The following is a 41,572-nucleotide window of genomic DNA, read 5'->3' as shown; positions in this document are numbered from 1 at the left end:
CACCGGCGCGCGGGACGGGATGCCTGTGGGAGCCGACCCTGTCGGCTATAGGTGCTTGCCAAACCTGGCCCGCTGCCGCGGTATCGCCGACAAGGTCGGCTCCCACACGGGGTTTCCGTGTGAAACACCCTTACCCGGGAAGGGCCAAAAAAACGCCGCCGGTGGACTCCTGTCCACCGACGGCTTGATCCGGCGTCTTCAAGGTTCGTGGATCGCGAGTTGCTCGCTGGATCCCGATCTCCATGTCGCACCGGCGAGGCCGACATCCTGTCGCCTCATCAGGTCGATCGTCCCCACGACCGACCTGGGCTCACCGTCTCTCGACGGCGGCTCCCCCACATCGATAATGGGATCGTAACGAAGCGTTCATCCACCCGGTATCGGAAAATTTCCTATGTTGCTTCCGATACTTGTGCTGCGAAGCAGCACGCGAAGGTGAAGTCCTACCGGCTCCGGACGGATGCGGAAGAGGCCGCCGAGGGCCGTGATCCGGTCGCTCATTCCCTGCAATCCACGGCCGCCGCCATCGGTGCGGACGGGGCGCGGCGTGGAGGGCAGGCCGGCCCCGTCGTCGCGGATGTCGAGGATCGCCACCGGCCCACTGTCGCGCAGGCCGATACGCAGGCGCAGCTTCATCTGACGGGCGCCGGAGTGCCGCACCACGTTGGTCGCGCTCTCCTGGACGACACGGTAGATGGCCGTCAGGGTGTCGTCGTCGAGCAGGCGGGGATCGCCCCTCAGGTCGGTCACGTAGTGGATGCCCGCGGCGGTGAGCATGTCGCGCACCGGGCCTTCGTCGAGGGCGCGCAACAGGCCGAATTCGTCCAGGACCGAGGGGCGCAGGCTATCGAGCATCTTGTGCAGGGCACGGCGCATATGGCCGAGGATGCCGTTGATCGAGGTGCCGATGTCTTCCAGGCCGGCGCTGCCGAGCCTGGCCTGGGCCAGTTTCAGGTGGGTCTGGATCGCGGTGAGGTTCTGGCCGAGTTCGTCGTGCAGTTCCGCGGCCATGTGACGGCGCAGGTTTTCCTCCGCCTGAAGGTTGCCGCGCGCGGCGTCGCGCAGTTGCCGCGCGAGCTGGTCCAGTCGCTGGTTGGCGGCGGCCAGGTGGGTGTTCTGCTGGGCCACGCGCTCGCTGCTGCGGCGCAGCGCATCGGTCGCCGCACCGAGCATCAACGTGCCCGTGCCCGCCACGGCCAGGAACAGGTGGGCGGCCGCCGTGGGCGCCCCGCGGCCGATCATGTCCTCGGTGACGTTCAGTCCCACGCTGGTGATCAGCATGGCCAGGCCGGCGCCGCGCCAGCCGTGGCGGAACGCGAAGAACAACACCGGCGCCAGGGAGAGGACCCGGGCGAACTGCGGTTGCGGCGAGTATTCGGCGAGCGTGATCAGGATGGCGAGCGAGGGCAGCATCACCAGCAGGCCGTCGAGCAACAGCTCGCCCATCGCCGCTTGGGTGGGCCGCTCGCGAAACGCCAGGATCATGACCGGCACCACCAGCAGCACGCCCAGGTAGTTGCCGAGCAGGTCGCTGCCGAAGGTGGTACCCAGCATCTCCACCGGGGCGGCGGGATGCATGGAGGCCATCATCGCGGCGTTGCCGGCGGTGGCCACCGTGGCCGTGACCATGGCCGAGAGCAGCAGGCGGGCGACGTCCTCGGGCGTATTGAGGCTGGCGTGCAGGTGCGCGCGACGCAGCAGCCACAGGCAGGCGGCCACCATCAGCGGCTCGGGAGCGTCGCCCAGGACGAAGCCCGCGCCCCCGATCGGCAGGCCGCTGCGCCATTCGCAAAAGGCGCTGGCGGCGATCTCGGCGCCGAGGATCCAGAACCAGTGGCGCGTGCGCATCAACAGCAGCGCGCCGAAGCGCAGGCCGAAGGGCAGCACCCAATAGGGCTGCTCGGTCGGCCACAGCATCACCCACGCCGCGGCGTACGCGAGCGCGAACAAGGGGCCGGCGAAGCGTGAAAGACCGTGTAGTCGCATTGGCGGCAATGTTACACGGCGGATGCGCGGAGCCGACGGCGGCGATCGGGCCGTACGCACGCGTCGGGAGAGCCTGCTACATTCTGCCCATGCCAAGAATCGTCCTTGTAGATGACCATGCCATCGTCCGTGAGGGTTTCAAGCGCCTCATCGAGCTGGAACCCGACCTCGACGTCGTCGCCGAAGCCCGCAACGCCGACGAGGCGGTGGACGCTGTCACCCAGCATCGGCCGGACCTGGTGGCCGTGGACCTGTCCCTGCCGGATGGCAGCGGGCTGCCGCTGATCGAGCACCTGGGCAGCATCGCCCCGGGCATGAAGATCGTGGTGCTGAGCATGCACGACGGCGAGCCCTACGTATCCGAGGCGCTGCGCCGTGGTGCCCGCGGCTACGTGACCAAGGGCGTGGCGCCCGAGGAACTGGTGGCGGCGGTGCGTTCGGTGCTCGGCGGCGACCAGTACCTGAGTTCCGACCTGCGCGAGCGTCGCTCGGGCCGGCCCACGACCGACCTGGACCCGTTCAATCGCCTGACGGCCCGTGAACGGGAGGTCTTCCTGCTGCTGGCCGCCGGACGCGCACCGAAGCAGGTGGCCGCGGAACTCGGGATCGGGCAGAAGACGATCTACATCCACCGCGCGGCGGTGATGAACAAGCTCAACGCCGGCTCGGAACTGGACCTCTACCGCATGGCGCAAGAGCGCGGCCTGATCCGCACCTGATCACCCCTGGGCGCGATCCAGCATCTTCTTCGCATGCGCCCGGGTCTCCTTGGTGATCTCCACCCCCCCGAGCATGCGGCTGAGCTCGTCACGCCGTCCGGCGGCATCGAGCGAGTGGATGCGCGTGCGCGTGGCCTCGCCATCGCTCTCCTTCGCCACCTGCAAATGCGAGTGGCCCTGGGCGGCCACCTGCGGCAGGTGCGTCACGCAGAGCACCTGCACGCGCTCGCCGAGGGCGCGCAGCTTCTGGCCGACCACTTCGGCGACCGCGCCGCCGATGCCGGTGTCCACTTCGTCGAAGATCATGCAGCCGATGTTGTCGTTGCCCAGCGTGGCGACCTCGATGGCGAGGCTGATGCGGGCGAGTTCGCCACCGGAGGCGACCTTGCGCAGCGGACGCGGCGGCTGCCCCGGATTGGCACTGACCAGCAGTTCGCAGCGCTCCCGTCCCTGCGGATCGGGCTCGTCGCCCTCGGCGCGTTCCAGCGAGACTTCCAGCCGTCCACCGGCCATGCCCAGTTCGCCCATCAAGCCGGCGACCGTGGCGCCAAGGCGTGCCGCGGCCTCGGCGCGTGCCGTCGACAGGGCGGCGGCGGCGGTGTCGTAGGCCTGGCGCAGGCGGTCGCGTTCGCGACCGAGGCGGTCGAGCGCGTCGCCGGCGCCTTCGAGTTCGGCCAGGCGCTCGCGGACCTCGTCGGCCTTGGCCGTGAGTTCGGCGATGGGCAGGCGGTAGCGGCGTGAGAGATCGTGCAGATGGGTGAGGTGGGTATCCACCTCGGCCAGCCGCTCGGGATCGAGTTCGACATCCTGTGCGTAGCGGCTGAGGCCGTCCACGGCTTCGCCCACCTGAATCTGCGCGCTGTCCAGGAGTTCCAGCGTCGGCGCGAGCGTGGCGTCGAGTTCGGCCAGTCGCGACAGTTCCGCGTGCGCGCGGAGCAGGGCGCGGCCGATCGCGAACTCGCTTTCACCATCCAGCATCTCGACGACGCCGTTGGCGCCCTCGGCGAGGCGGCCGGCGTTGGCGAGACGGCGGTGCTGTGCTTCGAGGTCTTCCAGCGCGGCCGGGGCCAGCGCCCAGCGGTCGAGTTCCTCCAGTTCGTGGCTCAGCAGCTCGATCTGGTGTTCGCGGTCGTCGCCACCGGAGAGCGTGCGGATACGCGCCACGGCGTCGCGCCACGCCTTGGCCGTTTCGCGTACCTGGGCCAGCAGCGCTTCGTTGCCGGCATACGCGTCGAGCAGGGCCATCTGGTGCTGGCGCGAGAGCAGGGCCTGGTGCTCGTGCTGGCCATGGATCTCGACGATCAGCGCGGCCAGCGCCGACATCTGGGCGAGGCTGGCCGGACGGCCGTTGATCCAGCCACGCGAGCTGCCTTCGGTGCGGATCACACGGCGGAGCTGGCAGGTCTGCCCGTCGTCCAGTTCTTCCTGGCGCAACCAGTCCAGGGCCTCGGGCAGGCCGGTCAGATCGAATTCCGCGGCCAGTTCGGCGCGGTCGCTGCCGGCACGGACCATGCCGCTGTCCGCGCGGGCGCCCGCCAGGAGCATCAGCGCATCCACCAGCAGGGACTTGCCGGCACCGGTCTCGCCGCTGACCACGGTGAGGCCCGGCCCGAAGGCGACCTCGGCTTCTTCGACGACGGCGAACTGGCGGACGTAGAGCGAGGTGAGCATGGGCACGGGAGTGGCGAATGGAATCGCGCCGATTGTAGCGGCAGCGGCGTCGCAGAAGCCGAGACTTGCAAGCGGAGCGGCTAGACCTTATTGATAGCCCGAGGATCCGACCCCCTTCCCATCCAGTCAGGCGCATGAATCCGTTTTCCGGTCACGACATCGATGCTCGCGCGCGCCGGCTGCTGCGGACCCTGATTTCCCAATACCTGTCCGATGGCGAGCCGGTCGGCTCACGCACGCTGGCGCGGTCCTCCGGCCTGGAAGTCAGCCCGGCGACGATCCGCAACATCATGGCCGACCTCGAGGATGCCGGCCTGGTGGCCTCGCCGCACACCTCGGCCGGGCGTATTCCCACACCGCGCGGGCTGCGCCTGTTCGTCGACAGCCTGCTCGAACTCAAGCCGCTGCCGCGCGACGAGATGGCCCGCTTGCAAGGCGGCCTGCCGCCACACCAGACGACCACCCGCGACCTGCTCGGCAATGTCTCGAACCTGCTCTCGGCGATGACCCATTTCGCCGGGGTGGTCACCGTGCCCCGCCAGGGCGATTTCCCCCTGCGCCACATCGACTTCGTCAACCTGCCGGACGCCCGCGTGCTAGTGATCCTGGTGTTCTCGGACAACCAGGTGCAGAACCGTGTCGTCCAGCTGGCCCGTCCGCTGGAAGGCTCCGACCTGGAGCAGGCGGCGAACTACCTGAACGCCCAGTTCGCCGGGTTCCGCCTGGCCGATATCCGTGCGCACCTGGCCGCGGAACTGCGCGAGGAGGGCGGCGAGATCAACCGCCTGCTGTCCAGCGTGGTGGAACTGGCCACCGCCTCGTTCTCCGCCGACGAGGACGCGGACGATGTTCTCGTCAGCGGCCAGACCAACCTGATGGGTTATTCGGAACTGGCCGACATCGACCGGCTCCGCGATCTCTTCGACGCCTTCCAGCAGAAGCGCGACCTGCTCCAGCTCATGGAAATGTGCGTCAAGGCCCCTGGCGTGCGGCTGTTCATCGGCGAGGAGTCCGGATTCTCGGCCCTCGACGGCTGCAGCATCGTCACCGCCACCTATGGCACGAGTGGCCGCATGCTCGGCGCGATCGGAGTTATTGGACCGACGCGTATGGCATATGAGCGGGTGATCCCGGTGGTCCAGGCCACCGCTGGACTGCTCAGCGACGCCTTGAATCGCGCCGCGGCGACCTCATAAACCGCCACGGGAGGCGGGTTTACTATTTCCCGCGAATGTTCGGCCCCTCCATGGAGCGGGTCGGTAAGCTGACATTTGGAGTACGCATGCATAACAACGATCCCCACGTGCCGGATCCGGTACAGGACGGCGGCACGGCCGGCAACGAGAGTGTCAATGCCGACTTCGACGCGCTGACCGCGAAGCTGGCCTCGCTCGAAGCCGAGCTGGGCCAGGCGCGCGAGACGGTCCTGCGCGAGCGGGCGGAGATCGAGAACCAGCGCCGCCGTCTCCAGCGCGACCTGGACAACGCCCGCCGCTTCGCCAACGAAAAACTGCTGGGCGAGTTGCTCCCGGTGTACGACGGCATCGTGCTTGGCCTGGCCAACGAGTCGGCCGATGCGAAGGCCCTTCGCGAAGGCCTCGACCTGACGCTGAAGCAGTTGGAAAAGGTGATCCAGAGCAACGGGCTGAGCGTGATCGATCCGCTGCACAAGCCGTTCAATCCGGAACACCACCAGGCGATCAGTTCGGTCACCTCGAACGAACACGCACCGGGCACGGTGGTCGCGGTCGTGCAGAAGGGCTTCGTGCTCAACGATCGCCTGCTGCGCCCGGCGCTCGTCGCCGTCGTCGGCGATCACTGAATGAAAACCCCGTGTGGCGCGGTTTTCGCGCAGGCGGGGAGTCTCACCAGGCATTGAATCGATGGGGCCGGGCCCCATTTTCAAACACAGTCGCGGCCGCGGGGGCCGCTTAGCAATTCGGAGCAACTTCAATGGCCAAGATCATCGGCATCGACCTCGGTACGACCAACTCCTGCGTCGCAGTGATGGAGGGTTCGACCGCGCGTGTCATCGAGAACGCGGAGGGCGATCGCACCACGCCGTCCATCGTCGCTTTCACCAAGGACAGCGAGGTCCTGGTCGGTGCGCCGGCCAAGCGCCAGAGCGTCACCAATCCCAAGAACACCTTCTACGCGGTGAAGCGCCTCATCGGCCGCAAGTTCACCGACGCCGAGGTGCAGAAGGACATCAAGATCGTGCCGTACAGTATCGTCGCGCACGATAACGGCGATGCCTGGGTGCAGACCGCCGACGGCAAGAAGATGGCGCCGCAGGAGATCTCCTCGAAGGTGCTGATGAAGATGAAGAAGACCGCCGAGGACTTCCTGGGCGAGTCGGTCACCGAAGCGGTCATCACCGTGCCGGCATACTTCAACGACAGCCAGCGCCAGGCCACGAAGGATGCCGGCAAGATCGCCGGCCTCGACGTCAAGCGCATCATCAACGAGCCGACCGCGGCCGCCCTGGCCTATGGCCTCGACAAGACCGACGCGCGTGACCGCAAGATCGCCGTATACGACCTCGGCGGCGGCACGTTCGACGTGTCGATCATCGAGATCGCCAACGTCGACGGCGAGAAGCAGTTCGAAGTGCTCGCGACCAACGGCAACACCTTCCTGGGTGGCGAGGACTTCGACAACCGCGTCATCGATTACCTCGTCGAAGAGTTCAAGAAGGAGCAGGGCATCGACCTGCGCCAGGACCAGCTCGCGCTGCAACGCCTGAAGGACGCCGCCGAGCGCGCGAAGATCGAGCTTTCCTCGGCCCACCAGACCGACGTCAACCTGCCGTATGTCACCGCCGACGCCTCGGGCCCGAAGCACCTCAACATCAAGCTGACCCGCGCCAAGCTGGAGTCGCTGGTGGAAGACCTGGTCAAGGGCACGATCGATCCCTGCCGCACCGCGCTCAATGACGCCGGCCTGCGCGTGTCCGACATCCACGAGGTGATCCTCGTCGGTGGCCAGACCCGCATGCCGAAGGTGCAGGAAGCGGTGAAGGACTTCTTCGGCAAGGAGCCGCGCAAGGACGTCAACCCGGATGAAGCCGTGGCCGTGGGTGCCGCGATCCAGGGTGGCGTGCTGGGTGGTTCGGTGAAGGACGTGCTCCTGCTCGACGTCACCCCGCTGTCGCTCGGCATCGAGACGATGGGTGGCGTGATGACCAAGCTCATCGAGAAGAACACCACGGTGCCGACCAAGGCCTCGCAGGTCTTCTCCACCGCCGACGACAACCAGACGGCCGTCACCGTGCATGTCCTCCAGGGCGAGCGCGAGCGCGCCAACGCGAACAAGTCGCTGGGCAAGTTCGACCTGCAGGGCATCCGCCCGGCGCCGCGCGGCACGCCGCAGATCGAGGTCACCTTCGACATCGACGCCAACGGCATCCTTCACGTGTCGGCGAAGGACAAGGACACCGGCAAGGAACAGAAGATCGAGATCAAGGCCGGTTCGGGCCTCTCGGAGGAAGAGATCCAGCGCATGGTCGCCGACGCGGAAGCCAACCGCGAGGAAGACAAGAAGTTCCACGAACTGGTGCAGGTGCGCAACAAGGCCGACCAGCTCGTGCACGCCACGCGCAGCCAGCTGAAGGAACACGGCGGCAAGATTCCGGCCGAGCAGCTCGCCGGTATCGACAACGCGGTGTCCGAGCTGGAGAAGCTCAAGGACAGCGACGACAAGACCGCGATCGAGGCGAAGATCGCCAACCTCGAACAGGTGGCGCAGGCGCTCGCGGCGGCGGCCCAGTCGGGCGGCGCGCAGGACACCGCGCAGCAGTCCGCGCCGGGCGGCGGTTCGGCCCAGCCTGACGACGTGGTCGACGCCGAGTTCACCGAGGTCAAGGACGACAAGAAGTAAGTCGTCCTGCTAAAGCGATGCCATGCCGCGGCCAGAGCGTCCGCGGCATGGCAAGGGTCAACCGGATCGATCGCGCCGAAGGGTTTCCCGCCGGCGCGTTCGTTCGTCCAGGGAAAGCAAGCGTGCAATGAGCAGCAAGCGCGACTACTACGAAATCCTCGGTGTGGAACGCACCGTGAGCGAGGGCGACCTCAAGAAGACCTTTCGTCGCGTCGCGATGAAGTATCACCCCGACCGCAATCCGGAACCGGAAGCGCTCGAGAAATTCAAGGAAGCCAAGGAAGCCTACGACGTACTCTCCGACGCGCAGAAGCGCGCGGCGTACGACCAGTACGGCCATGCCGCCTTCGAGGGCGGTGGCTTCGGTCGTGGCAACGGTGCCGGCTTCGGCGACGTGGGCGACATCTTCGGCGATATTTTCGGTGACATCTTCGGCGGTGGCGGCGGACGCCAGCGTACGCGCCGCGGTGCCGACCTGCGCTACATGATGGATCTCGATCTCGAGGAAGCCGTGTTCGGCGTCGAGAAGAAGATCGAGGTGCCCACCCAGGTCAATTGCCATCACTGCAACGGCACGGGCTCGGAGGACGGCAAGGTCTCCACCTGTTCCACCTGCGCCGGCCATGGCCGCGTGCGCATGCAGAACGGCATCTTCTCCATCCAGCAAGCCTGCCCGACCTGTCATGGCTCCGGCCAGAAGATCGACAAGCCCTGCAAGAAGTGCCACGGCGAGGGTCGTCTCGAGGAAGAGCGCACGTTGTCGGTGCGCATTCCGGCGGGCGTGGACAACGGCGATCGCATCCGCCTGACCGGGCAAGGTGAAGCCGGTCCCGCGGGTTCGCCGGCCGGCGACCTCTACGTGGAAGTGCGCGTGCGCGAGCACAAGATCTTCCACCGCGACGGTTCCGATCTCTACTGCGAAGTACCCATCCGCTTCGCGCAGGCCGCGCTCGGTACCGAGCTGGCCGTGCCGACGCTCGAGGGCGAGGTCCCGGTGAACGTGCCGCCCGAAACACAGACGGGCCAGCAATTCCGCCTGCGCGGACGCGGCGTCAAGTCGGTTCGCGGTGGCCGTACCGGCGATCTCATCTGCACCGTGGTGGTGGAGACACCGGTCCGCCTCACGAAGGAGCAGCGCGACCTGCTTACCCAGCTGGAAGCCACGTTCGTGGGCGAGGAAGCGGCGAAGCACACGCCGCGTTCGAACACCTTCATCGACGGCGTCAAGGACTTCTGGTCACGCGTCACGTCGTAACCGACGATGGCGGCAGGAGCGCAATGGCGTGCTCCTGCCGCTCGTGACCCGCCGGCTTACTCGGCCCGCACCCACTCCTGGCTGCGCCCGATCAGCGAGAAACCCACGTATCCGTGGACGTCGAGGGTTTTTCCGCCGTTCTCCAGCTTGAGCGTGACCTTGTAGATCTTGCCCTTGGCCGGGTCGAGGATCTGGCCGCCGGACCACTCGTCGCCATCCTTCTTCAGGCCCCACATGATGGTCATGCCTTCGATGGGCTTGTTCTTGCGCTCGCCATCGCACTCGGTGCAGAGCGGATGCGGGCCGTGGTCGGACTTGAGCACCTGGATCACCTTGCCCTCTAGCAAGCCGCCGTTCTCGGTGATCTCGACGATGGATTTCACTTCCTTGGTCTTGTCGTCGATCGTCTTCCACTTGCCCACGGGCGAGTCGTTGGCGGCCAGGGCGGGGAGGGCGCTCGCGGCAAAGGCGAGGGCGACGGCGGTGCGGATCAGAGGCTTCATAGGCTCGGGGACTCCCCATACGGTCAGGTACGGCCGGAGCCTGACGACCGCCGCGACGCCCGTCAAGCTGCATCGCGCCAGACCGTGCCGGGGCCCACGCTGGCATAATGGCTGATCTTCGATTTTCCTCACGTGTCCCCATGACCCAGCCCAGCGAAACCCTCGTCCGCGGCATCCTCGACCGCGTTATCGATCCCCATTCCGGGCAGCCCCTGGGCGCGTCCCTGCGCGCCGTCGGCGTGGACGGAGACCGCGTATCTGTGGATATCCAACTGGGTTATCCGGCCACCGGGTACCTGGAGCAGGCGGCGCACGACGCCAGGGACGCCCTGCAGGTGGACCCGGCCATCGCCTCGGCAGCCGTGTCGGTCAGTTGGCGCGTGCACCCGCACAAGGTGCAGGGCCAGCTGGCACCGTTGCCGGGCGTGAAGAACATCATCGCCGTCGCCTCCGGCAAGGGCGGCGTGGGCAAGTCCACGGTGTCGGTGAACCTGGCCCTGGCCCTCGCGGCCGAAGGCGCCACGGTCGGCATCCTCGACGCTGATATCTACGGGCCGAGCCAGCCGCGCATGCTCGGCCTCAGTGGCAAGCCGTCGTCGCCCGATGGCAAGAGCATCGTGCCGATGCGCGCCCATGGCCTCCAGGCGATGTCGATCGGCGTGCTGATCGAAGAGGACACGCCGATGATCTGGCGTGGCCCGATGGTCACCCAGGCGCTCATGCAGCTCCTGACGGACACCCTCTGGGAAGAGCTCGACTACCTCATCATCGACCTGCCGCCGGGTACCGGCGACATCCAGCTCACGCTTTCGCAGAAAGTGCCGGTGTCCGGCGCGGTGATCGTCACCACGCCGCAGGACATCGCCCTGCTCGATGCACGCAAGGCGCTCGGCATGTTCCGTAAGGTGGAGGTGCCCGTCCTCGGCGTGGTGGAAAACATGGCCACCCATATCTGCTCGAACTGCGGGCACGAGGAACATATCTTCGGCCACGGCGGCGGCGCCCGCATGGCGCAGGAAGCCGGCATCGCCTACCTCGGCGACCTGCCGCTGGACATCCGTATCCGCCAGCAGGCGGACGACGGCAAGCCCACCGTGGTCGCCATTCCCGACTCCGACCTTGCCGCGCGCTATCGCGCCATCGCCCGCACCACCGCCGCGAGGCTGTCGCTGCAGGCGCGTAACAAGGCCATTTCGTTCCCGAAGATCGTCATCCAGAACACCTGACCGCCGACGCCCAAGTGGCGTGCACGGCAACGTTCCTATACCTTTCCGGCTCCAGCGAGGGAGACAGTAAGTGAGCATCAAGTCCGACAAGTGGATCCGCCGCATGGCCGAGCAGCACGGCATGATCGAGCCGTTCGCCCCTGGCCAGGTCAAGGAGCGCGACGGCCACCGGCTGGTGTCCTACGGCACGTCCAGCTACGGCTACGACGTGCGTTGCGCCGACGAGTTCAAGGTGTTCACCAACATCAACTCCACGATCGTCGATCCGAAGGCCTTCGACGAGCGCAGCTTTGTCGACGTCAAGTCCGACGTCTGCATCATTCCGCCCAATTCCTTCGCGCTGGCGCGCACGGTTGAGTATTTCCGCATCCCACGCCAGGTGCTCACGATCTGCCTCGGCAAGAGCACTTACGCGCGCTGCGGCATCATCGTGAACGTGACCCCGCTCGAACCCGAGTGGGAAGGCCACGTGACCCTGGAGTTCTCCAACACCACGCCGTTGCCCGCAAAAATCTACGCCAACGAGGGCGTGGCGCAGATGCTCTTCCTCGAGTCCGACGAGGAGTGCGAAGTGTCCTATGCCGACCGCGGCGGCAAGTACCAGGGCCAGCGCGGCGTCACCCTGCCGAGCACCTGAACGCGGCCTTCACGTCGCATCCGCGCGCGACATCGGCGCGCGGTAGACTCGCCCATTCCACGCCATACCGATCCACGGAGACACCGCATGATCCGAGTTCCCACCCTGATGGCCCGCGCCGCCGCGGCGCTCCTCCTCGCCAGCATGCTGGTGCTGGCCGGCTGCCATCGTGGCGCCTCGAAGTCCGACCACGTCGCGACCGAGCAGGGCCAGTTCGACTACACCATCAAGGCGTACAAGAGCGGCCAGTTCATCGTCGATGGCGCGGTACTTTCCGCCGCCGACACCGGTAGCCACTTCGCCTACCTGAAGGACCAGGGCAAGCTGCCGAAGACGGTGCTCGTGCTGCCCAGCGACGATTCCAAGATCCGCGACAACCACCTCGGATTCCTCGCCCGCATGCAGCTGGATTACGGCTTCGCGGTGTACTACGACAAGAAGGGCGAACTGGTTCGCCTGAACGCCGTCGAGGAAAAGGCCCGCCAGCTGGAGGACACCCCGCACAAGGCCGCCTTGCCGGATCGCATGCAGGGTAAGGAAGCCTCCAGCGGCGCCTACGACCCGCAGACGCAGCAGTAAGCAGCCTCGCGTGGCCTCGAAAGGCCCCGTCACTCCCGCCTCGGCGGGTAGTGCCGGGGCCTTTCCGCTGTCTGTGTGACGGGCTACCGTCCAGCGGCCGGCTAGGAAAGACCCAGCCGCGCCCTGAGCGCTTCCACCCGCCGTGCCGCGTCGCCGTCGGCATAGGCCTCGGCCGCGCCGTGCCCCCAGACGGGCCCTGGCCATGCCGCGTCGCCTTCGACCCGGGCCACCACGTGCACGTGGAGCTGGCGGACGATGTTGCCCAGCGCGCCGATGTTGAGCTTGTCGCAGGGCGCCACCGCGCGCAGGGCATCGCCGGCGGCGTCCACTTCGCGCCACAACGCCGCGCGGTCGTCCGGCGGAAGGTCGGCCACCTCCACCATCGCGCTCCGGCGCGGCACCAGTACCAGCCAGGCGTAGCGGCTGTCGCGCATCAGTAGCAGCCTGCACAGGGGCAGGTCGCCGACGGGCAGGGTGTCGCCGTCGAGGCGCGGGTCCAGTGCGAAATCCTGGCTCACTTGAGTTCGCGGGCGAAGAAGGCCAGGGTCCGCTCCCAGGCAAGCTTCGAACTCGGCTCGTCATAGCTGGCGCGGGCGTCGCAGTTGAAGCCGTGGTCGGCCGGATAGACCCAGGTATCCATTTCCGGTTTCAGTTCGCGGTGCTTTTCCACCATCTCCGGCGGGATCGAATGGTCGCGCTCGCCGAAGTGGAAGATCACGTTGGCCTTGGCTGGTTCGGACAGGAAGGGGACGTCCCTCGAACCGTAGTAGCTCGACGAGGGCAGGCCGAGGCGCAGGGCGGCCAGCAGGGCCACCGTGCCGCCCCAGCAGTAGCCGACCGTACCCACCTTCACCTTGTATTGGTCGGCGACGAGACGGGCGGCGATGGCGGTGTCCTGCATCGGCCGGAGCAGCCCCAGTTCGGCGACCAGCTTGCCGCCTTTCTGCATGCCCTCCTGGTCGTAGCCCAGTTCCACGCCTTTCTGCACGGGGTCGAACAAGGCAGGCGCGATGGCGACATAGCCCTCCGCCGCGAAGCGGTCGGCTACGCTGCGGATGTGCGCGTTCACGCCGAAAATCTCCTGGATCACCACGATGCCGCCCTTGGGCGTGCCCGAGGGTTCGGCAAGGTAGGCGTCCATGCTTTCGTGCGGGCGGGAGGTGTCGAGGATCAGGGTGCGGCCCATGGGGCGGATCTCCATCGGTGTGGGATAGGGAACGCGAAGGTTAACCGGGAGCCCGTGTCGGCGTCGTGCCCGGGTGCCCCGCCGGGCTTGCCGTTCCGCATGGGGCTATAATGCGCGGTTTCCTCTCTCCGGTACCCACGGCAATGTCCCAGGCCGCTCCCAAAGTCGGTTTCGTCAGCCTCGGCTGTCCGAAGGCGCTCGTCGATTCCGAACGCATCCTCACCCAGCTCAAGGTCGAAGGCTACGAGATCGTCCCCAGCTATGGCGAAGCGGATGCCGTGGTGGTCAATACCTGCGGATTCATCGATTCCGCCGTGCAGGAATCGCTCGACGCCATCGGCGAGGCCTTGCACGAGAACGGCAAGGTGATCGTCACCGGTTGCCTGGGCAAGCGCGAGTCGCTGATCCGCGAAAGCTATCCGGACGTGCTCGCGATCTCCGGTCCGCAGGACTACGCCAGCGTGATGAGCGCCGTGCATACGGCCTTGCCGCCCACGCGAAACAAGTTCATCGATCTCGTGCCCGACACGGGGGTGAAGCTCACGCCCAAGCACTACGCGTACCTGAAGATCTCCGAGGGCTGCAATCATCGTTGCAGTTTCTGCATCATCCCTTCGATGCGCGGCGACCTCGTCAGCCGGCCGGTCGACCAGGTGTTGCTCGAGGCCGAGAAACTGGTGAAGGGTGGCGTGAAGGAGCTGCTGGTGATCTCGCAGGACACCAGCGCCTATGGCGTGGATGTCCGCTATGCCGAGCGCGAATGGCGGGGCAAGGCCTATCGCACGCGCATGACCGAACTCTGCCAGGGCCTTTCGGAACTGGGCGCGTGGACGCGCCTGCATTACGTCTATCCGTATCCGCACGTCGACGAGGTGATGCCGCTGATGGCGGAGGGCAAGATCCTTCCGTACCTCGACATTCCGTTCCAGCACGCCAGCCCACGCATCCTCAAGCTCATGAAGCGCCCGGGTAATGTCGACAAGACGCTGGAGCGCATCCAGAACTGGCGTCGCCAGGTGCCCGATCTCACGATCCGCAGCACCTTCATCGTCGGCTTCCCCGGCGAGACGAACGAGGAGTTCCGGGAACTGCTCGACTTCCTGCGCGAGGCGGAACTCGACCGCGTGGGTGCGTTCGCCTACTCGCCGGTGGACGGCGCGAAAGCCAACGATCTGCCCGGACAGATCGACGAGGAATTGAAGGAAGACCGCCTCGAGCAGTTCATGGCCGTGCAGGCGGAGATTTCCGCCGCGAAGCTGCAACGCAAGGTCGGTAGGACGATCAAGGTGCTGGTCGACGAGATCGACGCGGAAGGTGCCTGGGGCCGCTCCAGTGCCGACGCACCGGAGATCGACGGTGCCGTGCGCATCGACGATGGCCAGCTCCTCAAGCCGGGCCAGTTCGTCGACGTGGTCGTGGAAGAGGCCGACGCACACGACCTCTACGGCCGCCTGGCCTGAGCCATCATGCGGCACGTGGCGCCGACGCGGGATGCGCTGGACCGGCGCGTGCTGGCGTCGCCGCCGCTGTCGCACTGGTCGCACTGGTCGCGCTTCGCTAGTTTCGTCGAAGGCGTGGCATGGCCGGATGTCGAGTCCCTGAACGGCCTGTGGCCCGGCCCGTCGGGCTTTCGCTTCGCGAGGCAGGACGCCGCGTTGCTCGCCGACGGATTGCACTATGAGGAACGCATCGCGCGCCTAGGCGCCATCGCCACGCGGCCGGACAACTGGCACGATCTCTTCAACGCTTTCGTCTGGTTGCGCCACACCGCGCTCAAGCGCGCATTGAATGCGCGGCAGATGGCGGAAATCGGAGTGATGGGGCCACGCGAACGTTCGCGTCCGCAATGTGCGCTCACGCATTTCGACGAAGCCGGATTGATCGTGACACTGCGCGATACGGCCATGCTGGACGCATGGGATGCGCACGACTGGCATCGTCTGTTCTGGACACATCGCGAGGCATGGTCGAATGGTGAAGCGCGTGTCGATGTCTTCGGCCACGCCTTGCTTGAGCATGCGCTCACGCCGGGAAAGCTGCTGGTGGGCAAGGCACTGGTGATGATCGGCGAGGGGGATGCCATCGCGTATTGCGCGGAAGCGATCGCCGCCGGTGTCGTTCTGCGCGATCCACAGGAACTCCGTCCGCTTCCGGTATCCGGTGTTCCGGGATGGCATCCCGAGACCGGGAACGAGGCCTTCTACACGAGCGCGCCATGCTTCCAGCCGCTGCGCCCCGGCCGCGTCTACCCGCCACCGCTAGGGCTTCGATAGCGAAGTTTTCTGTGTGCGGGAGCCGCTTCGTGTGCGTGTGTGGGAGCCGTTTCAGCGGCGTAATTGGCCGACCCTGGTGGGAGCCGACCTTGTCGGCGATCCCGCGGCAGCGGGCCAGACTGAGGCAAGCACCCATCGCCGACAAGGTCGGCTCCCACCAGTCTTCCAGCAGTCTATCGCAGAGGCTCTTACACCAAGCCGTGGTCCCGCGCGTACTCGCCTAGCAGGCTGTCGTGGTCCACGCCCAGCTTGCGCATGGCATCGCGCTTCTGCCGGCTGATCGTCTTCACGGACTTTCCTTCGCGGTCGGCGATCTGCTGGAGCGACATGCCGTTGACGAACATGCGGATCACTTCCGTCTCGCGCGGTGACAACGGCGCACCGGGCATCGCTTCGGAGGCGTCGTCCGCTTCGTTGAGGATGTCGAGCAACGTCTCGCTCAGGTAGGTTTCGCCGTCCGCCACGGCGCGGGCGGCGGTCGCCAGTTCGTCCATGGGGGCGCGTTTGTCCACGATGCCGCGCACGCCCCGGTTGAGCATGGACTGCAGCGCGGCGGGGCGGTTGATCATCGTCAACACCACCAGCGCGAGTTGCGGATACTCCTTCACGATCGTCTCGATCAGGGCGAAACCGTCGTCTTGCCGATCGCTCGGCATGAGAAAATCCGTAATAACGACGTCGCAAGGACGCTCGCCGAGCATGGCCAGCAACTCGTCCGCGGCCTTGGCCTCGCCCACGACGTCGATGTGCGCGTTCCGCAGCGCAAGGGCGCCGCCGACGAGAACCAGGGGGTGATCGTCTGCCAGAATGACCTTCAGTGGCATGCCTTGTGTTCTCCTTGTTTCATTACACACAGCGAACTTCGAACCGATTATGCCCATGATGGTTCCCCTGACGAAGCCTGCGATGTGATCCGACGCCTGATCCTGCTTTTCCTGGTCTGCCTGGCCGGCCCCATCAGGGCCGCGCCGGACGGCTCGCTTTCGCGTGAAGACGCGAATTGGCTACGCCACCACCCGGTGCTCACCGTCGGCGCCTACCGCGAGGGTTACCCACCGTTCGAGGAACTACGCGACGGCGAGCTGGAGGGCCTGGGCCCGGATTACCTGCGCGAGATCGCCCGCGACCTCGGCGTGACCTTGCAGACCCGGGTCTATGCCACATGGCCCGACCTGCTCGCGGGCCTGGCCCGGGGCGAGATCGACGTCGCCACCTCGGTCACCCCGCTGGAACAGGGCATGCCGGGCATCCGCGTCGGCGCGACCTACTTCGAGTCCCTGCCTTCGTTGGTGGAGCGCGCGGACGCACCCATCATCCATCGGCCGGGTGACCTGCGCGGCAAGCGCCTGGCCGTGCACGCGGGCTACTTCGACATGGCGGCGCTGCGCCGTGAACTGCCGGAAACCACCCTCGTCGAGACGACATCCACGGCCGAGGCGCTGGCTCGGGTTCGCTCGGGCGACGTCACGGCGTATCTCGATAACCCTTATTCCGCCCGTGAATTCGTGGCCCGCCTGGGTTTCGAGCGCGAACTTCGCGTGGGCGCACCGCTGGCGCTGCCCATCAGCGCACTGGCATTCGCCGTTCCCGCCGACCGCGCGCCACTCGGCCATGCCATCGACCACGCGGTGGGCGAGTTGACCGCCGCCGACCATGGCCGCCTCCGCGCCCGCTGGGTCGGTCGCGATATCGCGCCACGACCCCGCCAGACCGACATCCCGCTCAGCGAAAAGGAAAAGGCCTGGCTGAATGCCTTGCCGCCATTGCGCCTGGGGGTGGACCCCAGCTATGCACCTTTCAGCCTGCTATCGGGTCAGGGCGAGGCGGAAGGCCTGGCGCTCGACTACGTGCGCGAGATCGCCGCCGAACTGGGCATCCGCCTGACGCAGGTGCCCAGCGAGAACTGGACGGGTACCGTCGACAGGGTGAAGCGCGGCGAGGTGGACCTGGTCGCCGCGATCAATCCGCAGAGCGCCACGTTTCCCTTCCTCGAACCCAGCGTCCCCTATCTCGACTTCCCGATCATGATCGTGACGCGCGAAGGCGCGCCGACCATGGCGGGCCGCGACGATCTTGCCGGCAAGCGCGTCTTCGGCAATGTCACCCGCGAACCGATTCGCCACCTGCTGGCACGCATTCCCAACGTGCAGGTCGTTCCTGTCGACACGGAGGCGGAAGGCATGCGCCGGCTGGCGGCGGGCGAGGGCGACGCCTTCGTCGGCAACCTGGCTTCGGTCGACTACCACATCCGCGAAACCTTCCTCGGCCAGCTGAAGGTGGCCGCGCCCACCGGAGACACCGAGGCCATCGCGGTAGGTGTCAGCCGCGACCTCGCTCCCTTGCTACCCCTGGTCAACCGGGTACTCGTCAATCTTTCCACGCACCGCCAGCAGGAGATCCGCAACACCTGGTTCGCATCCCACTACGTCGTCGGCCCGACCTGGCGCGAGGTCGCCGGTCGCGTGCTGCCATTCGTCGCGGTGCTGCTGATCTCGCTCGTCGCCATCAGCTACGCCTACCTCAACCTGCGCCGGGAAACCCGCCGGCGCGAGCGCACCGAGCGAAGGCTCGCCGAAGTGACGGGCCACGTTCCCGCGGTGGTGTATGAGGCCGTGCGCGGCACCGGCGGCGCCTATGCGATGAGCTACGTCGGTGGCGATCCACAGCGCATCCTCGGCATGGAACCCGGTGACCTGCTCGCCGGCGACGCGACGATGCTGGCCCCCGTGGCGGACGAGGATCGCGGAAGGCTTCGGGAAGCCTTCGAGCGATCCGCGCGCGAACTCACGCCCTTGCACGTGACGGTGCGCGCTCAGGTCGGCGGACGTGTCCGTTACCTCAGTTCGGATGCCGTGCCGCTCGCGGCGGCCGACGGCAGCGTGCGCTGGAACGGCTACTGGGTGGACGTCACCGCGCAGGAGCTGGCCGCGCGCGGGCTGGCCCACGCACGCGACGAGGCGGAGGCGGCCACGCAGGCGAAGAGCGACTTCCTCGCCACGATCAGTCATGAGATACGCACGCCGATGAACGGCGTGATCGGCTTGCTCGACGTCCTCGAGCGCACGCCCCTCGACGATGGGCAACGCAAGATGGTGTCCACGATCGAGCACTCCGCCGAGGCGTTGCTGCATATCCTCGACGACGTCCTCGATTTCTCCAAGATCGAGGCCGGCCATCTCACCCTCGACCCGCAACCCTCGGACTTGCGTGCGATCGTCGAAGGAGCCGTCGCCATCCTGGCGGCCCAGGCGGAGGCGAAGGGCCTCTCGCTGCGCGTGCATTTCGATCCCGCCCTGGCGCCGGCGGTCGTCGTCGACGACGGTCGCCTGCGCCAGGTCCTGCTGAACCTGATCGGCAACGCGATCAAGTTCACCGCCCGCGGCGACGTGGCCGTGGAGGTACACGTCGACGAACGGCACGGTTCACGCCAGCGTCTGCGCATCGTCGTCGCGGATACCGGTATCGGTATCCATGCCGCGAAACTGCGTCACGTCTTCGCACCGTTCAGCCAGGCCGAATCGTCGACGACGCGGCGTTTCGGCGGAACAGGCCTGGGGCTGAGCATTTCCCGGCGCCTGATCGAGCGCATGGGTGGGCATATCGCCCTGGACAGCGAGCCGGGCCATGGCACGGTCGTGTGCGTGACGCTGGAAGTCGCCGTGGCCGATGCGCCTCGCGTGCCCGACGAAGCCGCTTCACCGGCATCGCTCCCATCGTCGGGCGAGCCGGACAAGACACGCATCCTGTTGGCCGAGGATCATCCGGTGAACCAGGAACTGGTGCGCGTGCAGCTGGCCTTGCGCGGCTATCGCTGCGACATCGTCGACGATGGCGTGGCCGCGCTCGCCGCCCTCGAACTCGCCGATTACGACCTGCTCCTGGTCGATTGCCACATGCCGCACATGGACGGCTACGCGGTGGCGCGTGAAGTACGCCGGCGTGAAGCGGGAACCGGGCGCCACCTGCCCATCGTGGCGATGACCGCCGACGCGCGCGCCGACCAGCGCGATATCTGCCTTGCGGCCGGCATGGACGACCTGCTGCGCAAGCCCATCCGCTTGGAAGCTTTCCATGCGACGGTCGCTCACTGGCTCGCCAGCGCCGGGCAGGCCTTGCCCGCGATCGACATGGACCGGATGCGCCGGGCGTTCGGCTCGGACGAGAACGTCGCCCGGGTGATACGTGCCGGCGTGGACGCCACGCGCGAAGCGCTGTCGCGCTTGCCCGACGTGCTCGACAGGGCGGGCCGCGAGGAAGTCGCAGGATGGATACACCATGTGCTCGGTGGCGTGAACGTATTCGGCTACTCACCCGTCGGCGAGGAAGGCGAACGCCTCGAACGGGCGCTCCGCGAAGGTGCCGAGGTCGACATCATCGCCGTCGACACCTTCGCGTCCCGCGTGACGCGATTCGCCGACGGCCTCGAACAACTCGCTCGCTCAGTCGTAGTCGACGGCGATCACGGCGAAGCGGGTACGGCCGCCCGGTAGTTCGGCGTCGAATTCGTCGTCCACGCGTTTCTTCAGGACGGCGCGGGCGAGGGGCGAATCGATGCTGATCCAGCCGCGTCGCGCGTCGGTTTCGTCGGGCCCCACGATGCGGTAGCGCACGGTGTCGCCGGTGTCGACGTTTTCCAGCTCGATCGTCGCGCCGAAGAAAACGGCATCGCGCTGTGAAGGTGCCGCCTCCACCACCTTGAGCACGGGAATGCGCTTGCTGAGGTAACGCGCCCGGCGGTCGATCTCGCCGAGCTGTTTCTTCCGGTAGGTGTATTCGGCGTTCTCCGAACGGTCGCCTTCGGCTGCCGCGGCGGCGAGTGCCTTGACCACTTCGGGCCGGACCGTGTGCCAAAGGTGGTCGAGTTCGGCCTTCAGGCGTTCGAAACCTTCGCGCGTGATGATCGCCGTCGACGACGGCGAGGGCGGACGCCAGCGGCTCATGGAGAGACTTTCCGTGTCGGCGTCAGCGTGGCCAGCAAGGCCTCGATGTCGCGCGCGAGCGGATGCTCCGGATGATCGGCAAGGAGCCGGCGCGCCAGGGCCGCGGCTTCCGCGAACTGGCCGAGACGATCGTGCATGCGCACGGCCAGCAGGCCGTAGTGCGGCGCACCCATGTCGCGCGGCCAGCGACGCATGTAGCCCTCGGCCAGGTGCAGCGCGAGCCGTGACATGCCGCCGTGGGCCGCGGTGTCGGCAAGCGGCCCGCAGGTGACGGTATCGTCGGGAAGAAAGGACGGATCGACGTCGAGGCAATCCTGCACCACGCCGAGCGCCCGTCGCGACTCGCCGCCGACGACCAGCGCGGCGATCCATATCTGCCCGTGCACGAGCAGTTCCGGCAGCCGTCCCTGCACACGCAGCAGTTCGCGGTAACGCAGGTGCAGGCCGGGCGGGGCCAGGCCCCCGCGCAGGCGTTCGGTGAGGATGTCCGTGGCACCGGGAACGTCGTCCCGGGCGATCAGGTTCACATGCGAAAGCAGTGCGCTGTCGTCGTCGGGCTCCGCCACGGCGGCGATCGCCATCGACTCCGGCTGGTAGCCGAGCACCTCGTGCTTGTGGTGGATCAGTGCACCCATCAGGTGGAAATTGTAGACGGTGAGGTAGTTGGCGACGAGGTAATAGCCCAGCGTGCCGAAGAACGTGGGGCCATGATCCTTCATCGCGTACTGGGCGGCGGCCTGGAGCAGGCTGCTGGCCAGCATGATCGCGAACAGCAGGAGGTAGCTGCCGCCGAGGCGTCCGACCGCCTGGACCCAGATGGTCGGATTCAAGGCGGCGCCGACGCCGTCGAAGGTCAGCGACATCGTGATCACGGGCAGCACGAAGGCGAACACTAGCGAGACGAGCAGCCCCGGTACGCCGAAGAAGATCGGCGCGAGCACCGCGATGGCGTTGCCGGTCAGCTGGATCAGGATCAACGCGATGCTGGTCCCGTCTCGCGTATGGATCGCCATCTCCGGCGGATCGGCGTAGCCGTCGGCGGTGTGACGCAGGCATTCAAAGGCATACGTGTAGAGAGCCATCCAGCCGATGCCGATCACCAGCAGCTTCAACCCCGTCACCGGCAGGAAGGCGATCGCCTCGAACAGCGTGATGGCGCCGATCGTGAGCGGTGCCGCGCCACGCATCGGATAACGCCACCCGATGCGGATACGTTCCGCGAACGGCGTATCGGCATCCGCCAGTTCGTGGCGAGGCACGTCTAGCGCTTCCCGCCGAAGATGCTGCCCAGGATGCCGCGCACGATCTGCTGGCCCGCGCGCGAGCCCGCGGTGCGCACCATGGATTTCGCCATGGTCTCGATCATGCCCTGGCGGCGCTTGGTGCCGAAGACGGCATCGCGCACGGCGCCGCCCCAGCCACTGTCGCCATCGCCGTCCTTGCCGTCCGCCTTCACGGGTGGCGCGTCGTCCGCGCTCTTTTCGCTGGCGCGGGTGGCGAGGCGTTCCTGTGCGGAGTCGCGGTTCACGAGGGTGTCGTACTTGCCGCCCACGGGCGAGCGCGAGCGAACGGCGGCTCGCTCTTCCGCCGTGATCGCCCCGATGCGGCACACGGGTGTCGCCACCAGCACCTTCTGCACGGGCGAGGGCACGCCGCCGTCGCCGAGCGTGGAGGCGAGGGCCTCGCCGGTGCCCAGCGTGCCGATCGTCTCCACGACATCGAGCTTGGGATTGCGGGCGAAGGTCTCGGCGGCGGCCTTCACCGCCTTCTGGTCGCGCGGCGTGAAGGCGCGCAGCGCGTGCTGCACGCGATTGCCCAGCTGGCCGAGGATCTCGCCCGGCACGTCGTCCGGGTTCTGCGAGCAGAAGTACACGCCCACGCCCTTGGAACGGATCAACCGGACCACTTGTTCCACGCGCTGTCGCAACGCCGCCGGCGCGTCGTCGAAGAGCAGGTGGGCCTCGTCGAAGAAGAACACCATCTTGGGTACGTCGAGATCGCCCACCTCGGGCAATTGCTCGAACAGTTCCGACAGCAGCCACAGCAGGAAGGTGGAGTACAGCCGTGGCTTCAGGATGAGCGTGTCGGCGGCGAGCACGCTGATGACGCCGCGGCCACTCATGTCCTGGCGCATCAGGTCGGCCAGCTCCAGCGCCGGCTCGCCGAAGAACGAATCGGCTCCGTCCTGTTCCAGCTTCAACAGCGCCCGCTGGATCGCGGCCACGCTCTGCGCGCTGATCAGGCCGTAGCGTGCGGAGATGTCCTTGGCGTGTTCCGAGGCGAAGCCGAGCATGGCGCGCAGGTCGGCGAGGTCGAGCAGCAACAGGCCTTCGTCGTCGGCGACACGGAAGACCACCTCCATCACGCCTTCCTGCGTGTCGTTGAGTTCCAGGATGCGCGAGAGCAGGGTGGGGCCCATCTCCGACACCGTGGCACGCACGGGATGGCCCGACTTGCCGTAGATGTCCCAGAACACCACCGGGTTGGCCTGCGGTTTCCAGTCGGTGAGCCCGAGTTTCGCCAGGCGGGCCGCCAGCTTCTCGGAGGGCGCGCCGGCCGCCTGGGACAGGCCGGCCAGGTCGCCCTTGGCGTCGGCGAGGAAACAGGGCACGCCCAGCTTCGAGAAGCCCTCGGCCAGCAGCATCAGGCTGACCGACTTTCCGGTGCCGGTGGCGCCAGCGATCATGCCGTGGCGGTTGCCGTAGCGGGAGTCGAGTTCGACGGCCGTTTCGTCGTTCCGGCCGATCAGGATCGTGGTCATGGCTTCATCCTTAAGAATGTCCTGAACAAGTGTACGCAACGATGCGCCGTTACGGAGAAAAGTCGCGCCTGCCGCTTGAGTCCCGGAGGCCCCGGCAGTAACGTGGCCGGCATTGTCCGACCCCCGAGTAAGTGCATGTCTGTCCGCGTCCCGCGTTCGCTCCTGATCCTGCCCCTGGCCATTCTCGCCGGTTGCGCGTCGAGCGGCGCCCCCCGCTCAGGCAAGGCCACGCCGGAGGTGAATGCCTTGTACGACCGGATGAACCAGGCGAGCAAGGGGTACGAGGCCTCGATCGACCAGGCCCGGCGCGGGGACACCCCGCAGGCGGCGCAGACGCGCAAGCAGTCCCTCGACCAGTTGAAGGACGCCTCGGCACGCTGCGCCCTCACGCCAGGCTGCGACCAGCAGCGCTTCGCCGCCGTCTTCGACCGCTTGCTGCGGCTGAAGGACGGCAGCTTCATCGAGGGCGAGGACGCCGACGACACGGAGCAGGGCGCGGAAGTGGGCGAGCAGCCCGGCGACACGGCCAGTTCGGTCGCCATCGGTGCGCTGCCGCAGGCGCAACGCGCCGTCACCATGCTCAAGGGCCAGCAGTTTTCCGACCTGATGGTGATGAACGGTCCCGTGAAGGCCGCACTGGAGATGTGGCTGACCCAGCTGCGTCCGAACCTGATGGACGCCTACGTCAACTACCAGATGATGCGCTACAAGATGTGGCCGGCCTACAAGAAGGCCGACCTGCCCGAGGCCTTGCTGTTCGGCATCATGGCGAAGGAATCCGGCGGCAAGGTGCACGCCGTGTCGCGCTCGGGAGCCTCCGGCCCGTTGCAGTTCATGTACGCCACCGGGTTGCGCTTCGGCCTGTCCAACAGCGACGGCTTCGACCAGCGCTTCGATCCGACGATGGCCGCCCAGGCCAACGCGGAATACATCGACGAGCAGCTTCGCGCGTTCAACAACAATCTCGAACTCACCCTCGCCGCCTATAACGGCGGTGAAGGACGCATGCGCCGGATCGCGGCGACGAGCCCCGGGGCCAGCTTCTACGACCCCCAGATATATGGCCAGATGTCGGCGGAAACGCGCGACTACGTACCGATGGTGCTCGCCGCGGCATGGCTGTTCCTGCATCCGGACAGCTACCACCTGACCTGGCCCAAGATCGACGGCGAACCCGGCCAGATCGTGCTGAAGCGCCCCGCGTCGATCAGCGAACTCACCGTTTGCCTCGGTTCCGCCCAGGGCATGCCGGAGGGCTGGTTCCGTACGTTGCGCAACCTCAATCCGCGACTCGATCCGCAGGTGAGCCAGCCGGTGGGTGCGCGCCTGGAAGTGCCCAGGCAGCTGGAGAAGGCGTATGCCTCGACCTGCACCGATGGCCCCTGGCCGATCCTCGCCAGCGACTTGCACAATGCCGTGAAGATCGTCGCGCCACCGCCGCCGGCCGCCACCTCGGCCGCGTTGGCCAACGGGCCGTCCACTCCGTCGCCGAAACCGTCGTCCAGTGCGTCGAGGAGCTACACGGTGCGTCGGGGCGACACCCTGGTCAGCATTGCGCGCAAGAGCAGTTGCGCCGATGTCGAGGACATCGCGCGCATGAATGGATTGAAGGGGCACCAGTTGAAGGTGGGGCAGGCGATTCGCGTACCCGTCTGTCGCTGAGACGGGCGTTTACGCGACGGCGTGCGGCTCGTTGCTTGCCCATGCCGTGGTCGTGCCGCGCCGCTCGGACGCCGACAATTCCTTGATCTGGCGCATCAGGCGAAGGATCTGCCGGTGCAGGTCTTCCATGTTCGGGCGCCGCGAATCCAGGGTCTCGTGGTAGACCGAGGCGATCCACAGCGCGACACCACGCGTGGCGATCAACGGATTCTCCGACCGGGCCTTGCCGAGGCCGATATCCGGCCCATGGCCGTAGGTGCTGTAGCGCTCTTCGGGCGGGGTGCCATAGAGATGGGGAAAATCGCAGGCCGCGGCCTGTTCCATCTCGCGCCGGACCAGTTGCTGCAAGTCCACGTGGGCTCGCACCGGCAGGGCCAGGACGACACGTTCGATATCGGCAAGTTGACGGCGAAGGCGGATTTCGCGATTGACGGCGATGAGATGGGTGACCAGACGCATGGACTACTTCCCCTAGTACGGATGCTTCTTACGGTCCCGTGCCCTTCCCCGGTCGGGCAGCGGTCCGCCGAGAATACGCCGCCGATGCGTCAAATGTAAGACGTTTTCGTCACATTGTGACGCGGTTCGTCATTGCGCCGCGCCGTCGCCGGTCCAGGCTCCGATGCGTTGCCCGACGATAACCTGTTGTTGCGGCTTGAGTTCGTCCAGGGTGTAACCCTCCGGCAACAGGAGGATGACGGTCGAGCCCATGTTGAAGCGGGCCATTTCGGCGAAGCGTTCCAGCGTCACGTCGCGGCCGCGGCAGTCGTTGCGGATGATCTCCGAGGCGTACGGCGGGATGGCCATGCCGTCCCATACCGTGGCCACGCTGGAGACCAGGATCGCGCCGACCATGACCGACACGAAGGGGCCGTGTTCGCCCTGGAAATGGCAGACGAGGCGCTCGTTGCGCGCGAACAGCCGCGGAATGGCTTCGACCGCGAACGGGGCCACACTGAAGATGCGACCAGGAACATGCGTGGTACCGGTGAGCTTGCCCTCCAGAGGCATGTGCACGCGGTGGTAGTCGCGCGGCGACAGATAGATGGTGACGAAGCTGCCATTGCGGAACGGTGCCGCGGCGGTCTCGTCGCCCAGCAGTTCCGCCGCGCTGTATTCCTGGCCCTTCGCCTGGAAGATACGGCCGTCACGGATACGTCCGGACTGGCTGATCCGTCCGTCGGCCGGCGAGAGGATCGCCTGCGGGTCCGGATCGGCCTCGCGCGCGCCGACCTTCAGCTTGCGAGTGAAGAACGCATTGAAGTGCTGGTACGCGAAGGGGTCCGGCTGGGCGGCCTGGCTCATGTCGACGGCATAGCGCTGCACGATCTCCCGAATGAGAAAATTCTTCCATGGAGCCCACTCCCACCGGGTCGCCTGGTAGACGATGCGAGAGAGAAAGCGGTGCGGGAGGATGTACTGCAGCAGGACGTTGGGCTTCATGCGCGGGAGTATAGGCGGGAGCGGACTCCCTCCGCGATGTCCCCTACCGCTGCGGCGTCACGCGGGCCGTCAGGAAATCGATGAACGCGCGTACGCGGGGCGGTACGAACCGGCTGTGCGGGTAGAGCAGGTTGTAAGGGCGGGAACGTCCCGCGAGCTCCGGCAAGACTTCTACCAATGAACCTTCGGCGAGATCCTTTTCCACGATGAAACGGTAGGTCTGGAAGATGCCCGCTCCCGCGCGGGCCAGGGTCACGCCGCCGAGCACGTCCTCCGACACGGTGAACGCGCTTTCGGCCTCGAATTCGACATCCTGGCCGCCGTCGCGAAACAACCAGGGGATACGCCGGCCACTGCTTGGCAGGTCGAACTGGATGCACTCGTGCGAGGCCAGGTCGTCGAGCGATCGCGGCACGCGACGCGTTTCCAGATAAGCGGGGGTGGCCACCAGCACCAGCGGCGCATCTTCCAGATGGCGCAGGATCAGCGTGGAATCCGCCTGCGGCCGCACGCGGATCGCGAGGTCGAAGGCCTCGTCGGAAAAGCCGATGTTGCGATTGCTGACGTGCAGGTCGAGGCGTACGTCCGGATGCTCGCGATGGAAGTCGGGCAGCATCGGAAGCAAACGATAGTGCGCATACGTGGTCGGCACGCTGATGCGCAGCCGTCCCGATACCAGGGCCTGCTGGCCGCTGGCGAGCCGCTCCGCGTCGGCGAACTGGGCCAGCGCCTGCCGGCATTGCTCCATGTAGACGCGGCCCGCATCGGTGAGACGGATCTGCCGCGTGCTGCGGACGAACAGGCGCACGCCGAGGCGTGCCTCCAACCGGGCGACCGACCGGCTGACCGCCGCGGGCGTGACGCCTGCCGCCGTGGCCGCGGCGGTGAAGCCACCCAGTTCGCCGGCAAGGCAAAACAGCTCGATGCTGCCGAGCATCAGGTCGTCGAACTGCCTGTGCATGGATTACACCATGTAATGATTCAATTGCTCCGGATCTTATTTATGTGCACCGGGCGTGGCAATAGATTGCGGGTCAGCCCGGGGCCACGGCCCCGGAACCTGACCATCTTCGGAGCAAGCAGCATGAGCACCCGTCAAACCGTCATCGTCACCGGCGCCTCCAGCGGCCTCGGTTTCGCCATCGCCAAGGCCTTTCTCGACCTCGGCTACAACGTGGTCGGCAACGGCCGCAGCCAGGCTCGTCTCGACGAAGCCGCCGTCGCACTGGGTAACCCGGACCGATTCCTGGCGGTCGCTGGCGACATCGCCCTGCGCGACACCGCCGAGCGCCTGTTCGACCACGCCATCGAGGCGTTCGGCCAGGTGGACGTGCTGGTCAACAACGCCGGCATCTTCATCGCCAAGCCTTTCGTCGAATACACCACCGACGAGATTGACGCGCTGATCGACACCAACCTGCGTGGCTTCATCTACCCGTCGCAGTTCGCGGCGCGCCACATGGCCGCGCGCAAGAGCGGCCACATCGTCAACATCACGGCAAGCCTCGGCTTGCAGCCGGACCGGAACGTGCCTTCCGCGCTGCCCGTGCTGATCAAGGGTGGCCTCAACGACGTCACGCGTGGCCTGGCGATCGAACTGTCGCCGCATAACGTCAAGGTGAGCGCGGTCGCCCCCGGCATCATCGAGACCCCGATGCACGCACCGGAGACCCATGGCTTCCTGAGCGGCTTGAACCCGATGGGCCGCCTGGGCCGCCCCGAGGACATCGCCGAAGCGGTGGTCTACCTCGTGACCAGCAAGTTCACCAATGGCGTCGTGCTGCCGGTCGATGGCGGTTCGAGCGCCGGCCGCTGGTGACGCTGCCATGCCCTACGTTAACGTTCGTATCACTCGTGAAGGCAATACGCCCGCGCAGAAGGCCCAGGTGATCGCGGAGATCACCGAAACACTCGAGCGCGTGCTGGGCAAGTCGCCGGAGCTGACCCATGTCGTGATCGACGAGGTCGCCATGGAGGACTGGGGATATCGCGGCGTGCCGACGTCGCAGCTGCGGGGACCGAATCCCGGCACTTAGCGGATGCGGCGACCCGGACGTGATCGTCCAGGTCGCCGTCCGTTAGAAGCCGGTGGTTACCGGCTTGCGGGAACGATGGGAAGTTCCAGGTACGTGCCGTTCTCGCCGTCGCGGACGATCTTCTGCGTCGCCTTGCGGTAATCGCCGGGTTTCGCATTGAAGATGTTCGGCACGAAGGTTTGCGGGTTGCGGTCGTACAACGGGAACCAGCTCGACTGGACCTGCACCATCACCCGGTGCCCCGGCTGGAACACGTGGTTCACCGTCGGCAGCGGGAAGCGGTATTCCAGCGGCTTGTCCGGTGTCAGCGCCATGGGCTTGTCGTAGCCCTCGCGATAGCGGCCACGGAAGATCTCCATGGCGACCGGCAACTGGTAGCCGCCCATCGACGGCTTCTCCTCCACCTCGTCGGGATAGACGTCGATCAGTTTCACCACCCAGTCGCTGTCCGTGCCGCTGGTGGATGCGAGCAAATGCACCAGCGGCTCGCCGGACACGCCCATGGGCTTGTCGAGCACGGGCGATACGTAGGTGAGCACATCCGTACGCGTGGCGAACTGGCGCTGGTCGTCCACGAGCCATTCCGGCCAGGAATCCTCGCGATCCGCCACCCCGTGCGACCACGACTGGATCGGCCGCACGCGATACGGCACCGGTTTGGCCGGATCGGAAACATATTCGTCTTCGCCCTTCGCGGGTGCCGTCGTGGCGAGGCCACCGTCGGCTTCGACGAACCAGCGCTGCATGACCGGCGCACAGCCGGTGCGACAGGCCGAAGGCCAGGAATCGAGTTGGCGCCAGGTGTTCTCGCCGGTGACGAAGGCATTGACCGGTGCGATGTCGGCCTTCGGCGCGTCGTCCTTCAGGTACTGGGCCAGGAAGGGGCGGAGGATCTTCTGGCGGAACGTGGTGCCCGTATCGCTGCCCAGGTCGATCGCGCCGATGGTGTCGCCCTTTTCCCAGGTCTTGGCGTGGCGCCACGGTCCCAGCACGAGCCACAGTTTCGTGTGCCCGGGGTCGCGAGGGGCGAGCGCCCGGTATACCGCCATGTCGCCGTAGTTGTCTTCCTGGTCCCACAGGCTGTGCACGAGCATGGTCGGCACGGTCATCGGCTCCTTCGCTGCGACCTTGTCGATGGCTTGCTCGGACCAGAAGCTGTCGTAGGCGGGATGGGCGAGCAGCTTCTGCCAGAAGCCGAGCGCTTCCATGCCGTAGGCGCGGCCGATGTCGCCGGCGGAGCCGCCGCGCAGGTACAGGTCGTAGTCGTCACGGTAGCCCGTGGTCCAGCCGATGTCGCTGCCGCGCGAGTTCACCATGCCGTAGATGTAGGGAATCATCTGCTGGCGGAACGCGCCACGATGGAACCAGTCGTCGCCCATCCAGCCATCGATCATCGGGTTGATCGGCACGGCCACCTTGAGCGCGGGATGCGGGCGGATCGTGGCGACCATCGCCTCGAAGCCGTCGTAGGAGATGCCGATGATGCCGACCTTGCCGTTCGACTCCGGCACGTGCTTCACCACCCAGTCGACCGTGTCGTAGATGTCGGAGGACTCGTCGACCGGGGTGGGGTTGCCGTGTCCGATCGGCGGCCGGTTCATGACGAAGTCGCCTTCGGAGCCGTTCTTGCCGCGGATATCCTGGATCACGCGGATATAGCCGTCCTGGACGATGATGTCGGCCGGGTTGTCGTAGCCGCGCAGGGCGGGGCCCAGGTGTGGGCTGTCGCTGCGATGTCCCATGCCGTCCGCGCCATAGGGGGTGCGCGTGAGCAGGATGCCCGCATGCGTCGTGCCCTTGGGCATGAGGATCACGGTATGCAGCTTGACGCCGTCGCGCATCGGGATCTCGACCGTGCGGCGCACGTAGTCGAAGCCGGGATTCGTCGGCGTGAATCGGGCCGGCGTCTCCGTCGGCAGGTCTTTGTAGGTCTTTTCGCCGCCGACCGCCGGAGTCGCGAGGACTCCGGCGGCGAGCGCGACGATACCCAGTCGCAGTAGTGGATGCATGGGCTTCCCGTTAGAAGTCGTAGGTGACACCGAAGCGGGCGTAACGCGGCTGCGTGTAGCTGATGACCTGCTGATAACCGTCGTTCACCGAGTTCTTGCTGCCCGAGACCGGGTTCGTCCGCTGCGACCGCTGCTGGTTGAGCAGGTTGAACACCGAAGCGGTGAAGGCCAGCTTGCGGTCGGCCCACAACGGACGGTACTCGAGGTTGACGTCGACCAGCTCTTCCCACGGCTCGCGGCCCTTCGCGCCATAGGCCGAGGGTTCGCCGAAGCAGAAGTGGTAATAGCTGCCGTAGCCGGACGGATCGCTCTCGGTCTCACCGTAGCGGCCCAGGCACGACTTCGGCAAACCGGACTGGATGAGCAGGTTCGCGGAAACCAGCCATTCGGGCGCGATCTGGTAGGAGCCGTAGAGCTTCAGCTGGTGCTTGCGGTCGTTGGCCAGGTAGCCGTTGGCGTAGTTCATCAGCGTGGCGTAATCCCAGTCGCGCGAGGCCGCGACGGAGCCCTGGCCGACGTCCGAGCGCACCTGGCCTTCGGTATTGCCGTAGCTGCGCGAGTACAGGTAGTCGATCTTGCCCGACCACGTGCCGTCGAACGGATGCGACAGGTACAGGTCCAAGCCGTAGTAGTTGCGCTTGAGGTGGCTGAAGCCGAAGTCCGCGTTGGTCACCGTCACGTTCGTGTAGCCGCCGTTGTTGTTGGCCAGCTGGTAGACGTTCGCCCGTCCGGGGTTGGACAGGTAGCAGCTGCCGACGGTGACCGCGTCGATGTCCGCGCCCTGGGCGATGGCCGCGCGGGTGATCGCGCCGTTGTCGCAGACGTCGTCCAGCGCGTTGCGCAGCTTGCGCACGGTGGCCTTCGCGCCCGCTATCCAATCGGCGTTCAGCTGCTTGTCCACGCCGAGGATGAACTCGTCCTGGTACTCCGACTTGATGTTCTTGGCGCTGACGGTCTTGGGATCGGGCGGCTGGCCGTACTCGCCGTTGGGAGAGACGGCGCCACCGGTGGCCGACTGGATGAAGGTCACGCCGGTCGGCATGCCGCTCGCATCGATGCCCGTATAGGTGAAGTACTGGTTGGTGGCGAGCGAACCCGCCGAGGTACGTAGTGCGACGGATGCCGGCATGGCCAGGAAATAGCGGCCGGCGTTGCCGTAGATCTTCATGCTGGAGTCGCCGTTCACGTCCCAGCTGAAGCCCAGGCGCGGCGCCCACTGCGGCTTGGTCAGCTTCAGGTAGGGCTGGCCGGCCGGGTTGTAGTTGGTGAACTGGTCGTTGCGCAGGCCCAGCGAGAGCAGCAGGCGGTCGGTGACCTGCCAGTCGTCCATGATGTACTGGGCACGCTGCTTCACGCGCACGGAGGCGAGCGTGTTGTAGTGGCGGTAATAGCCGTAGTAGCCGGTTTCGCCACCGGGATAATTGCCCGGCTTGTCGACGAAGGGGCTGTCGCTGATGTTGAGGTTCTTGTCGCCCTTGGCGTACCACAGCTCGTAGCCGTCGCCGCCGATCGTCGTGCCGTCGTCGATGTCGCGCGAATCCTGGTTGTCGATGCCCGCGGTGATCGAATGGCTGCCGATCTTGTAGTTGAGGTCGACGCGAAGGTTGCGGTTGGTGGACTCGTGGTCGGGGTTGTCGATCGTGTCCAGCGTCTGTCCATTGGTGATCGGCGTGCCGCCGTTGAGCGCGGGGTTCTGCTGGCTCACGTTGCCGATGAACGGGCCGGTGACGCCCGTGGCGGGCGGTTCGTTGTAATAGGTGAGTTTCGACTTGCCGTACAGCGCGGTGAGCGTCAGGTCGTCGGTGATGTAGCTGGTGAACTTGGCGACATAGACCATGGCCTTGGTCTTGTACGTCGAATCCGTACTGGCGAAGTCGCCGACGGTGTTCGTGTCGTAATCGTAGGTGTATTTGTTGCCGTTGGATCGATGGGTCTGGTTGACGCCGGTCAGCTCGAGGATGTTGCTGTCATTGATGTTCCAGTCGAGCTTGCCGTACCACTTCGGGTCCTTGTACGTGTACTTCGTGTCGTACGCGTGGTTCACGTCGCCGATGCTGTTGCCCTTGCTGCGCTCCATCTCCACGGCGGCGAAGGCGTACAGCTTGTCCTTGATCAACGGGCCGCCGGCATAGGCGCTGACCGTCGTGCTCCATTCGTGGTTGTCGTCGTTGCGCTGGTTGATCGTGCCCGGAGGCGCCGGATTGTCGTGGCCATAGGTGATGTTGCGGGCGCTGGCGCGGGCGAAGTCCGGCTCCCAGAGCACCTGGGCACCGAAGTGCCATTCGTTGGTGCCGCGCTTGCCGACCTGGCTGATGACACCACCGTCCGAGCGGCCGTACATCGCGGAGTAACCCCCGCTGAGCACCTCCTGCTGGTCCACCGCGCCGTAGGGCAGGGTGACGCCGCCGAAGCCGCTGAGCGGATCGGTCGTGTTCATGCCGTTGATGTAATACGCGTTCTCCGAAACGGCTGAACCGGCGAAGCTGACCAGGCTGCCACCGAAGGCGTTCTTGAATCCGGTATAGCCCGGCGAGGCGCCCGGTGCGAGCAGAGCCACGGCTTCGGCCGAGCGCTGCAGCGGCAGGCGGGCCATGTCGGCGGCGGTGATCACCGTGCTGGAAGCGACGGTGGCGACGTCGATCTTCGGCATGTTGGTCGCCGAAACGGTCACGCCTTCGAGCTGCTGGGCGCTGCCGGCCGGAGCGGTTTCGAACGAGACGTCGGTGGCGGCGCCCACACGCAGGGTGATGTTGTCGCGCGTGTCGACGATGTTGCCGTTGGTCTTCAGCGAAACCTTGTAGGTGGCCAGGGGCAGCGACTCGGCGACATAACGGCCGCGGGTGTCGACGGGCACCTCGCGGGTGATGCCGTTGCTGCCTTCGATGAGGACGGTTTCACCGGCGGCGATGGGCGCCGCACCGGTGATGCGGCCGGTGGTGGCCTGGCCGAAGACGACGCCGGACAAGGATGCCGCGACCGCGGCGCATAAGAGGGTACGTCGGAGGGTGGGGCGGGGACTCATGGGATGCTCCGGAAGGGCGATGTATGTGACGGGGTGGTTTCAATCGATCTAAGCAAATGACGGATGGCGGCCTTCATGGCGCGATGTTGTTTCAGGCGTATGCGATGTCGCCCACGGCCTTACGAATGGCGGCGATCGCGCGGGACTTCTCCGAGCGACGGTCGGTCACGAGCACGTCGATGCGGTCCGCGGGACACCAGGCGACGCGGCTGCGTACGCCCATCTTGGAATGGTCGGCCGCGATGACGATGCGGCGCGCATTGGCGCACATCGCCCGTGCGATCTCGGCTTCTTCCATCTCGAAACTGCTCGCGCCGGCCTTGGCGTCGATGCCGACGGGCGAAAGGATGGTGAGGTGCGGTTGATACCGTGCGATCTCGGCGACGGTGGCGGCACCCTGGGTGCAACCCGTTTGCGCGTTGAAGCGGCCGCCCAGCAGGTGCACGTCGTTGCCGGCCCGCGCGGCGAAGCGCGCGGCCACGTCCACCGCGTTGGTGACGATGGTGAGCCCGCTGCGCGTGGCGAGTGCCTCGGCCACGAGGTTCATCGTGCTGCCCGCGTCCATGAAGATGGTCTGGCCACTTTCGACCAAGCTGGCCACCTTCTTGGCGATCGCGCGTTTCTCGCGCACCCGCGTGGCATGGCGCACGTCGATCGGCGGCTCGTCGCCGGTGAGCACCGCGCCGCCATGCACGCGGCGGATCTCGCCACGCTCGGCCAGTTCGACGAGGTCGCGGCGGATCGTCTCGCGCGACACGCCCAGCTCGGTGACGATCCGCTCGACGGACACCTGGCCGCTGGTGCGCAGCAGGTCGCGAATGCGGGAATGCCGTTCTTCATGCCACATGGCGTCGGTCCTTGAGTACGTGGAGGAGGAGGCGCATCGCGCCGAGTGCGAGTGCGCTGGCAAGCACGACGCACATCGCATACGCGGCGGCTTGCGCGAGGAAACCGTTTTCGTCCAGGCGCATCACCGTGACCGAGGCGAGCCCGAGTTCGGGAGTGACCAGGAAGATCACGCCCGACAGCGTCACCATCGAGCGCATGAACAGGTAGAAGAAGGTGGATATCGCCGCCGGCGCGGCGAACGGCCATACCGCGTCGCGCAACACGTGGAAGGTCGTGCCGCCCGATACCGCCACGGCGTCGTCCAGCGCTTCCGGTACCTGGCGCATGCCGGTCTGCATGGTGAGGAAGGCCTGCGCGTGGTAATGGAAGAGGCTGCATGCCGCCACGATCGCCACGCTTCCGTAAAGCCAGCTGGAAAGTGGTCCGTGGTTGAAGGCCAGCACGTAACCCAGGCCCAGCACGAGGCCCGGCACGGCGGCAGGCAGGGAGGCGATGAACTGCGCGGGTTTGGCGATGAACGGCGGTGCGCGGCGCAGGCCCGCGGACAACGCGAACACCAGCAGCACGCCGGCGCCCGCGGCAAGCAAGGACATGGTGACCGATGTCGCCACGGGACCGTATCCGTCGGGCATGCCGCCCATGTAGTTGGCTAGCGTGAGCGTCCGGTCGTACGGCCACAGCTTCACCACGCTGACATAGGCGACGGTGGCGACGACGCCGACAAGAGGCAGCAGGGCCAGCAGCGAGATGCCGCCCAGAACGATCTCACGCCACGGGTGCCGCGCGGGAACCAGCGTGCGCCCCGGGCTCGCGTCGCCCGTGTCCTGGCGGCGTTTCGCCAGCCGGGCCAGCCAGACCGAGATCAGGGCGGGCGCCAGCAGCACCACGCCCAGCGTCGCGCCCATGGCGAAATCCAGTTGCCCGACCACTTCGCCGTAGATCTCCACCGCCAGCACGCGGTAGCTGCCGCCGACGACCACGGCGCTGCCGAAGTCGGTCAGCGTTTCGGTGAAGACCAGGAACGCCGCCGCGAGCAGGGCGAAGCGCAGCCGGGGAATGGTCACGTCGAGGAACTGCCGCCAGGGCGTCGCACCCATGGATTCGGCGGCGTCGTAATGGCGTGCCGGCGTTCGGGCCAGCGCGGCGGAAACGATGATCACCACCTGCGGCAACCCGTAGAGCGTGTTCGCGATGAGCAGGCCCCAGAAACCATAGATATCGGTGGGCAGGCCGGTAAGCCGGTGCACCAGCCCGTTACGTCCGAGCAGGCAGACGAGGCCCAGCGCGAGGACGAGCGAGGGCGCGAGCATCGGCAGGAGCAGGGCGCCACGGATCAGGGCCTTCCCGGGCAGGCGGGTACGATGCAGCGCCATCGCCAGGCACAGCCCCAGCGAAACGGTGCATAGCGTGGTGGCGACGCCGATGAGCAGGCTGCGCAGCGCCGCTCGTGGAAGCCCGGGATCGTCGAACAGGCGTACGTAGTTCGCGAATGTCGGCATTCCCTGTGCATCGGTGACGCTGCGCACGAGCACGGTCGCCAACGGATGAAGGAAGAACACGAGCAGGCACAGCAGCGGAACCGCCAGCAGGAGCATGCCCGTCGCGCGCATCGTGTTCATGCGCATACCCACGCGCCGCGCAGCGCATCCACGGAAACGGGCTCGCCCCGGTTCAACGCACTGCGTCCGGGCTGCTCCACCAGCAGCTTCCGTCCCCGCCAGGCGAGCGTGATGCGCGCGAGGTTGCCGAGGAAGACGGTGTCCTCGACCACGGCCTCGCCGCGCGGGTCGCTTTCGATCACCACGTCCTCGGGGCGCAGGCACAGCTCGTAGGTGGCCTCGTCGCCGGGCGGGCGCCGTTCGAGGAAGCCGGGTATCGCATCGCGCACGAACGCCGTCGGCAGCAGGTTGGCGCGGCCGATGAACTCCGCGACGAAACGGGTACGCGGTCGCTCGTAGAGGTCGCGAGGGCTGCCGGTCTGTTCGATCCTGCCGCGATTCATGCAGACGATCGTGTCCGCCATCGCCAGGGCTTCTTCCTGGTCGTGCGTCACCATGATCGTCGGGATGCCAAGCGCACGCTGGAGCAGGCGGATCTCGCCGCGCAACTGCCCGCGTATGGCGGGATCGAGCGCGGAGAGCGGTTCGTCGAGCAGGAGCATGGCCGGCTCGGTGGCGAGGGCGCGGGCCAGCGCCACGCGCTGCTGCTGGCCGCCGGAGAGTTCGTCGGGGAAGCGCGCGCCGAGGCCGCCCAGGCCGACCCGTTCCAGCAGTTCGCTACAGCGCGCGGCGATCTTCGCCGGAGCGTCGCGGCGCAGGCGCATGGGATAGCCGACGTTGGCCGCGGCGGTCATGTCGGGGAACAGGGAATAGGCCTGGAAGACCAGGCCCATGCGCCGCTCGCGCGCGGGCAACGCGCTGATGTCGCGACCGCCGAGGATCACGCGCCCCGCGTCCGCCGCGGTCAATCCCGCGACGATGCGCAGCAGGGTGGTCTTGCCGCAACCGCTGGGCCCGAGCAGGCAGACGAACTCGCTCTCTCCGGCGTCGAACGAGACGCCGTCGAGCACGGTATGCCCGTTCCATGCCTTTGCGATGTCGTCGATACGCAGGTGCATTCCCCAACTCCCCAAGGCCGGCGCGTCAGCGCGTCAGCCGCTTGTATCTGGCGATGAGCGCCGCGCGTTCGCGCGCCGCGGTGGCGAAATCGCGCACGGGCAGCGTCGCGACCAGGTCGGCGGGCAAACCCTGCCGCTGTTGTTCCGCGCTCGGCACGCTGCCGGGAGCGGCGACGATCTCCTTGTAGCCGCGATACAACGCGGCCGCTTCGGGCGACGCGGTCCAGTCGAGAAAACGTTTCGTGTCATCCGCGTGCGGAGAACCCTTCATCAACGCGGATGCCTCCAGTTCGTAACCCTTGCGTCCTTCCGGGATCACCATCGTCACCGGATAGCCCTGGCGGATGGATTGCATGGCCGAGAAGGCGAACGAGATGCCGATGGGAAATTCGCCGATGCGCGCGAGCTTGCACGGTGCCGAACCGGACAGGGTGACCTGGCCGACATTGCGCGCGATGTCGCGCAACAGGTCCATGCCTTCGGTATCGCGACCGGCATCCGAGAGCGAGGACACCAGCATGTAACCCGTGCCGGACGACGAGGGATCGGGCATGGCCACCTGGCCCCGGTACTTCGGCGAGGCGAGGTCGCGCCAGCTGCGTGGCATCGGCAGGTTACGCTCGGCCAGGGCCTCGCGATTGACGCACAGGGCGGCGAGGTATCCCGTGGGTGCGAACCAGAGCCCGTCGGTGGCGCGGAACGCCGCCGGGATGCGGTCGATGTTCGGCCCATGTACCGGCGCGAGCAGCGTGGCGATGCGCGGTTCGAGCATGTCGGTGACCGCCATGCCCCAGATCGCGTCGTTTCGCGGTTCGGCCGATTCGGCGAGCAGGCGCGCGGCGAGGTCGCCACTGGACAGGCGAAGGATACGGATGTCGAGGCCGGGCAGGGCCTTCTTCGCCGCGTCCAGGTAGGTGGCGATCTCGTCGCTTTCCAGGGCGGAGTACACGGTGACCGTACCGGCACGGGCCATGCCACAGGCGGCCATGAGCAGCGCGATGACGCTTCCGATTTGGCGGTATGGACGCATGGCCGGTTTTTTCACCCTGTGACGCGGTTCGTCGAAGCTGCCCCACGGAAGGTTCATGATGCACCCCACCATGTGGCATTTTGGGTATATTTGCAAACCTGTGGCTTCCGAGTCCACCAGAGAATTTTCGTTTTTGTCATCATCCCGAAACGTGCGAACGCTAGGCCGCGCACGTTCTTTCCAGCCAGGAGTGTCGTTGATGGAATCGTTGTCCGCCGCTGAGCGGAAGGAGTTCGAGGCATTCGCCGCGGGTATCGCCGATAACGCGCGTGCGTTGTCCCTGCCGAGATTCCGCCGCCCGGTGGATGTGACGCTCAAGGGTGACATGAGCCCCGTGACAGCCGTGGACCGGGGCGTGGAATCGATGTTGCGAGAGCGCATCGAACTGGCGTGGCCCTCGCACGGCCTGCTCGGTGAGGAGTACGGGGCGACACGCGTGGATGCGGAGTACGTCTGGTCGATCGATCCCATCGATGGCACGCGCAGCTTCATTTCGGGCTGGCCGCTCTGGGGCACCTTGCTGGCCTTGCTCCGCCACGGCAAGCCGGTACTCGGCGTGCTGGACATGCCCGTGCTGGACGAACGCTGGATCGGGCATACGGGCGTGGGAACGACGATGAACGGATTGCCTTGCCGTACCCGTGCGTGCGTGACCCTCGCGGCCGCCACGCTCTACACGACCACGCCGGACATGTTCAGCCCTGACGAATGGTCTCGTTTCGACCGCACGAGCCGTGCCGCGTATGCGCGCCGTTTCGGCGGCGACTGCTACGGCTATGGCATGTTGGCGGCCGGCCATATCGATGCGGTGGTCGAGGCCAACCTCATGCCGTACGACTACCTCGCCATCGCGCCGGTGGTCGAAGCCGCCGGTGGCGTCATGACCGACTGGGAAGGCCGCGCTCTCGGCCTCGACAGCGGCGGTCGCGTCGTCGCCGCGGCCACGCCCGCCTTGCATGCGGCACTCATCGAATCGCTCGCCAGGGACTGACGCCGGATGTTTTCCCGCGATCGCCGCCGTTTCCTCCATGCCGCGGGCGCCACCGTCGTCGCCTCGCTGGTCGCGCAGGGTTTCCCTTCGGCGATCGCCCGAGCGCTGGCGACGGGCCCCGACCGCCGCACCGGCACGATCGCGGATGTCGGTCATGTGGTGATCCTCATGCAGGAGAACCGTTCGTTCGACCATTACTTCGGCAGCTTGCGCGGTGTGCGTGGCTTCGCCGATCCGCGCGTGCTGGAACTCGGCAATGGCGATCCGGTGTGGCGCCAGCCAGTGACGGCGGCGCGCACGAAATACTGGAAGGCACGCGGCATCGGTGACGACGTGGGCTGGGTCTATCCCTTCCACCTGGACACGCGCGCCTGCGGCGATCATCACGAGGGCACCGACCATGGCTGGAGCAGCGGCCACGGTGCCTGGAACCTCGGCCGCAACGACCGTTGGATCGAACAAAAGCAGGACGTGCTGACGATGGCGTACCTGCGCCGCGAGGACGCGGCATTCCATTACGCGCTCGCCGACGCCTTCACCGTCTGCGACGCGTACCACGCCTCCGCACTCGCCGACACCGCCATCAACCGGATCTACCTCTGGAGCGGCACGGCCGATCCTTCCGGGCGGCTGGGCAAGAAGGGCAATGGGCCGGGCACCGAGGAACGCCCCGATGCGGATGGCTATACGTGGACCACGTATCCGGAGCGGCTGGAGAAGGCGGGCGTCAGCTGGCGCGTGTACCAGGGTGGCACTGGCGATCCGGGCTCGCCGACCGACAACTACACGGACAACTCGCTGGAGTTCTTCGCGAAGTACCAGGTGAAGGAAGGCGCCGATCCGAAGGGTTCGCTCGTGCGCAACGGGGTGTCGAACCACAGCCTGCGCGAACTGCGCGACGACGTGTTGCACGATCGCCTGCCACGAGTGACGTGGATCGTCGCGCCGTACAAGTACAGCGAACATCCCACCTCGTCACCCGCCGATGGCGCTTTCTACATTCGTCGCGTCATGGAGGCCTTGACCGCCAATCCGAAGGTGTGGAGCCGCACGGTCCTTTTCCTCAACTACGATGAGAACGACGGCTTCTTCGATCACGTGGTACCGCCGGCGCCGCCGCTGGAAAGCGGCGAGGACGGGCAGGGCATGGTTTCCGACGACCTGCTCGCCGGCCTGGGCGACGAGATCATGGACCTCGACGCCCACCCGAGGATCTCGTCGCCGCTCGTACCGGACAGCGATCCACGCGGCGAACAGCCGGTCGGCCTGGGCAATCGCGTGCCGATGATCGTGGTCTCGCCGTGGACCCGTGGTGGCTGGGTCTGCTCGGAAACCTTCGATCACACCTCGGTGCTGCGTTTCCTCGAAAAGCGCTTCGGTGTCGAGGAGCCGAACATCAGCACATGGCGCCGCTCGGTATGCGGCGACCTGACCAGCGCCTTCGATTTCGCCGGCAACGCCGACCAGCGCGTGCCGACGCTGGGTGTGCCGGCTGGTTCGGATGGCAAGGCAGTCATCACGGTACCGCACGAGCAGGCCATGCCCGTGCAGGAGCCGGGCACGCGTCCATCGCGCGCTCTCGGCTACGCATGGACGGTCGAACACCGTCTGGATGCGGACAGCAGTCGCATTGCCTTCACCAACAGCGGCCGCCTCGGTGCCGCTTTCCTCGTCTACGACGGGCTCCGGCGCGACGCCCCGCCGCGTCGCTACGCGGTCAGCGCGGGCAAGCGCATCGAGGATCGCTGGGCGCTGGCGAAAGCCGGCGACGGCTACGACCGCCGCATCCATGGCCCGAATGGGTACTTCGCGCACCTGCGTGGGTTCGCCGGTGATGGGTTGGAAGTGGTCGTTGCAGGCACGTCAGGCGCTCGCAGCGTCGACGTGCGCTTGAGCAATCGGGGGGCGACGAGCGTGACCGTCCGCGTCACGGATGCGTATGGCAGCACGGCACCCCGCGACCTCGAACTCGACGCTGGACAGTCGAAGACTCTGCCGCTCGATCTGACGGGCAGTGCCGGATGGTTCGACATCGCCGTTACCACGCCGAGCGCACCACGCTACCTCCGGCGTTTCGCCGGGCATCATGAAGACGGTAAACCTGCGACAAGCGATCCGGGTCCGCGGAGGCTCTAGTAAAAAATGGTTCTTCACGCATTTCAGGGGTTCGCCTGGTGCGGGGCGGGGCTCGGCTTCGCCCTCGCGTTCGTTGCGTGGCGCGGCGGGGGAGCTGCCGGGCGCCACCCTCGGCGCGACGGTAGTCGCCGTCCCTTGGGCAAGGATGCCGCTGCGCGGCCG

Annotated in this window: 34 protein-coding genes; 16 read left to right on the top strand and 18 right to left on the bottom strand. The window is 66.7% G+C overall.

Annotated features, from left to right (window positions below):
* Window positions 1–366: 366 nt before the first annotated feature.
* Window positions 367–1,986 (bottom strand): MASE1 domain-containing sensor histidine kinase, encoded by a 1,620-nt coding sequence (locus tag ACR9ZJ_RS08250; protein ID WP_481280758.1) that lies wholly within the window; start codon window positions 1,984–1,986, stop codon window positions 367–369.
* Window positions 1,987–2,075: 89 nt separating this feature from the next.
* On the opposite strand from ACR9ZJ_RS08250, the gene ACR9ZJ_RS08245 reads away from it, so the two are divergent.
* On the top strand, window positions 2,076–2,705 hold the full coding sequence (locus tag ACR9ZJ_RS08245) for a response regulator (RefSeq protein ID WP_371024859.1): 630 nt from the start codon (window positions 2,076–2,078) through the stop codon (window positions 2,703–2,705).
* Here the strand turns inward: ACR9ZJ_RS08245 and recN are convergent, their stop codons facing one another.
* Complete coding sequence (recN, locus tag ACR9ZJ_RS08240; RefSeq protein WP_481287489.1) at window positions 2,706–4,376, bottom strand: DNA repair protein RecN; 1,671 nt, start codon at window positions 4,374–4,376, stop codon at window positions 2,706–2,708.
* Window positions 4,377–4,510: 134 nt separating this feature from the next.
* Between recN and hrcA the strand changes: the two genes are divergently transcribed.
* The 4 genes from hrcA (at window position 4,511) to dnaJ (ending at window position 9,510) form a co-directional block, all read left to right on the top strand.
* Window positions 4,511–5,572 carry a heat-inducible transcriptional repressor HrcA gene (gene hrcA, locus ACR9ZJ_RS08235; RefSeq protein WP_481287488.1) on the top strand — a complete coding sequence of 354 codons (1,062 nt, stop codon included), beginning with the start codon at window positions 4,511–4,513 and terminating at the stop codon, window positions 5,570–5,572.
* Window positions 5,573–5,658: 86 nt separating this feature from the next.
* A complete protein-coding gene (gene grpE / locus ACR9ZJ_RS08230) occupies window positions 5,659–6,198 on the top strand; it encodes a nucleotide exchange factor GrpE (protein ID WP_481280755.1) in 540 nt (179 codons plus the stop codon).
* Between the two features lie 131 nt (window positions 6,199–6,329).
* On the top strand, window positions 6,330–8,255 hold the full coding sequence (dnaK, locus tag ACR9ZJ_RS08225) for a molecular chaperone DnaK (protein WP_481287487.1): 1,926 nt from the start codon (window positions 6,330–6,332) through the stop codon (window positions 8,253–8,255).
* A gap of 127 nt (window positions 8,256–8,382) precedes the next feature.
* Entirely contained in the window at window positions 8,383–9,510 is a 1,128-nt protein-coding gene (gene dnaJ, locus ACR9ZJ_RS08220) for a molecular chaperone DnaJ (RefSeq protein WP_481280753.1), read from the top strand.
* A 56-nt stretch (window positions 9,511–9,566) separates the two neighbouring features.
* Here the strand turns inward: dnaJ and ACR9ZJ_RS08215 are convergent, their stop codons facing one another.
* Complete coding sequence (locus ACR9ZJ_RS08215) at window positions 9,567–10,013, bottom strand: DUF2147 domain-containing protein (RefSeq protein ID WP_481280752.1); 447 nt, start codon at window positions 10,011–10,013, stop codon at window positions 9,567–9,569.
* Between the two features lie 140 nt (window positions 10,014–10,153).
* Here ACR9ZJ_RS08215 and apbC point away from each other — a divergent pair, with 140 nt between their 5' ends.
* The 3 genes from apbC (at window position 10,154) to ACR9ZJ_RS08200 (ending at window position 12,455) form a co-directional block, all read left to right on the top strand.
* Entirely contained in the window at window positions 10,154–11,239 is a 1,086-nt protein-coding gene (apbC, locus tag ACR9ZJ_RS08210) for an iron-sulfur cluster carrier protein ApbC (RefSeq protein ID WP_481287486.1), read from the top strand.
* 70 nt (window positions 11,240–11,309) lie between these two features.
* Window positions 11,310–11,876, top strand: coding sequence for a dCTP deaminase (gene dcd / locus ACR9ZJ_RS08205; protein WP_036114141.1), 567 nt, complete (start codon window positions 11,310–11,312; stop codon window positions 11,874–11,876).
* Window positions 11,877–11,963: 87 nt separating this feature from the next.
* A complete protein-coding gene (locus ACR9ZJ_RS08200; RefSeq protein ID WP_481280750.1) occupies window positions 11,964–12,455 on the top strand; it encodes a hypothetical protein in 492 nt (163 codons plus the stop codon).
* Window positions 12,456–12,556: 101 nt separating this feature from the next.
* Here ACR9ZJ_RS08200 and ACR9ZJ_RS08195 read toward each other — a convergent pair whose 3' ends face one another.
* Entirely contained in the window at window positions 12,557–12,973 is a 417-nt protein-coding gene (locus ACR9ZJ_RS08195; RefSeq protein ID WP_481287485.1) for an HIT domain-containing protein, read from the bottom strand.
* Complete coding sequence (locus tag ACR9ZJ_RS08190) at window positions 12,970–13,641, bottom strand: dienelactone hydrolase family protein (protein ID WP_481287484.1); 672 nt, start codon at window positions 13,639–13,641, stop codon at window positions 12,970–12,972. Before ACR9ZJ_RS08190 ends, ACR9ZJ_RS08195 begins: the two co-directional genes overlap by 4 nt.
* 143 nt (window positions 13,642–13,784) lie before the next feature.
* Between ACR9ZJ_RS08190 and rimO the strand changes: the two genes are divergently transcribed.
* Window positions 13,785–15,101, top strand: coding sequence for a 30S ribosomal protein S12 methylthiotransferase RimO (gene rimO, locus ACR9ZJ_RS08185; protein WP_481287483.1), 1,317 nt, complete (start codon window positions 13,785–13,787; stop codon window positions 15,099–15,101).
* A gap of 6 nt (window positions 15,102–15,107) precedes the next feature.
* Entirely contained in the window at window positions 15,108–15,914 is an 807-nt protein-coding gene (locus tag ACR9ZJ_RS08180) for a DUF3025 domain-containing protein (RefSeq protein WP_481287482.1), read from the top strand.
* 188 nt (window positions 15,915–16,102) lie between these two features.
* Here ACR9ZJ_RS08180 and ACR9ZJ_RS08175 read toward each other — a convergent pair whose 3' ends face one another.
* Window positions 16,103–16,738: a response regulator gene (locus ACR9ZJ_RS08175; RefSeq protein ID WP_481280744.1), complete on the bottom strand. Its 636-nt coding sequence runs from the start codon at window positions 16,736–16,738 to the stop codon at window positions 16,103–16,105.
* Between the two features lie 84 nt (window positions 16,739–16,822).
* On the opposite strand from ACR9ZJ_RS08175, the gene ACR9ZJ_RS08170 reads away from it, so the two are divergent.
* Window positions 16,823–20,404, top strand: a complete 3,582-nt coding sequence (locus ACR9ZJ_RS08170) for an ATP-binding protein (protein WP_481287481.1) — start codon at window positions 16,823–16,825, stop codon at window positions 20,402–20,404.
* Here the strand turns inward: ACR9ZJ_RS08170 and greB are convergent.
* Genes greB through ACR9ZJ_RS08155 form a run of 3 tightly spaced genes read right to left on the bottom strand, consistent with a single transcriptional unit; the run spans window position 20,354 to window position 23,615 of the window.
* Window positions 20,354–20,854, bottom strand: a complete 501-nt coding sequence (gene greB, locus ACR9ZJ_RS08165) for a transcription elongation factor GreB (protein WP_481287480.1) — start codon at window positions 20,852–20,854, stop codon at window positions 20,354–20,356. The genes ACR9ZJ_RS08170 and greB overlap by 51 nt on opposite strands.
* On the bottom strand, window positions 20,851–22,113 hold the full coding sequence (locus ACR9ZJ_RS08160; RefSeq protein ID WP_481287479.1) for a hypothetical protein: 1,263 nt from the start codon (window positions 22,111–22,113) through the stop codon (window positions 20,851–20,853). The genes greB and ACR9ZJ_RS08160 overlap by 4 nt, the downstream gene beginning before the upstream one ends.
* Before the next feature lie 2 nt (window positions 22,114–22,115).
* On the bottom strand, window positions 22,116–23,615 hold the full coding sequence (locus ACR9ZJ_RS08155; RefSeq protein WP_481287478.1) for a helicase HerA-like domain-containing protein: 1,500 nt from the start codon (window positions 23,613–23,615) through the stop codon (window positions 22,116–22,118).
* Between the two features lie 135 nt (window positions 23,616–23,750).
* On the opposite strand from ACR9ZJ_RS08155, the gene ACR9ZJ_RS08150 reads away from it, so the two are divergent.
* Complete coding sequence (locus ACR9ZJ_RS08150; RefSeq protein ID WP_481287477.1) at window positions 23,751–25,277, top strand: transglycosylase SLT domain-containing protein; 1,527 nt, start codon at window positions 23,751–23,753, stop codon at window positions 25,275–25,277.
* A gap of 9 nt (window positions 25,278–25,286) precedes the next feature.
* Here the strand turns inward: ACR9ZJ_RS08150 and ACR9ZJ_RS08145 are convergent, their stop codons facing one another.
* The 3 genes from ACR9ZJ_RS08145 to ACR9ZJ_RS08135 all read right to left on the bottom strand — a co-directional run bounded on the left by ACR9ZJ_RS08145 (window position 25,287) and on the right by ACR9ZJ_RS08135 (window position 27,681).
* On the bottom strand, window positions 25,287–25,736 hold the full coding sequence (locus tag ACR9ZJ_RS08145; RefSeq protein WP_481280738.1) for a hypothetical protein: 450 nt from the start codon (window positions 25,734–25,736) through the stop codon (window positions 25,287–25,289).
* 129 nt (window positions 25,737–25,865) lie between these two features.
* Window positions 25,866–26,720: an archaetidylserine decarboxylase gene (asd, locus tag ACR9ZJ_RS08140; protein ID WP_481287476.1), complete on the bottom strand. Its 855-nt coding sequence runs from the start codon at window positions 26,718–26,720 to the stop codon at window positions 25,866–25,868.
* A gap of 43 nt (window positions 26,721–26,763) precedes the next feature.
* On the bottom strand, window positions 26,764–27,681 hold the full coding sequence (locus tag ACR9ZJ_RS08135) for a substrate binding domain-containing protein (RefSeq protein ID WP_481287475.1): 918 nt from the start codon (window positions 27,679–27,681) through the stop codon (window positions 26,764–26,766).
* 123 nt (window positions 27,682–27,804) lie between these two features.
* Between ACR9ZJ_RS08135 and ACR9ZJ_RS08130 the strand changes: the two genes are divergently transcribed.
* Both ACR9ZJ_RS08130 and ACR9ZJ_RS08125 read left to right on the top strand, forming a co-directional pair.
* Window positions 27,805–28,539 carry an SDR family NAD(P)-dependent oxidoreductase gene (locus tag ACR9ZJ_RS08130; RefSeq protein WP_481287474.1) on the top strand — a complete coding sequence of 245 codons (735 nt, stop codon included), beginning with the start codon at window positions 27,805–27,807 and terminating at the stop codon, window positions 28,537–28,539.
* Between the two features lie 7 nt (window positions 28,540–28,546).
* Window positions 28,547–28,756, top strand: coding sequence for a tautomerase family protein (locus tag ACR9ZJ_RS08125; RefSeq protein ID WP_306847501.1), 210 nt, complete (start codon window positions 28,547–28,549; stop codon window positions 28,754–28,756).
* Between the two features lie 56 nt (window positions 28,757–28,812).
* Here ACR9ZJ_RS08125 and ACR9ZJ_RS08120 read toward each other — a convergent pair whose 3' ends face one another.
* The 6 genes from ACR9ZJ_RS08120 to ACR9ZJ_RS08095 form a co-directional block, all read right to left on the bottom strand.
* Window positions 28,813–30,765 (bottom strand): CocE/NonD family hydrolase, encoded by a 1,953-nt coding sequence (locus ACR9ZJ_RS08120; RefSeq protein WP_481287473.1) that lies wholly within the window; start codon window positions 30,763–30,765, stop codon window positions 28,813–28,815.
* Between the two features lie 10 nt (window positions 30,766–30,775).
* On the bottom strand, window positions 30,776–33,787 hold the full coding sequence (locus ACR9ZJ_RS08115) for a TonB-dependent receptor (protein WP_481287472.1): 3,012 nt from the start codon (window positions 33,785–33,787) through the stop codon (window positions 30,776–30,778).
* Between the two features lie 91 nt (window positions 33,788–33,878).
* Window positions 33,879–34,634 carry a DeoR/GlpR family DNA-binding transcription regulator gene (locus ACR9ZJ_RS08110; RefSeq protein ID WP_429199871.1) on the bottom strand — a complete coding sequence of 252 codons (756 nt, stop codon included), beginning with the start codon at window positions 34,632–34,634 and terminating at the stop codon, window positions 33,879–33,881.
* The gene (locus tag ACR9ZJ_RS08105; RefSeq protein ID WP_481287471.1) at window positions 34,624–36,255 is read right to left on the bottom strand and encodes an ABC transporter permease subunit; all 1,632 of its coding nucleotides are present in this window, start codon (window positions 36,253–36,255) and stop codon (window positions 34,624–34,626) included. Before ACR9ZJ_RS08105 ends, ACR9ZJ_RS08110 begins: the two co-directional genes overlap by 11 nt.
* Window positions 36,252–37,253, bottom strand: a complete 1,002-nt coding sequence (locus ACR9ZJ_RS08100) for an ABC transporter ATP-binding protein (RefSeq protein WP_481287470.1) — start codon at window positions 37,251–37,253, stop codon at window positions 36,252–36,254. The genes ACR9ZJ_RS08105 and ACR9ZJ_RS08100 overlap by 4 nt, the downstream gene beginning before the upstream one ends.
* Window positions 37,254–37,278: 25 nt before the next feature.
* On the bottom strand, window positions 37,279–38,340 hold the full coding sequence (locus ACR9ZJ_RS08095; protein WP_481287469.1) for an ABC transporter substrate-binding protein: 1,062 nt from the start codon (window positions 38,338–38,340) through the stop codon (window positions 37,279–37,281).
* 142 nt (window positions 38,341–38,482) lie between these two features.
* Here ACR9ZJ_RS08095 and hisN point away from each other — a divergent pair, with 142 nt between their 5' ends.
* Together hisN and ACR9ZJ_RS08085 are read left to right on the top strand one after the other, a co-directional pair.
* Complete coding sequence (gene hisN / locus ACR9ZJ_RS08090; protein WP_481287468.1) at window positions 38,483–39,274, top strand: histidinol-phosphatase; 792 nt, start codon at window positions 38,483–38,485, stop codon at window positions 39,272–39,274.
* Between the two features lie 6 nt (window positions 39,275–39,280).
* Window positions 39,281–41,410, top strand: coding sequence for a phosphocholine-specific phospholipase C (locus ACR9ZJ_RS08085; RefSeq protein ID WP_481287467.1), 2,130 nt, complete (start codon window positions 39,281–39,283; stop codon window positions 41,408–41,410).
* Window positions 41,411–41,572: the final 162 nt, after the last annotated feature.

Source organism: Luteibacter sp. KNZ12-1A (genome assembly GCF_056755675.1).
This window is presented reverse-complemented; position numbering and strand designations above follow the sequence as displayed.

Coding starts and splice junctions, on each gene's coding strand:
- ACR9ZJ_RS08250 (WP_481280758.1), bottom strand. CDS start 1,986: ATGCGACTACACGGTCTTTCACGCTTCGCCGGCCCCTTGTTCGCGCTC.
- ACR9ZJ_RS08245 (WP_371024859.1), top strand. CDS start 2,076: ATGCCAAGAATCGTCCTTGTAGATGACCATGCCATCGTCCGTGAGGGT.
- recN (WP_481287489.1), bottom strand. CDS start 4,376: ATGCTCACCTCGCTCTACGTCCGCCAGTTCGCCGTCGTCGAAGAAGCC.
- hrcA (WP_481287488.1), top strand. CDS start 4,511: ATGAATCCGTTTTCCGGTCACGACATCGATGCTCGCGCGCGCCGGCTG.
- grpE (WP_481280755.1), top strand. CDS start 5,659: ATGCATAACAACGATCCCCACGTGCCGGATCCGGTACAGGACGGCGGC.
- dnaK (WP_481287487.1), top strand. CDS start 6,330: ATGGCCAAGATCATCGGCATCGACCTCGGTACGACCAACTCCTGCGTC.
- dnaJ (WP_481280753.1), top strand. CDS start 8,383: ATGAGCAGCAAGCGCGACTACTACGAAATCCTCGGTGTGGAACGCACC.
- ACR9ZJ_RS08215 (WP_481280752.1), bottom strand. CDS start 10,013: ATGAAGCCTCTGATCCGCACCGCCGTCGCCCTCGCCTTTGCCGCGAGC.
- apbC (WP_481287486.1), top strand. CDS start 10,154: ATGACCCAGCCCAGCGAAACCCTCGTCCGCGGCATCCTCGACCGCGTT.
- ACR9ZJ_RS08200 (WP_481280750.1), top strand. CDS start 11,964: ATGATCCGAGTTCCCACCCTGATGGCCCGCGCCGCCGCGGCGCTCCTC.
- ACR9ZJ_RS08190 (WP_481287484.1), bottom strand. CDS start 13,641: ATGGGCCGCACCCTGATCCTCGACACCTCCCGCCCGCACGAAAGCATG.
- rimO (WP_481287483.1), top strand. CDS start 13,785: ATGTCCCAGGCCGCTCCCAAAGTCGGTTTCGTCAGCCTCGGCTGTCCG.
- ACR9ZJ_RS08180 (WP_481287482.1), top strand. CDS start 15,108: ATGCGGCACGTGGCGCCGACGCGGGATGCGCTGGACCGGCGCGTGCTG.
- ACR9ZJ_RS08175 (WP_481280744.1), bottom strand. CDS start 16,738: ATGCCACTGAAGGTCATTCTGGCAGACGATCACCCCCTGGTTCTCGTC.
- greB (WP_481287480.1), bottom strand. CDS start 20,854: ATGAGCCGCTGGCGTCCGCCCTCGCCGTCGTCGACGGCGATCATCACG.
- ACR9ZJ_RS08155 (WP_481287478.1), bottom strand. CDS start 23,615: ATGACCACGATCCTGATCGGCCGGAACGACGAAACGGCCGTCGAACTC.
- ACR9ZJ_RS08150 (WP_481287477.1), top strand. CDS start 23,751: ATGTCTGTCCGCGTCCCGCGTTCGCTCCTGATCCTGCCCCTGGCCATT.
- ACR9ZJ_RS08145 (WP_481280738.1), bottom strand. CDS start 25,736: ATGCGTCTGGTCACCCATCTCATCGCCGTCAATCGCGAAATCCGCCTT.
- asd (WP_481287476.1), bottom strand. CDS start 26,720: ATGAAGCCCAACGTCCTGCTGCAGTACATCCTCCCGCACCGCTTTCTC.
- ACR9ZJ_RS08135 (WP_481287475.1), bottom strand. CDS start 27,681: ATGCACAGGCAGTTCGACGACCTGATGCTCGGCAGCATCGAGCTGTTT.
- ACR9ZJ_RS08130 (WP_481287474.1), top strand. CDS start 27,805: ATGAGCACCCGTCAAACCGTCATCGTCACCGGCGCCTCCAGCGGCCTC.
- ACR9ZJ_RS08125 (WP_306847501.1), top strand. CDS start 28,547: ATGCCCTACGTTAACGTTCGTATCACTCGTGAAGGCAATACGCCCGCG.
- ACR9ZJ_RS08120 (WP_481287473.1), bottom strand. CDS start 30,765: ATGCATCCACTACTGCGACTGGGTATCGTCGCGCTCGCCGCCGGAGTC.
- ACR9ZJ_RS08115 (WP_481287472.1), bottom strand. CDS start 33,787: ATGAGTCCCCGCCCCACCCTCCGACGTACCCTCTTATGCGCCGCGGTC.
- ACR9ZJ_RS08110 (WP_429199871.1), bottom strand. CDS start 34,634: ATGTGGCATGAAGAACGGCATTCCCGCATTCGCGACCTGCTGCGCACC.
- ACR9ZJ_RS08105 (WP_481287471.1), bottom strand. CDS start 36,255: ATGAACACGATGCGCGCGACGGGCATGCTCCTGCTGGCGGTTCCGCTG.
- ACR9ZJ_RS08100 (WP_481287470.1), bottom strand. CDS start 37,253: ATGCACCTGCGTATCGACGACATCGCAAAGGCATGGAACGGGCATACC.
- ACR9ZJ_RS08095 (WP_481287469.1), bottom strand. CDS start 38,340: ATGAACCTTCCGTGGGGCAGCTTCGACGAACCGCGTCACAGGGTGAAA.
- hisN (WP_481287468.1), top strand. CDS start 38,483: ATGGAATCGTTGTCCGCCGCTGAGCGGAAGGAGTTCGAGGCATTCGCC.
- ACR9ZJ_RS08085 (WP_481287467.1), top strand. CDS start 39,281: ATGTTTTCCCGCGATCGCCGCCGTTTCCTCCATGCCGCGGGCGCCACC.